Below are 56,491 nucleotides of genomic sequence, written 5' to 3' on the forward strand. Positions count from 1 at the left end.
TAGCCGCCAGCAAACGGCGGTAAAACATCGATGGTGAGGTCGGTGAGATCATCGAGGTCCGCGAGGCGCTTCTGTCCCGATTCGCGCAGCCCCCCCACCAGGTATGACGAAATGGAAAGCACCCGATTCAAGTCACTGCCGCATCCGCCAGCCTGAGCCGCTGTCTCCGCCACACTCAAATCCCGCGCTACCTGTACCGTCGCCACATCAGTACCCGCCGCTTCCGCCGCGGCCGCGAAAAACCGCACTTGCACCCCAACCGTGTCACCGTCATTTTCCCGCATCTTTACCCCCCAATCTGAGCCATCGGAATCGTGGGAGAGTGAAAATCCTGCTGTCCCAAGCCGTGTCCGGAAGGTTTTTCCCAGGTCACCCCAGCCCACGCTTGAGCCAGTTCATCATCGCTAGCCCCGCTGCGCAGCAGCATCCCCAGGTCACAGCTCAAGTCAGAGAACAAACAGGGACGCACTACCCCGGTCGGGGAAAGTCGGGTTCGATTACAGTTTGCACAGAAAGGCGCCGAAACTGAGGAAATTATCCCCATCGTCCCCAAACGTTGGGTGCGGGCGGAGTTAAACACGACAAAACGAGTCGCCGGGGCGTGAATATCAACGTTGTCTCGCACCGGCTCCAGGTGAAACTCACGTTCCAAAGTCGGACGCAGTTGAGAAAAATCCAGCTGTTGCGTGGAGTCGACCCGAACCGCGTGTGGACCAAATGGCATGTATTCAATGGCGCGCCACTCGATACCCCGCTCCAAACAAAATCGCAGCAACTCCGGAGCTTCCCGCAGACTGACGCGGTCCAACATCACCGTGTTCATTTTCACCGTCTGAAAGCCGGCGGACAGGGCAGCATCTATCCCTGCCAGAGCCTTCGCGAGCTCATCGCGCCCGGCAATTTGGGCAAACCGGTTCGGGTCGAGCGTATCCAGAGAAATATTAATGCGCCGGATTCCTGTCGCCCGTAATGCCGCGGCCAGCGGCGCCAAGCTACGTGCATTCGTGGTCAGTGCCAACTGGGGATCCAGACCTGCTGAGACGAAAGACTCACGAACGCCAGCTGCAATCTCTAACAAATCCGGTCGCAACAGGGGCTCCCCACCGGTCAGACGAACCTGAGTAATCCCCAAACGGTGTATTGCTATACCCGCTAAACGCAAAATTTCCGAGGCGTCCAGCAGCTCCCGGCGTGGCACCCATTTCACACCCCCGCGCGGCAGGCAATACGAACAGCGCAAGTCGCAGCGATCAGTCACCGACAAGCGCAAGTCACGCGCCGTCCGTCCCCAGCTGTCTCGCAGTGGCACAGTCCAAGCAGAGGTCAGCGGAGCCACCTGGCTCACACGATTGACTCGCGTTAGCGTCTCCGTCAAACCTGCCTACTTCCTCAGCGATGGGTGTATCAGGTCATTCTATCGCGTCGCCATGATTATTCCAGTTCACTAGGCATTTTCGGTTCGTCCTCGCTCCCTGTTGCTTTTACCATTATGCTGAAAGGTGCGAGCCAAACGGCTCGGCATATTTTTAACCACATGAGTCGAGGAGCAGACATGGCAACAGAAAATCGCAAGGACGACCCAGAAAAAATGGCAAAAATGGCAGCGTGGCTACAAGCCGCCAGCCGAGAGCTCCAGCTGCCCGGAGAGACTATTGCCCCCGTCCAGGAGGAACTGCTGAATCTCATCAGCGAAGTCGCACATGGACCGTCTCGTCCGGGGGCTCCCCTGACGGCTTTCCTGGTCGGATATGCCGCGGGTGGAGATATAGAGAAAGCGGCTGTGAATGTAGCCAAACTTCGCGACCTGGTCGCCCAGTACCCCGCGGATTGAAACTACACAGACACTGTCAGCCACAAGGCGGTTTCCGCAAATTCTGGTCAAACCTCGGAAAATATCCGCAGAATTTAAGATAAGGTGGCAAGTATGTCTCAGTTACGGATTAAGGATGCCGCGAATTTACTGGGTGTCAGCGATGATACGCTGCGACGCTGGATAGACGCCGGTCATCTCAGTGCCGGAACCGATAGCGCGGGACGCAAGGTTGTAGACGGGGCTGAACTGGCGATACTAGCCCAGGATAAAGCCAAAGATTTCGGTGACACGGATTCCACGGGTTCCATCTCTGCCCGCAACCATTTCCGCGGTCTGGTCACCAAAGTTGTTTCGGACAAAGTCATGAGTCAGGTGGAACTGCAGTGCGGCCCCTTCCGCGTGGTGTCCCTCATTTCTACCGAGTCGGTGAAAGAACTCGGACTGGTGCCCGGCGCGGTCGCCACCGCCCGAGTCAAAGCCACGAATGTCGTAATTGATGCATCTTAGGGAAAACCTAACGACACCCTAGGCTCACCACGATGAAACTGCCGGCACCGGAGAATCGCCGAACCGGCTATTGCGAAAGGGAAAATGATGAAAAAATTCGCACGTCTTGGAGCAGGCTTGGCAATCCTCGCCCTGACCGCAACCGGTCTCACGGCTTGCGGTTCGAACGACTCGAAACCCGCAGGTTCCGAACCGAGTAAAACTGCCGACGCCAAGATGATTCAGGTGTTTGCTGCGGCTTCTCTCAAGGCCAGTTTTTCTGAGCTGGGGGAAGCCTTCCAAAAGGAAAACCCCGACATTACCGTAAAGTTCAACTTCGACGGCTCCTCCTCCCTGTTCGATCAGATGCAAGGTGGCGCCAAAGCGGACGTGTTCGCCTCCGCTGACGAAAAGAACATGAAGAAAGCCACCGACGCGGGACTGAACGCCGGCGAGCCCAGCATTTTTGTGAACAATACCCTGACCCTGGCAGTCCCGAAAGGAAACCCAGCCGGGGTCACCGGTCTGAATGACTCTCTCAACGGCAAGAAGCTGGTAATTTGCGCAGACGGAGTTCCCTGTGGCAATGCTTATCGTGAACTGGCGCAAAAGGTCGGTTTCACCGGTCAAGCCGTGTCCGAAGAGACTTCGGTCAAGGACGTGATGGGTAAGGTTGTCAGCGGCGAGGCTGACGCGGGCGTGGTGTACCAGACCGACGCTTTGGCAGAAAAGGACTCGGTGGACACTATCGAGATTCCTGGCTCTGACACCGTGGTCAATGCCTACCCGATTATGGTCACCAAGATGGCTGCCGAAAATGGCAACGACGCTGCAGCGAAAGCGTTCGTGGACTTTGTGTTGTCTGATGCGGCACAAAAGGTCTTTGCCAAGTACGGATTCATGAGCCCCGCTAAGTAAGGTTTCGCGTTGAACGCTAATAACCACGGTTTTCCCCGCTGGCTGTATTTGCCAGCGGGGATAGCCTTACTGTTGGTCGTTTTGCCCATCTTGGGGCTCATGGTGCGAGTGCCGTGGATCCGCCTGGCGGAAATCCTGACCCGCGACGAGTCCCGTGATGCTCTGCTGTTGAGTCTGCGCACCTGCCTGGTTTCACTGGTGCTGGTGCTGATTCTCGGCACGCCCCTGGCGCTGCTGATTTCACGCACCGAGGGTTTTTGGGCGTACGTGTGGCGCACTTTTGCAGTCCTGCCCATGGTGTTGCCGCCGGTCGTAGCTGGTTTAGCACTCTTGGTGACACTGGGACGGCGCGGCGTAGTAGGTCAATACCTGTCTCTGGCTGGTATCGAGATTGGGTTCACCACCATAGCCGTGGTACTGGGACAAACATTCGTGGCAATGCCTTACTATGTGGTGTCTCTAGAGTCCGCGCTGCGCACTTTTGATTCCGGTTATGAACGAATTGCGGCGACTTTGGGGGCGTCTCCGACTTATGTCTTGCACCGCGTTACGTTGCCCTTGCTCACTCCTGCCATAGTCGGGGGCGCCACCATGGCTTTTGCCCGCGCCTTGGGCGAGTTCGGGGCGACCCTGACTTTCGCGGGCTCTCTGCAAGGGGTGACCCGCACCCTCCCCCAGGCTATCTATTTGTTGCGCGAGGACGACTCTGACCTGGCTTTAGCGCTGTCTGTAGTGCTGGTACTGCTGGCTGCCACCATGATGGGATTGTCTGCCATTTTTACCACTCGCCGCACTAAACAGCTCACAATGCAACCGGAAAATGGTGATGACCAGTGAATTCTAGTTCTGAGACCGCAGTAAACTCTGCAAATTCCCCCGTTGCCCCCGCAGCGGGAGGAGAAGTCCTGGTGAACGCGGGCATCACGGAACGCAATGTCACCGTACAGTGCGCTTTTCCGGCGGGGCTGATTACTGCCATCGTCGGACCGAACGGAGCCGGCAAGTCCACCATTTTGGGGATGATTTCCGGGCTGCTGACTCCCGATTCGGGCGAGGTCCGCAGCGGAGAGACGGTATTTGCTGATGCCACCCGGTCTTTGCCACCTCATCAGCGTCCCGTCGCGATGCTGACCCAAAAGCCTCTGCTGTTTCCACACCTGAGCGTGCTGGAAAATGTGGCGTTTGGTCCCCGCGCCCGGCATCTGTCACGGTCTGAATCGCGGCGTATCGCGCGCCAAGAGTTAGCGGCGGTAGGCGCTTTGGAACTGGCGGATCGTCCTGCCACGGCTCTGTCCGGAGGACAGTCGCAGCGCGTGGCTTTGGCTCGTGCTCTGGCGACGCACCCGCAAGTCGTGCTGTTGGACGAACCATTTTCCGCCCTCGACGTTGAAACTTCTGCGAAAATGCGGGAAGTTCTGTCAAAGCGGTTGCGTCAAGAGCCGCGACCCACGGTGATTTTTGTGACCCACGATCCCCTCGATGTATGGATGCTGGCTGATCACGTAGTCGCCATCGAAAAGGGGCATTTGATTGGGGAAGGCACCGTGGTAGAAATGCTGGGTCAGCCTGCCACGAAGTTCTTGGAAAATCTGTCCGGAATGAACCTGTTGGCTGGGATCATTGAGGAATCCGGCGATGTTGCCACCGTTAATGCCAGTGGAGTGGAACTGACCGGACTGTGGCAAGGAAACAGTCATCCAGGTCCCCAAACCCCAGCTCTCACCGCTTTTGCCCCGCAATCTGTGGCTCTGTTCGACACACCCGTTTCTGGCTCTCCGCGCAATACCTGGCAGTCGCGCGTCACGGACATCACGCCGCGAGGTGCGGTGCAGTGGATCAGTTTGAATCTAGCAGGGGGGCAAAGCATTCAAGCCGTGTTGACCCCACAGGCAGTCAATGCTCTGCATCTGGCTCCCGGTTCCCCCATTTATGCCGAGGTCAAAGCCACGCAAATTACGGTGTATCCGCGTTAAATTTTTGAGAAGCGGAAATATAAGGTGAAAATAGCGCGGTAGCTGTCATTATTGGCAGCTACCGCCCAAATCCCACCTTATAATCCCCAGCCTCAGTTTGATATCTATGGAATCGGCTCCCGGGGGCACTCTTTCAGCACCCCCATCATGGCCTGTTTCTCTGCCGAGGTCACCCACAGTCCGTATTTCGCTTTCACCGCAATCTGACGCGCCACGTAAGCACAGCGGTAATCTCGCGCAGGTGGCAGCCATGCAGCCGCATCTTGAGATTGTTTATCCTGGTTTACCTGACCTTTTACTGCTTCCAAGTTCAGCGGGTCGTTGGCAATAGCCTCCCGTTCCTGCTGGCTGAGCTGCTGTCCGCCGGTACGCCACACGTTACCCAACGCCACCACATGGTCAATCTGGACCGCGTCGGAGGTTTCCTGTGACCGCCTAAAATCAATAGTTTCCCCGGTGTACTTGTCGTGCAGGACGCCACTTTGCACCACGCAGTGCGCGGGGGTGGTGGGCGTAGCCGCCCGGTATTGCACATTCTCTAGGTCGCGAGCCAGCACCTCGTTGCGGGTATTACAATCGTTGCCGTCGAGGTCCAGCCACCCCTTGCCGAACAGTCGCTCGCGGTCAAAATCGTGGAAAGGATCTTTGTCACGTACTTCCAGTTTGTCCAACACGTCCCTGGCGAGGGTTCCCGCCGTTTTCCCGGCGGCGTCACGAGTTCGTTCTCCGACGTTCCCGGATTGGCTGGTGGAATGGGTCCGGTCACCGCCGAGGAGCCCGAAGAACCAGCCGTCATCCCCGACAAACTGGGTACCCAAACCGGTCACTGCCACCACGGCGAACGCTACCAGAGCCAGGCTGCGTCCGCGCTGGTTACGGTTCGAGCTCTTGCCGAACCAACCGTCCCACGGTGCTACCTGCGGAGTTTCCGGTTCCAGACCGGGATTTTCCTCCGGGGTGGAGCCCTGACCAATTTTGTCCAATTTGCTCATGTTTCCAGCCTAACGAAGTAATCTTGCCCGGTCACATCTGCCACCAGCGCCACCCCACGAGCATTCTCCCCGCAGTCGGCGAAATCGATGACCGCGTCTCGTGACGGCGCCATCACGGCGCGGGGAACGAAAACACCACCGGGAAAACCTGCAAAATTTGGGTCAATAACCATCCAATCCACCAGCTCTGTCCAGTCCAGTTGGTCGGAATTGCCGGTTGTTTCGACCTTAGCTGGGGGCTCTGTTACCGTGGTGGCATCCAATTTTGCGACGCTGGTGGCGACTTCTCGCCCCAGCAATTCCAAGTTCTCTAAGATTCGATGAGCATTCCAGGACGCAGTTTCCCGCCAAACTTCAAAGCCAACCCCGGTTTGCACCAGGCGCCGCCGCGCCAAATGCACCCCCAAACTATTGCGTTCTATCCCCAGGAAACGTCGTCCCAGCTGAGCTGCTGCTGCCACCAGGGTGGAACCGGAGCCGGCAAAGCAATCCATCACCAGTCCCCCCGGCGGACACGCCGCGGCAATAGCGCGTTGCATGACTTCCAGCGGTTTTTGAGTTGGATACCCTACCCAGGTATCAGAATGATTCGGTGGTCGGGAAATCTGCCAAACGTCGGGAGCAACCATGCCCTGCGGATTAAACAGCTCGCGACGCTTGGGAGCAATAGCAGCGTTATACGCCACCCGTACCGCATCAGGGTCAAAATAGTAGCGGCGTCGATTCCGGGCATAAAACAGTATGGTGTCGTGTTTATGGCCGAAGGCTCGCCGGGATCCCCCGCCCGAAGCGTAAGCCCACACAATCTCATTAATGAGGTTGCTCCCCCCGAATACCTCATCCATGACCAAGCGCAGCGCAGCGGAGGAATGCCAATCACAGTGGAGAAATATCGTCCCCGTTGGCGACAAAAATCGCCGTAGCAATGTCAGCCTCTCGTAAAGATTTTGTAGGTAATCTGCGGTTTGCCAACGGTCGCCGTATTGTTTCACGGTGATGGTGCGTTTCGAGTCACCTCGATGATGGGTCCGAATTCGTTGCACATAATCTGTCCCGGAGTTAAACGGTGGATCAATATAGATACAGTCAACGCTGCCCTCATATTGGGGCAGCAATCCACTCATGACCTGCAGGTTTTCCCCGACATAAATGCGATTTTCGCTCCCTGATACCGCCGTTTCAATCCCCAACATTTCCGGATACCGTTCGGCAGGGACGTAAGGTCGAGGTGTCACCAGTTCCACTTCGTGTTTTCCGCGCCATGTCAAAGCCAGTTCCGGGGATTTTTCCTGCACCATTCCATCCTACTGTGGGCAGGTCAGCCGGTAATAACCAGCCGAAATCGGGTGTCTCGGCGCTTTCACCTCCAGTGAAATTTCACGCCCGGACCTGGAGCAGTCGGCTAAAATGGAAGCTGCAGCCATATAGGAGGAGGCGAATCATGAGTGGGGATAGCGGGAATCTTTTCGATAATCCTTTCGAGTCTCCTTTCGACAGCGTGCCCTTTTCGGTTAATCGGCTGCCCAACCTGACCCGCGACCGGGTTAAGAAAGTCTTGGAAAGTCATAAGTGGAGCTACCAGGTCAATCATGACGGAGATGTAGGCGGAGCCTGGCAAAACGGTATCTATTATTTTCAAGTCACCGGCGAAAAAGACACCATCCTCTGTGTACGCGGCACTTGGCGTGGGGAACCGGAGCTGGACGACTTCATCCTGATTAACTCAATTTGTAACCGCTGGAACACCGAGTATTACTGGCCGAAAGCCTACGCACGGGTCACCGAAGACCGCGAAGTCTATGTGCATACGGAACTGCCAATCAGCTGGCGCAACGGTCTGACAGATGCGCAGCTGGACGAACAGGTTCGCTGTGCACTGGAGTCCAGCGAGGATTTCTTTGAACAGCTGGAACAGCAGCTACCCAACGCAATGCCTCAACCGGACGAAGATTCCGAATAAACGTTAGCTGGGCAACATCCACCATAGGGCGCGACCTTTCGCCCGGTAACGTTCCAAGAAACGTTCCGTCCGTACCGCCCAGTATGGTCCCAAGCCGTGACGCACCCGCAATACCTGTCGCGCCGCGTCACTGCTTTTCTTTGGGTAGGTCAGCTCGGCATAAAATCCTCGCGAGGAAATCAACCCGTAATCCCAACATAAGCTCAACACCGTCTCGATTTCTTCCAGAGTTTCGGGCAAAACTTTGTTTTTTTGACCTGTCAGTTCTTCGATAATCAAGTCCGAAACCTGTCGGCTCATTAAATGCGCCATATCGCGGGTTTGCATGGGGACAGGCGTCGGGGCAGAATCTTTACCTTCCACAAGTTCGCGCGTGTCCATCGCAATAGCCGAACCAATTCCGAAAATATTGCGATGAGTAGGATTGCGGAAAGTCCGCGGCAACAGAGTCACCACCTGGCCGGAACCGTTCTGCTGGGTTTTGGCATCCACCCGCAGCCGCCCCCAGCCATCGTACAAGTCACCACGCAAATCCGCTCCGTTGGCGTCATACACTGACAGGGGGGTGAGCACCCGCGCTGCCTCCACCGCCACCAAATCGCATTCCATTTCTCCGGGCTGCCCCTCGCCATGCACCGGAACGAAACGCACCCTCCGCCCATTTATCGACGCTAAACGCATATCTTGGTGCAGAATCAGGCGGTGAGACTCGATGAGATGCACCAGCGCGGTCTGCATGTCCTCTTCCATCTTCGGTTCATCGGTGTGACCGTACATCCAAGGTCGCCCAGCATCGAAAAAGTGCAGTTCCACCCGCGAACGCAGAAAAGCGGCTCGCAGTACCTCGTCCACGCACAGAGCATATTCCAGTGCCCCGTAAAACCCGCCCATGCCGCGGGCGGAACGACCGATGGCAATCACTTTCGGCTTGTCATCCACCGGGGAATCCTGCAGTTCAAACAGCAAGCGGCGAAGCTCCGCTTCCCCTGCAATGGCGCTATCCAGGCGATCCAGGACACAGGTCGGCACCGTGGTGGCTTCTGCGGGAATGCCTGCCACCCGATCAATGTCATGCCCGGTGGCAATGACCAGGTAATCGTAAGGCACGCGCGCGACCTGCCCCTCGAGGTGCGAGCCGGTAAAAGTCATCTGGACTTGAGGACGCGGGTCGTCCCGGTAGCCCTTGGGGTAGACCGCGGTAGCCATGCCTTGATGGAAGATGATACCTTTGCGCCGATAAAGCGGACCGAGCTGGACAGTTTGACGCTGCGCCAGCTGCAAGCCGGAAGCAATCTGTGCCATGACGTCGGGATTCGTCCAGGTCGAACTCGGACTGATAACGATGACGTCATGATCGTCTTTCAGGCGGTGTTTCAGCCCGAGGGCTGTGGAATGACCAGCCATCCCGGCTCCAATCACAACAATTCGCGCCATCTCAGTATCCTTTTTTCTTCAGGAGTTCCGCCGAAAACGTTGCCCCGCAACGTTTTTTCACCGGCTCCACCCCACCACGCACCGACACACACTCGCTACGCTCGCTGTCGGCACGCCAACCCGCACCAATCACTGCAATCCGCGCCATGATTCACTCAGCCGGTTTTCCCAGGCGGACTTTGATAGTGCTGGTGGCTTGTTCCACAGGTTTGATTTTAAGCTGGTCTATATTCACGTGCGCGGGCAAGCTTAGGGTCCATTCAATAGCCTGGGCAATATCCGCCCCCACCAGCGGATAATCCACTCCGGCGTACACCCCTGCAGCTTGTTCCCGGTCCTCCAGGCGAGAGAGGGAAAATTCCGGGGTTTGCACCAATCCCGGCATAATCTCGATTATGCGAATCGGTTTCCCCACCAGCTCTAGGCGCAGTGTCTCGGGCAGCATCGCCTCGGCGTGTTTGGCGGCAGTATAGCCCGCCCCGCCCGGATACGTCTCGTGACCGGCAGTTGAAGTGACGAACACCAAATCCCCACCCCCATGAGCCAGCATATGCGGCAGGAAAGCTTGGGTGACCTGCAGGGAAGACAAAACGTTGATGCTGTACATGGTTTTCCACCGGTCCAGCTTTGCCTCCATCACGGTGTCGGTGCCCCGGGCTCCCCCGGCATTATTTACCACCGCGTCCACGACCTGTCCCTCGGCGGTCGCCCACTCATACAGCGCCTGCACGTGCTCCGGAATGGTCAGGTCAGCGGCAAAAGCCGCGCAACCCGTCTCATAAGCCAAAGCCGCCAACCTTTCGGCGCGACGTGCGGTCGCCAGGACATCCCATCCAGAGGCGCACAGCCGCTTCACAGTTTCCCAGCCAATTCCGGTAGAAGCCCCGGTCACCAGCGCTCGTCCCGGCTGACGCGCCGGGCGGGTCTCGGGAACTGCGATTCCAAAACTTTGGGGGTCAAGAGTCTGTGCGGACGGCTTTACCGGTCCGGGTGTGAAGCTCATTTTCGCTCACCTTTCCAGAATTTTTGGCTACGGGGGCACGCTATAGACTTAGCCTATAGGAAAACGACACCAGCGGTTCCTTTCCAACGCGGGGAATAAACCGCGGACACCAGGAAAAGAGGCAAGATGAAACTCGGTTTTATTGGCATGGGTGCCATGGGTTCTGCAATTGCGGCGGGAGCCCTGCGGCGCGGCTTCGTCAAGGCCTGCGACCTGAGTTTTTCTGATCCCAGTGTGACTCCGGGGTCGCATCCGCTGACTAAGGAGTTTGGAGCCTCACAAGTGGCTTCCAATCGGGAACTGGTCAGGACAGTTGACGCGGTGGTCATTGCAGTGAAACCGAAACACATCGCCTCGGTCCTCACCGAAATCTCTCCCGAACTGGGAGGAAAGCTGGTCATTTCCATCGCTGGTGGAGTCGACTTGTCGCATCTGGAGAGCTGGCTGACCCCTGACACCCCCATCGTGCGGGTCATGCCAAACCTGAACGCACAGGTCAACGCCGCCATGTCGGCCTTGTGCGCGAACGCGACGGTGAGCTCGGATCAAAAGCAGTACGCCTCCAATCTGTTCAACGCGGTGGGTCGCACGGTCGATCTGGAGGAATCCCTGTTCCCCGCATTTACTGCCATTGCCGGATGCGCCCCTGCCTGGACTTATACCTATGTCGAGGCTTTGGCGAAAGCGGGCGTCGCGGCGGGATTGACAAAAGCGACAGCCATCGAGTCAGCGACCCAGATGCTGTTAGGCTCTGCCCTCGTGTTGCAAGATGGTCTGGAAAAGGGCGCTCACCCCGGTCAACTGGTCGATAGAGTGTGCTCCCCCGGCGGCTCCACCATTGCCGGTCTGCTGGCAGGCGAGGACGCCGGATTCTCGCGGACCGTAGTGCGCATGGTTCAGGGCGCGATGGCAGGGGACGCCAAAGCAACCCAGAAATAATCCGCACCCCGCCAAATGCGTTAGGGCAGCAGGAACGCAAGCGGGTAAACTATTGCAGGTAAATCACAACGATAAAAGGAAAACCATGACCGAGAGACTGAAAGCTCCGAGAGTACCTGAAAAGACGACCCTGGACGGCATTGAGGACAAATGGCGCGAGGTATGGACACAGACGCAGACCTACGCTTTTGACCCCGACACCAAGCGGGAAGCCGTTTATTCTATCGACACCCCGCCCCCCACCGTCTCTGGCTCGCTGCATGTCGGCCACGTGTTTTCCTATACACACACGGATGTGGTGGCGCGTTATCAGCGGATGTGCGGCAAGAATGTGTTTTACCCGATGGGCTGGGACGACAACGGTCTGCCCACCGAACGTCGGGTGCAAAACTATTTTGGGGTGCGCTGCGACCCGTCCTTGCCCTATGTGCCCAATTTCACTCCACCGTACGAGGGCGGAGAAGGCAAGTCCATTAAGAACGCCGACCAGGTGCCAATCAGCCGCAAAAACTTCGTGGAGCTATGCGAACGCCTGACCTCTCAGGACGAAAAACAGTTCGAGGAGCTCTGGCGCACGCTGGGACTGTCAATCGACTGGTCCTACACGATGCAAACTATCGGCAAGCCTGCGCAAAAGGTCGCACAGACGTTTTTCCTGCGTAACTTTGCCCGTGGCGAGGTGTACGCTGCCGAAGCGCCAGGTCTGTGGGACGTCACGTTCCAGACGGCGGTGGCGCAAGCTGAGCTGGAGGCGCGCGACTATCCGGGTTCCTACCATTCTTTCGCGTTCCATCGCGAGGACGGCAAGGGCGACATCGTGATTGAAACGACCCGTCCGGAACTGCTGGGGGCGTGCTGTGCGCTGATTGCCCACCCTGATGACGAACGCTACACCGATTTGTTCGGCACCTACGTGACTTCACCAGGGTTTGATGTGCGGGTTCCCGTATTGGCTCACCCCGAGGCGGAGATGGACAAGGGTTCCGGTATCGCCATGTGCTGCACGTTCGGCGACCTGGTGGATGTGGATTGGTGGCGGGATTTGCAGCTGCCGACCAGGGCTATCCTGCGCAAGGACGGTCGGATTATTCCTGACGTGCCGGACTGGATTACTTCCGAGCGCGGTCGGGCGCTGTATCAGGAAACCGCTGGGAAAACGACGTTCTCTGCCCGCAAAGCCATCGTCGAGGCGTTGCGGGAATCCGGGGAGATGCAGGGGGATCCGAAACCGACCCAGCGGATGACGAACTTTTACGAAAAGGGCGACAAGCCCCTGGAGATCGTGACTTCACGCCAGTGGTATATCCGTAATGGCGGTCGTCCCTACTCTCGCACCGCGGGGGGCACAGATTTACGCGAGGAACTGTTGGCGCGCGGTCGTGAACTCGACTTTGTGCCTGATTTCATGCGGGTTCGCTACGAGAACTGGGTCAACGGTTTGAACACCGACTGGCTGATTTCCCGCCAGCGTTTCTTTGGGGTGCCACTGCCCCTGTGGTATCCCGTTAAGGATTCTGGCGAAACAGACTTTGACCACCCGATTTTGCCCAGCGAAGATATGTTGCCTATCGATCCCACCACGGATACCCCCGCCGGATTTACTGAATCTCAGCGTGGTGTGCCGGGCGGTTTCGTGGCAGAAGTCGACATTATGGATACGTGGGCGACCTCCAGCCTGACTCCCGAAATCTATTCCGGTTTTGGGCGGGACGAAAAGCTGTTTGCGGCGACTTTCCCGATGGATTTGCGTCCTCAGGGTCAAGACATCATTCGTACTTGGCTGTTCTCTACCGTGGTGCGGTCGCATCTGGAGTTTGACACTCTCCCGTGGCGTCAAGCCGCGATTTCGGGCTGGATTTTGGATCCTGACCACAAAAAGATGTCCAAGTCCAAAGGCAACGTGGTGACCCCGATGGCACTGCTGGAAAAGCATTCTTCCGACGCGGTGCGTTATTGGGCAGCCTCAGCCCGGTTAGGGACGGACGCGGCCTTTGACGAAGGCGAGATGAAGGTCGGACGGCGTTTGGCTATCAAGCTGTTGAACGCGTCGAAGTTCGCGCTCTCCATGGGTGGGGACGCCGACCTGGTTTTGGACCCGGCGCTGGTAACCGTCGAGGTAGACCGGTCTTTGATTGCTACCCTAGCGGAAGTTATCACGTCTGCCACCAAGGCGTTTGAAGAAATGAACCATGCTCGTGCCTTGGAGGTTACCGAGAGTTTCTTCTGGACGCTGTGTGATGATTACTTGGAGCTGGTCAAGGATCGCGCTTATGGCAAGGATTCGGCAGCTGATGCTGCCGCGGTCGCCTCTGCACGCACGACCCTGGCACTGGCTATTGATAGCGTGGTGCGTCTGCTCGCGCCGTTCTTGCCTTTCACCACCGAGGAAGTGTGGTCCTGGTATCGCACCGGGTCGGTGCATCGGGCGGCTTGGCCCAGCACTGACGGTTTGGATAGCGTGAGTGGCAATCCCGAGGTGCTGCAGGCAGCCGGCGGGGCACTGTCGGCTCTCCGTAAGGTCAAGTCTGATGCCAAAGTGTCTCAGCGTACCCCGTTCTTGCACGCCACCGTGACTTTCCCCGAGCCCGATGTGGCGTGTGCCGAGGCGGCTCGCGCCGACTTGGCGGCCGCCAACCACGTGGAGGGCAAGCTGGAGTTTGTCGCCGGCGAGGTCGAATCCCCGCAGGTCAGCGCCGCTGAGCTGGGCGAACCCCCCGCAAAACCGGCTAAGCCTGGTAAATAAAGCAGAATCCGAGAGTGTGGCAGGGAGATTTCCCTGCCACACTTGGTTTTTACCCAGCTTGATCTGACCCAGACATAAGAATCAGCTGAGAGAGGATTACCAGGTCACCGGATGGAGCGTGGTTCCTCTCTCAACTACATCGGGGGAGAATTTCTAAACGCGCTGCCAATCTACGCGCGTCTTCGGGCGTGTCGACGTCCATGCAATAATGCTGCGGGTCTGCCACTGCGACCACCTCCAGGCGGGAAAAACCGCTGCGGATTGACCGGTTCCGAACCTGGTTCAATCCCCGCAAAGTGCCCAGTCGATAGCATCCGTGCAGGTACTGAAGTCGCGTTTCACAATCGTCGGTCTGCGGTGCCGCCCCGGCACAGCCCTCCAGATGCGTGCACAGGTTCCCCCACAGCCTTGGAGTCAGTGGCGCGTCGCAGGGCATGACTGCCACCATCGCAGAATCCGGCAGGTCACCCAATTGAGACACCCCAGCATTGAGACCCGCCAGTGGTCCGCCCAGAGGGGGATCTTCCAACGTCAGCACTACCCCGGAGGGAATCGACAGGCGCGCGGGAGCGACCACTACAAGGCGACCGGAGAACCTGGTGCGCTCGATTTCGGCAAAAACCCAGTCAATGAGCCTGGTGCCACCCACCAGATAATCAGGTTTGGACACCCCACCCAAACGTTTCGCGGTACCTCCTGCCAAAATCACCGCCGCGTCCGGCACCACCACCGGGTTTTCTGCACAGTCACACATTTATCGTTCAGTCCACTTCTTGTGTCTCTTGCCCCCCCTGGGGAATAGTTAGGTAAATTCTAGGTTCTATACGCAATTTTGGTTTAATTATCGGCGGGGGGCAAAAGTCACCACGGCACCAAGTCCGTGATGGCGTTAGGCTTTTGGCGTGTCGCTCAGTGGCAGTGGCTCGGGTAAATCTAGCGTGATGTGCAACTGTAGCGCGGGATCGGAAAACACTCTCCCGTTGGAAGTCATGGCGAGGGCACGATACGCCGCGCCCAAAACGCCCTTTTGAGTCAAATCGTGCAGCAGGGGGGTGCCCCCCGCAATCAGCGCGGTAGAGAGGGCTTCACAGCTCATCGCGTCCGGTCCCGCCACGAGAGCCGCACATATATCAGTAAATGCCAGCTGTCCGTCCAGACCGCGAATGTGGCTGCGCACCAGGGTGGGGACAATTTCTGTTTGCGGTAGCGCCGAAAAAGAGAGGGACTCGTTTTCTATCTGCAAGTTTCCCAGGAATTCTGAGCCAATCCAGGGTGATTGCACTTTGATGGTTGCCTGTCGGTCAGGCGCCACAATGGACGAACCCCCGAAAGAAACCAAGATGTCGCTGCCCCCCGATTCTGCAATGAGGGAAGCCAGGTGCGCGGCAGCGTAACCTTTAGCGATGCCTCCTAAATCCAGACATCCCGCCCCCGCATGAACCGTGAGACGAGCCTGCTCGCCTCGCAGCTGTAACGTTTCGGCGCTCAAGCCCAGGCGCGGAAATAGTTTAAAGAACCCCCCGGTACGCTGCGACCAATCCTTTGCCGCGTGAAACACCGCAGCACAGTGCGGTCCGACATTAATCCACTCCGCATCCAGCCGGCTCACGGGGGAATCTGCCCGGAACCGCGACAAATCATCCTCCAGCTGCGCTACCCTTTGCGGCAGGCTCACCCGGAGCACTTCCGCGACCTGGGGAGTGCTGCGCCACGAGACCGTCACCAGCGTCCCCATCGCCGCAAAGGTAATCGTGGTTTCTTCTTGCGGAGCCGGCGTGAGGTGCACAACGCCTACTTTTGCGCGGTATCCATAGCCGCCTCTACCGCGTCGAGGAATAACCGATGCGACAGAGACGCCCCCGCCACCCTATCGACCTTATTTTGGTCTCCGGTTTTCTGGAACTGCTGCACATAGCGCTGTTCAGCACTGATAGCGTCTTGGGCGCGCTGATAGAACTCCGTGTCTACCGTGCCACTGGCGGTCTTGCCGTAATTTTCATCATGCGGCGTCCCGTCTTTGTCGTAGAGACGGAACTCGGCGTTAACTACCTGACCGCCTTTAATCGTGAAGCGAACTTTGCCAACGGTACCGTCTTCTTCGGGCTGTGAGCTTCCCGCGTATTGCCCATCGGGCAAAGTTGAGGCCGCCGGATAAGATGCACAGCCGCTCAGGGCGACCATGCCGATGGCGAGCAATGCCCCCGCGGTGGTTTTACGCATCTTTACCTCCTGTTTCCGGCGCCTCCGGCGTGCCTGCCGCGGAAGTTTGCGGCTTATTGTGGACTTCGCTGGTGATTTTGCCATGTTCCAAAATAATTTGGCGTTGACCTTGCCGGGCGACGTTGGCATCGTGGGTGACGACCAGCAGCGTGGTACCTTCTCGGTGCAGCTGCGAAAAGAAATCAATCACGATGTTTTCGTTTGCCTCGTCGAGGTTACCGGTCGGTTCGTCTGCCAGGATGACGGAGGGGTGATTGATGAGGGCACGAGCCACGCACACGCGCTGCTGCTCCCCTCCGGACAGTTCATGAGGGAGGTGGGTGGCGCGAGCTGACATGCCCACACGGTCCAGAGCCTCCATTGCTTCGGCTTCATCGGGTAGGGAGTGGTAATACTGTGCCATCATCACGTTCTCCACCGCGGAAAGGTGCTTGACCAAGTGGAACTGTTGAAAGATGAGACCAATCTTGCGACGGCGGACAGCTGCCAATTCCAGCTCACCCATCTTGTCCAGGCGCTCCCCCTCCAGATAAACCAGTCCTTCGGTAGGAGAATCCAGGCATCCCAAGATATTCATCAAGGTTGACTTGCCTGAACCGGAAGGTCCCACCACGGAGAGCCACTCGCCTTTGGTCACGTCCAGACTGACGTTATCCAGCGCTGCCAACTCGCCATATTTACGTGACACATTCTCTACTCGATAAATCAGTTGTTTATCAACATTTTCTGCCATAGCATTCTCACTCTCCACCAAGAACGTTTATAGGATTAATCCGGGCAATGCGTTTAGCCGGCCAGAGAGAGCCGATAACCGCTACCGCTACCGAAAACACAATCGTGAGGATAATAATTATCCAGTTAATTTCTACTCGCGCCAGGAATACTTTTTGCAATATGTAATCAGCCAGTCCAATTCCCAGCAGCACTCCCAAGAAGCCTCCGAACAGCCCAAGCAGTATAGACTCTCCAATCAACTCCTCGAACACGTCCTTGCTCAAAGCACCCAAAGCCTTTTTCAGTCCAATTTCTCGAGAACGTTCCGACACAATCGAACTCAGTGTTGCGGATACCGCAATCAGCATTAGGGCGGAAATAATAATACTGACCACCCAAATCAGGTTACTGAGCGTATGGGCGATGCGCGTTTCGTTTTGCGTAGTCCGGCGCACCACCTCAGCGTCAATCCCGCTGACCTTTTTCTCAATGGTTTTCGCTAAGGTGCTGAGCTGGGACGTGTCGCCTTTCAGGGAATATTCCACCAAACTGTAGTGGTCGGCGACACCACCCATGGCAGCGTAACTATCCGGGCTCAACACCGCCAAGTCGTCCTCGGGACCACCGGTGCGCAGCAGCCCGGAAATTTCCAACTGTTTGCCGGAATGGTTAGAGTCTCCTGAGTTCTCCGCATTGTTGTTTTCCCGCAGTTGCGCCACCTTGAGTCCAATCAGGTCACCAACGTGCAGACGGAACTTGTCTGCGAGGTTCACACCTAACAGAATCTGTTCGCTGCCCTGTGGCACTTTCCCCTCGATTGACCAGTAGGGACGAACCGAGCGAGCATCGGCGAATTTCGTCACCATGAGGGGCACAGGCTGTTGTCCATAGAGCAGGTTACCGTAGCTATACCCAGCCCGCCCCAACAGGCTCTCGCCACACTGCCGGTCTATGGCAGACACGGTTTCGGGGGTAATTACGTTGGAACCTTGCGGCAGCACCACCAGGTTTGCTCCAAAAGAGCGTAGTTCCTTGGCAATATAGTCGGGAACCGTCACCGCCACTAGCCCCAGCCCGGAGAGGGTAGAGGCGCCCATGGCGATTGCTAGGGAAGCAATTAAAACTCGTGAGAAACGGTGCGCGAACGCTTTCCAGATGATGCGCACGAACATTCGTTTGTGTGAATTCATTCCCGCCTACTTTCTGTGCAGGACTCGTGCCGGCTGCAAAGTCACCAGCGCCCGGATGGAAGGTAAACAGCCCAGCAAAACAGTCATGCCTACGATGACCGCCATCAGGGGGAACACCACCGGGCGGATATTGATACTGACCCCAAATACGAGGTGACCGACCAGTTGTGCCAGCCCGATGCCGCCCAGACACCCGAAGGCGGCTCCAACCAGGCTCACGAGGAACGTTTCCGTCAAAATCATCAGCACCACGAACAGATTGCGCGCTCCTAGGGCTTTCATCAGTCCGATTTCGGCAGAACGTTCCATCACTGAAGCGGTCACCAGGTTAGCAATGCCCAGAGCGGATCCCGCCATGGCCAAGATTGCTACCAGAGTCATAATTAGCTGGGTTTTCTCCAGAATCGTGCCCTCACTGTCGGCGATTTGGTGGACGGGAGTGGCCACGGCATTGCTCATGACTTCCTCAATTTGATAGGCGATTGAGGAAGTATAAGCGGTGCAATACCACGTCTCCCAGTCATCCAGTGACAGCGAGCTCGGATCGCGGGCAGCTCGACGTGACAGGTCATTTTCTGGCGTGGTGATAGCCCGGACCTCAACCCTATCGACCTGCCCCGGACGATTGGACAGTGTCTGGGCTATGCTCAAATCAGCGAAAAGCTGCCGGTCTTCATTGGAACCGGAGGTAAAAATGCCGCTGATAGTCAGGGTGGGACTGGGCGCGGAGCCGGATATCCCGGGTGGCGGTTGCAACGTGAGTGAATCCCCCAAGTGCCAACCGTTTTGCTTTGCCAGTTTCGTTCCAACCATGACTTCGTCGGGAGCCTTCGGCCAGCTGCCTTTCACTTCCCACCAGTCGCGCATGTCTGCCATGCCGGTATCGACTTTTTCCCCCGTGGGAATAGCCAGCTTCTTGCGAAACCAAGTACCGACCACATCGACATCGTGACCGGAATACTCCGCCTTGGTCTCTAGGAACGGGGCAAAGTTTTCGATGTTGTACGCCCAAAATATGGTTTTCAGCTTTGCCAGTTCGGATTCCTGTAGCGCTCCGGACTGGGTATTTGCTGAACTATCCGTATCCTCGAAGTCATAGAGTTGGGAAACGACGGATTTTCCTTGCGGCAGGACTTGGATATTGGCACCGTAAGAACCGAGTTCCTGCTTGATTTTGTCCCCCACGTCCAGCATGACTGCCAGCATGGAAGTCGTGAGTCCCGCTCCTAAGAATATCGTCACCGCAATCATGAGGCGCTTGCCGACCTGCCGACGTAACGCCTTGAAAATCATCCTGAAAAAGAACATGGAAACTTTACCTTAGAGCCTTAGATTATTTTGGTTTTAAAGATTTTGGCGTGCCCGTTCAGCTCGTCAGCAAAAAACCGCAATTCTTTCGGGCCCACTTCATACTTAATCGGAATGGGATTGCAGCCACCGGGGAAACCAATAGTTTGAATGTTCATCATTACTCCGCAGCGTCGGCAAATGACTTTTCCGCCGTCTTCGTAGTAACCGGATTCGCCGCAGATTTCACATGCATCGAGACCGCAGCCATAAGCCACGGCGTTCTTTTTAATGACGATGAAACGTACCTGGGTGCCGTCTTTGGTCACGTAAGCAAACCGGTGCAGGTGTCCATCAGACACGAGTTCACGGCTCACGGAAACGATATTGCCCTTCACAGTGGACGGCTCTATCGGGGATAGCTCAGGCACGGCTTCTGCCACACGTTTACCGACAGTCAAAGCAGAAACGAAGACGACCGTACCCCCCAATGCCAGCTCCAAAAAGTGACGGCGAGAAATTCGATCCGCTTTTGCTAAACGTGCTTCCGGTCCGGAAACATTGACGGGTTTGGAGCTGAACCAAATGGCGATGATGCCGGGAATGGCGGTGAGTACCACCAGAGTCAGCAGCATGACGGTGTTGGCATTTTGAATCCACAACACGAGTTCAAAAATGGTCCGCGAGCGGGGCAGGAAACCACGAGCGGCGAGCTGCTGATAGAGCAGGATAGAGCGCGGACCGATGACTACCAAAAACACCGCGGTAGTAATTGCCAAACGCACCATCGCGGGAACCAGCTTGGTCGCATGTACATACGCCCATCCAGCGATGACCACCAGCAAAGAACCAAACACAAAGCCGGCAAATCGTGCCAGCGATTCAGTTTCTAATGGGGAGGACCCCATCAGCACGATTTCATCGGTAGAAAATGCGTATTCAAAGCCGAAATTGATGATGATACTCACCGCAGTCAACAGCGAGACTACCAGCAGCGCCCGATGCTTAGCGCTTTGTTTAATGTCATAGAGGTCGGCCGCACCAAACCACCAAGACATCCCCAGGAAGCCCAGAGAGCAAATCAGCATTACTGGAACCAGATAGAAGTTCATGGTGGGAACATCTATCAGGTTCGTATTCAGTCGAAACCATGCCAAAATCGCCGCCGCTAGGGCTGCCACTACCAGCACGACGGTGGTAATCCGAGCAACAACTCGGCGTTCCATCGGCGTGTGCGGTCGTGTTGCCAGCAGGATTGCCAGCGGCACGAAGAGTGGCAGCCCGTAGCGGAGGGCGACAACAAATAACTTGAGCAATGAAATCTACTTAGAGAATCTGCCCGTCCCACTGCCAGTTCTTGAACTCGAACTTCAGCGGTTCTTTCCAGAAGCGTCCCTTCACTGCAGAGGAGTCTTTACCGGTGTGCAGCATGAACTTGTCTGCCGGAGAGGGGATGGTGATGGTCACATCGTACAGACCGGGCTTGAGCTTGATGTTGTTACCGTAGTGGGGACCATCGACCGCAATCATCGGCATCATGGTGCCCAGGTCAGTTTCCTCACCGGTCTTTTGATCTTTAACCACGACCTTGAGGTCATCCAGGTAAGGCATGAAAGTATCTGCCGGGTAGCCGAATTCTTCGGCCTTTTCATTGGTCGAGACGTCAATTTCAAAGTGCATATCGGACTCGGAAGCCGGAGGCATCTTCATTGAGCCATGTTCCATATCGACAGCCTGGAAATAAACGACGTTTACATTCAGTGGCCCGTTGCTTTGCTCGCCAGAATCGCCGACCGGAATCTCCTTGATACCCACAACATTGGGATCGCTGGGGGTTTCCGGTTGTTCCTGCTCAGACGAGGCCGCCGGTTTGGAATCCTGAGGCTTAGCCTGGTTGTTTGCAGAGTTTCCGCCACAACCGCTGAGGCTCGCTCCCAACGCCAGGACGGCTGCCAGAGCCAGTAGCTTCTTCTTCATTATTTTTCCTTTCCGCTGTGCGCTTCGACAGCGTCTTGTGTGTGTTCCCTCGAAGAGTGTTCTTCGGGAGCTTTATCATTATTATCCGCGACCGAGGTGTCGGATTGAGTCTGGTCTGCACCCGTCGTGGATTTGTCAGCCTTTGCCTGGTGGCGTTGCAGCAGCGCCAAACCGACCAAAACTGCGGCGACGATAATCTGAGCGACGAGGGTTTCCGCGGTAGGGTAGATTCCCAAGAACACCACGGTAGGAACGGAAGGCACCACGTGTGCCCCGACCAAAGCAGCTTCTTGCAGCTCTTTAATCGCCCCACCCACGATAGCTATAGCCAGCAACGCTAGCAATATCGACGTCCACTTAAAGAAAGGCTTGAGTGGCAAACGTACCCCGAACTGCCATACCAGCACAAATAGAATTGCCAGGATGACTACCGCGGTCAAGCCACCCGCAACGATATACCAATAATCGCTGTGGGTCTTCGCCCCGGCGACAATCGGGTAAAAGAACAGGATTGTTTCGGCGCCCTCCCTGGCTACGGTGAGGAAAGACACAAACGCCAGGGCAAAAACGCCTCCCGAGGCAGTCTTTTCACCCGCAGTCGCTTTAATGTATTCTTCCCAACGCTTGCCACTTGACTTGCTGAGAATCCAGTTGGACACGTAAATCAGCATGAGGGCTGCCGCCAGACCGGTGACGCCTTCGAGCAGTTCCTGCCCCATTCCGCTCTGTACGCTGGCGCTGAGTTGACCAAACAGGATAGCCAAACCGATAGAAAGGACCACGGCGATAATCACACCCACCAGGATTCCACGTAGCTGGTCACGCCGTCCCGCTTTCAACGCGTAAGTCACCAACGCTGCCACCACCAGCAGCGCCTCCGCGCCCTCACGCAACAGAATCAGGAAAGCAGCAAAGAAACCGGAAATCCCCAGCGGTCCGGTGTCCTGCGTTTTTTCATCCAGGAACTGTGCATCCTCAACGAGCTTCGAAATCAAATCCTTCCCGAGTTTCTCCTGTTGATCTTGGCTGCGACCGTCTTTGTAGCCCTGTCGCAAGTCGCTGAACATGCCTTCAATCTCGGTTACCCGGCTGAATCCTTTATGCACAATGGTGTTGTTTTCAAACCCGTCGGCTTCGTAATGCCCCAGATAAGCTTCGGTAGCCAGGGTGAAGGCTCGATTAGCCTGCCCCTTGACATAGGCGCTTTGCGCATCGGTGATAGTTTGCGCAATTGTGTCCGCTACCCTGCTCCATTGATCAGACACCTTCGGAGCTTTGATTAGCTTAGTTACCGTATCTTTCAGGGAGACGACGACTTTGTCGCTGGCTTCTCGGAGTTGCTCCGGGCTCGCGCCGTCACGGCTGAGATTCCGCAAGTTTAATAGTTCGGCGACGAACTGGTCGTCGACATCACGCCCCAATGCGTGTTTAACCTGGTCTTCCAGACCGCTGGTCTGGTAGTTCTCATAGTAGGCTTGGCGAATCAGAGTCTGGACCGCGCTCGGGTCTCCCGCTTCTGGAACCGCGTTCAGCTTTTCCTGCATTACTTCCACCACGTCAGCCCATTGGCCTAGATCGGAGTTTTGGGATGCGGCTGCGCTGGGCCAAATCAGACCCCCGAACGCCAGTGCCACCACCAGAGCAAAAAAGCCTAAAATAAACCGTAGTCCTCGTGCCCAAGGGGAGGGCAGATTTCTGGTTGTGTTCACGATTCCATCAACTTCTTTCCAATTTGAAACATGTCAAGGCTACAAAAAAATAATTAATAAGGCAAGCCTTGCCTTATTTATATAGCAACCTTGGACGGTGTAAAACAGATTTCCCCGCAGTCGCTCCTCGCGGTCTAACGCGACTCTTCCAAGCAGCCCTTAAGCATAGTAAATCTACGGTTGCAGTATTCATAAGCGGCGGTGTCGTGCGTGACCATGACAACCGCGCGCCCCTCCTGGGTCAGTTCCCGGAAGAGTCGCAACACCGCCGCGGTGGAAGCCTCATCCAAATCCCCGGTAGGTTCGTCTGCCAATAGAACCTCCGGTTGGGTCATAAGCGCGCGGGCGATAGCGACTCGACGCATCTCTCCCCCGGACAGTTCCGCGGGCCAAGCATGAGATAGGTCTGCAATGTCGAGCTTTTCCAGTAAATCTAACGCACGATTGACGGGCAACGACTCCACCGCTACGGGAGACTTTTTCCGCGTGGAACGCCCTTGTGCCGGCAAAGTCGCGGGCAGCACCACGTTATCCAACACGTTGAGGGAACTTACCAGGGTCTGCTGTTGCGTAACCATCCCCAAACGAAACCGGCGCAGTTGGGACAGCTCCCGATCCGAGAGACGGGACAAGTCCTGCCCTGCCACCTGAACCGTTCCGGAACTGGGACGCAGCAAACCCATCATCAGGTTCAGCAGGGTCGTTTTCCCGTTACCCGATTTGCCTGAAATGACTACGAACTGATTGGCGTCTATCTCCAAGCTGACCTGGTCTACCGCGTTAAAATCGCGTCCTCGCCGCGAAAACTTCTTCGTAACCGCACACAGTTCCAGCAGCATCTATTGACCCTCCCGCACAGCCTTGTAGGTTTCTTTTTGCAAGATGCGAATCGCTGAAACCGCGCTAGCCAGAGCCGCCCCCAGACACACCGTCACCAGGATGAGGACAGCCAGAGAACACTGACTCCACAGGTCACTTTGCAGATAGGGCTGTTTCAAAGCCTTTTGGATAGCGTTACCGAAGGGGTGCATCAGCGCCGCGCTGAAGCCCAACCCCAGTATGCTGCCGCCCACGCTAATCAACAGATTTTCCTTGAGCAGCATTGTGGTGAGCATCCGCTTCGTCGCACCCATAATTCGCAGCGAACCCAGTTCTTTGCTCCGCGACATGACGCTGACCCAGTTGACAGTCACCAGCACTGCTAGGGAAACTGCCCAAAAGATAATCAGAAAAATCTGCAGCGCACCCACAATGTGTCCCACTCCTTCTTTGAGCCGGGAACTAATCCCGTTAGCGGACACAAAGCCCAGTCCCTCCAACTGCGGAGATTTGGAGATATACTGCGCCACTTCTTCCGGAGCGTAACCAGGCTTGACCTTTACCATCACGGCAGAAACCCGATGTCCAATCTCATCTGTGGGCAAGACCGGATGTCCCACCTTTTCGGCTTGGCGCGCCAAAATCTTTGTGGTCGCTAGATTGGCAAACACGGAAGAATCCAGGTTCGTGCCGGTCGGAGCCAGCCGCGCGCTCACGGGGAATTCATAGTTAAACAGGCGAATCTTGCCTTGGGCGTTGATTTGGACTTTGGACCCTGCGACCAGTTCCCCGTCCTGCAAACCACGAGAATAAGTGGCTTGAATCCAGGGCTTAATCACGAAGTCGGTGTCCGGATCGATGCCGATAATTTGCAGCCTCACTTCGCAGCAGCTTGCCATCAGAGAAGCAATATAGGTCTGCGTGGTGACCCGCTCCACTCCGGCAACGTTAGCAACCAAATCAGCCACATCATCTTGCAGCAGGAATCCGCTCGGCTTGCCCCCGCAAAGGTAAATATCCTTTGCGGATTGCTCAAACTGAGAGGGCACGACCATTATGTCCGCCCCCAGGCGTTCTTTGACCGATGACAACCCCTGACTGAGGTTCAGCGAGACCATCCCCGCCGCAAACGTTATCCCGCTGAGCAGGACCGCTACCAAGAACAGTCCTAAGCTGCGATAACGGTAATATTTAAGATTGCGAAAAGGGAGTTTGCCCCAGGTGATTTGGCTGCTTTGCATGACGGATTAGGCCGCCGCTTTCTGAGCTACCGGGCGCTTCTTTTGATCCAGGAATATCGCCCCAGCAACTGCCAGGATGCCCACACAGCTCAACGCCAGCAGCGTCGGCTTGGCGTAAAGGCTGCAAGACATCTCCTCGTTTTTGCACACTCCAATCAGCACGGTGACGATCAAGATCTCCAGCACGTAGATGAGCGCCGCACTAATGTTCAGACCGGTACGAATCTGAGCGTTCACGAAAAACGCAATCAAACCGATGACCAACAGGAGGATTCCAATCCCTAAGCTGGCTTGAGCAGTCCAATAGCACGCCATGTGGTCATGAGCTTCACCCATAGCCTTACCAGCCTGACCCATGTGATCCATGTGTTCCATGTGATCCATATTTTCCATACCACCGGAGTCTTTCATCCCGGACATATGTTCCATGCCGGAATGATGCTTGGCAGCGAACTCGCAAACCGGTGCAAAAGTCCGGGGCGCGATGGCAATGAGCAGTCCCAACACAATGGTGGGCAGTGAACCAATGATTTTATCTTTCATGGGATTTTCTCCTTAACGATTTAATGACGCTGCCAATCATGACATAGCACAAAACAATTAGCAAGGCTCGCCTTACCTAATTACCGGGAAAACCGCCTTGACCAGCCAGAAAATAGCGTCCAAATATTAGCGGGAGGGTGTCTCCCGCACCGCCTCGTGGTGCCGGATGACCTCATCAACGATAAACCGCAGGAACTTCTTGGCAAACTCTGGATCCAGTCCCGACGACACCGCCAAAGCCTGGAGCCGCGCCACCTGCTGTGCCTCGCGCTCAGGGTCAGCCGGCGGCAAATCCAGCCGTGCTTTTAGCTGTCCGACTTTTTGGGTGCAACGGAACCTCTCCGCCAGCAAATGCACCAGCGCCGCGTCGATGTTGTCGATGGTGGCTCGGTATTCCTTGAGTTCAGCAGGGGTTTGCGGCGGATTTGCGGCGATAGCTTCGGCTTGCGTAGTGTTCATTGTTGCCCCTTCACTAGGTTCCCCTCTCACTTTACCGGGTCCCCTCCCCACCGCGGAAAGTTTCTCAAGACGTAAAACGGAGCCGCCCCCAGGAAAACGGCAAGCTCGGCGCGAACCCGCCGGGGAACCTTGTGACGTAAATGTTAGGCGGTCTTGGCGACCGAACCGCCGGGAATGTCCTGCAGCACGTAGGTGGGCTCGGCGCCCTCAGAAACGCACTCCGCTTCGATAATGACTTCTGCCACATCTTCACGTGAGGGCAGGTCAAACATGATTTGAGAGAGAGTATTTTCCATCAAGGTGGACAGCGAACGCGCCCCAGTACCACGATTCTCAGCCAGCTCGGCCACCGCGTGAATCGCCGCATCGGTGAAAGTCAGCTTCACCCCGTCAAGCTCAAACAGATGCTGGTATTGCTTGAGGATGGCGTTCTTTGGCTCGGTCAAGACCCGTGATAAATCGTCAACATCCAGGGCTGACACATTGGTAATGACCGGCAGACGACCGATGAACTCCGGAATCAAACCGAACTTATGCAGGTCGTCGGGGGTCACTTTGGCAAACAGGTCGCCGTGTTCCTTTACGGACTTGAGGTCCGAGCCAAACCCGGTGGAGCGCTGCCCTAAGCGAGCTTTCACAATTTCATCGAGACCCGCAAACGCCCCGGCAGCAATGAACAGAATCGAGGAGGTATCAATCTCGATAAATTCCTGATGCGGATGCTTGCGCCCGCCCTGCGGCGGCACGGAGGCGGTCGTGCCCTCGATAATCTTTAGCAGAGCCTGCTGCACGCCCTCGCCGGACACGTCACGAGTGATGGAGGCGTTTTCACCCTTACGGGAAATCTTGTCGATTTCGTCAATATAGATGATGCCGCGTTCAGCCTTTTTCACGTCCCCATCGGCGGCTTGAATCAAGCGCAGCAGGATGTTTTCCACGTCTTCGCCCACGTAGCCGGCTTCGGTCAGGGCGGTAGCGTCCACGATACAGAACGGGACTTTCAACAGGCGTGCCAAAGACCTCGCCAGGTGCGTCTTTCCGGTTCCGGTGGGACCGAGCAACAGGATATTCGACTTCGTCAGCTCCATGCCCGTGTCTTCGCCGTGTCGTTGGGCGCGCACGCGCTTGTAGTGGTTATAGACCGCCACGGACAGGGCGCGTTTCGCGTTTTCCTGACCAATCACGTATTCCTGCAGGAAATCAAAGATTTCATGCGGAGTCGGCAAGACATCCAACCCGCCCGAGGGACTGCCTTCGAGCTCCTCGGCAATAATGTCATTGCACAGTTCGATGCATTCATCACAGATATATACGCCCGGACCGGCGATGAGCTTACGAACCTGACGCTGGGACTTTCCACAGAAAGAACACTTCAGCAGGTCGACCGATTCGGCAGTGCGTGACATGAGTTCCTCTCATAGACGAGTTCGGGCTGATTACGATTCTATGGTTTTAGAGGTTTTTATTCTCGTTAACACGCCTTTGAGGGTCAATCAGACGACTCTGGGGTGCCGCTCGGCGGGTTTTGGTGTTCTATAGGGCGTTTCGGGCAAGGATCTTGCGTCGGCACCGCGCGAGGTTTCTGGTGCCGGAGGGTAGCGCCGCGCCTACTATTGGCGGTAGTTAAATACCCACATTTGTAGGTATATTTGTTCCGGCTGACATATTAGTATTAAGCAGTCTCCGGTATTAACCGAGGACATCTGAAAAGTCATAAATATAAGGGGGCGCGATGCCTGACGTAATAGCTTACTTATTCATCGGTCTGGGAGTGCTGTCCGGTCTGTCTATGATTGTATTTCGCAACAAAACCAACGGTACCGCCCAGATTTGGACGGTTCTGCTAGCTCTGGCAATAATCATTGCCTTGGCGGTCTTGAATCTCCTGCAAGTTCTGAATCCTCTCAGCAACGTGGCCATAATCTGTATCAGCCTTGGGGCCATAGTCAGTGTCTTCTCTGGGAAATCATCAAACTGAGAGACCCGCCCCGCGCTTCTGAACAGTAGGCACCTCAGGGCACATCAGTACAAACAAAGCTAACCAATGCTAACCACAGCCAAATAATCACGTGGCTCCACGCTATCAAAGCGTGAAGCCACGTTGATGGCAAGTCACAATTAACTCGCGCTGCCTTTGCGCGGTTCCAGCACCTGGTCAATCAGACCATATTCCAGCGCCTGGGGAGCCGTGAGAATCTTGTCCCGGTCAATGTCCTCGTGCATTTGCTCCACGCTGCGCTTGGAATGCTTCGACAGCGTTTCCTCCAACCAAGCCCGCATCCGGTCGATTTCCTCAGCAATAATCGCCAAATCGGTAGCCTGACCCTGAGCGCCCTGAATAGCCGGCTGGTGAATTAGCACCCGCGCGTTGGGCAGCGCCAGACGCTTGCCCGGAGCACCCCCCGCCAGCAGCACCGCCGCCGCGGACGCTGCCTGACCCAAACAAACCGTCTGAATCTCAGGCTTAATGTATTGCATCGTGTCATAAATCGCCGTCATCGCAGTGAAAGACCCGCCCGGAGAGTTGATGTACATGGTAATGAGTGAATCGGGATCTTGGCTCTCCAGCACCAGCAGCTGCGCCATCACGTCGTCGGCAGAAGCATCGTCGACCTGGTTACCCAGGAACACAATCCGATCCTCAAACAGTTTTGCATAAGGGTCCTGGCGTTTGTATCCGTACGCCGTACGTTCCTCGAAAGTCGGCAAGATATAGCGCGCACTGGGCATTGCCGGAGCCATCCCCGCGGGGACAGACGCATTCATGGGCGAAACCGCAGCGATCCCGGCTCCGGTCATTCCTAAATTACCTTGATAATGCCTCATTACTCCCCCTTATTTGAGCTTTGTACCGCAGCAGCGCTCTCTACCACCGCATCAATAAACCCATATTCCAGGGCTTCTTGAGCGGTAAACCAGTGGTCACGATCCGCGTCCCTGGTGATTTCTTCCAGGGTGTGACCGGTGCGTTCGGCAGTAATCTGTGCCAATTCGTGTTTCATCGCCAGAATCAAGTCAGCGTTAATCCGCACTTCAGAGGCAGTGCCTTGCACCCCACCGAGCGGCTGGTGCATGAGGATGCGTGCGTGGGGCGTCGCGAAACGCTTGCCTTTGGTTCCGGCGGTCAACAGGAACTGTCCCATAGATGCCGCCATTCCCATCGCCACGGTCACCACGTCTGGCTTCACATACTGCATGGTGTCATAGATTGCCATGCCCGCGGTGACGGAGCCGCCGGGAGAATTGATGTATAGGTAGATGTCAGAATCCGGGTCCTCGGCTGCCAACAGCAACATCTGGGCGCAAATCGCATTGGCATTTTCCTGGCTGACCTCATCGCCCAGCCAAATAATGCGCTCTTTGAGCAGGCGCTTGTAAATAAACCCACCCGTGGGTACATCGGGCGTATCTTCGTCGCGATTAACTACGGTCACGTTTCCTCCTCGCTTGGTTCACTTAACCCTAACGGAAAATTGCGCGTCATTCGCGTTGCATTCACCCGGTTTCGCTATGGGCTAAGCCCAAGTTTGCCCGGATGCGCCCGGTCGGGGGGTTAGCCGATTTGATTCACTGTTTTGCACAAGTCTGGTCCCAAAGTTTTTCCTTCAGTTTGCCTCTACGGGGGCGACGGCGGGTATAGCAAAAGGCGGGTCCCAGTCTGTGCCGGGACCCGCCTTTTGCTCAAGATTTACTTTTCCTCGGTGTCCGCATCTTCTTCCGCGTCCTCGTCCTCACCAACGAAGTCCTTCAAGTCCACGACCTCACCGTTCGTGTCTTTTACGGTAACCTCCCCGAGGGCCGCCGCGATGGACTTGTTCCGAGCGATTTCCTGAATAAATGCGGGAATCCGGTTGTTCTGTTCAGCGCTTTGCAACAACATGGAGGGGTCCATGCCGTAAGCCTGTGCGGTCTGGAGCACAAACTCCAGCAGTTCCTGCTGCGACACGTTCATCTGGCGCTCTTCTGCCAGAGCGTCCAAGATAATCTGAACTTTCAAATCCTGCTCGACAGCTTCCTGAGCTTTCTTCTTGTCATCCTCGCTGGCGTCCTCTCCGAGCTGTGCCGCCACGGTTTCATCCAAAATCCCTTGGGGCAACGGGAATTCCAGCTCTTCGCGCAGCTTTTCCACCAGCTTGTCGCGGGCTGCCATAGCCTGTGTTGCCCGAGCCTGTCGGTCCACGTTTTCCGCAAGTTCTTTCTTTAGCTCAGCAATGGTGTCGTACTCGGAAACCATCATGGCGAATTCGTCGTCCGCTTCGGGCAAAACCTGTTCCTTTACGGAATCCACGGTCACCGTCACCTGGGCGGTTTCTCCCCCGTGCGGTCCAGACTTCAGCTGCGTCTCAAATGTCTTGGTTTCTCCAGCTTTCAGACCTTTCAAGGCCTCATCCAGACCTTCGACGAGCCCGCCAGCACCTACGTGATAGGAGGTTTGTTTCAGGGAATCGACCTCTTTGCCGTCAATCTCGCTCTTCAGGTCCAGAGTGACGAAATCGTCCTGCTTAACGGCGCGTTCTACGGTCTTCAGAGTCGCGAAACGGCGACGCAGGTTCTCCAGCTCAGTTTCCAGGGCTTTCGGGTCGTCTTTAATCGCGTCAACTTCCAAGCTCAGCTGAGAAAAGTCCGGCAGCTTAACCTCGGGGCGCACTTCCACTTCCACCGTGAACTTCAAATCGCCACCGGCGGCGCCCTCTACGTTGGGGGTATCGGTCACGTCCACGTCAGGCTGACCCATCGGAGCAATCTTATGCTCCTGCACAGCTTGACCGTAATATTCCGGCAGCGCGTGATTGACCGCTTCCTCAATGACCGCACCGCGACCGATGTAGGATTCCAGCACCCGCGCCGGAACGTGTCCGCGGCGGAAACCGGGAATGTTGACCTGTTTGCCGTATTCCTTGAAAACCTTATCCATCTCGGGTTTGAATTCCTGATAAGGAACCTCGATTGCCAATTTGACCTTTGTGGGGTTGAGGTTTTCAACAGTGCTCTTCACTTTGTCTCCAAAATCGTTCGTTTATGCGGTCTGCCGGACAGTCCGACCCGCCTGGTTTTCATAAGCTTCTAAATCTTACGACATTAGCCCCTTTTTCCGAAACTTAAAACCAGGGTGGGGCAAGGATTTCACAAAAGCGAATCTCAGCGGTTTGCACCGCGCGCCATGAGGCTGATTCCCAGCCAATCGGGGCTCACGTGAGAGGAAGACATGACCCGCAGACCTGCGGTTTTTGCAGCCTCCTCGACGAACTGGGTATCCACCGAATTCGGCTTGCCAGACACGGGAGACATGACCCAAATCAGCCCACCATCGTCGAGATTCCCAGACGCATCAACCAATAAATCTGCCAAATCATCAACTTCGCCGTCTTCGGCACGCCACCAAATCAGCGCCCCGTCCGAGACATCCCCGTAGTCCTCGTCTACCAACTCGTTTCCGAGGAAGTCCTCGATGGTATGACGCAGCCCCTCGTCAACGTCATCGTCATAATAAAATTCTTGGATAATCGCCCCTTTGGCGAAACCAAGACCTAGCTGAGATTTGTTTACGCGATCCTTTTGAGTTTGTTCCGCAGGGGCGGAAGCCTTGTTCGTCATAAGTTTAGGATATATGAAACCATGCCTCCGTGGGGAATTTACTTCAGACTATCCCCACCATGCCAAAGTTAGTCTCCCGGAAACAGGCTCAAACGACCTTGTGCAGGTACTTCACCGGGGCACCGACCCCCGCCCAACGGTAGGGCTCAAGTTCCTCGTCCCACGCGCGCCCCAAAGCTAAGTCCAGTTCACGGCGCATTTGCAGAGGATTATCCGCGTGTTCCAAAGCTGCCAAAATCCGTCCCTCGGGTACCACCACATTACCCACGCTGTCGGTTTGGGCATAAAAAATTCCCAATTCCGGAGTGTGAGACCAGCGTCCGCCGTCCGTGCCGGGAGCTGCGTCCTCGGTCACTTCGTAACGCAGGTGCTCCCAACCACGCAGAGCTGAAGCCAACTTAGCACCGGTGCCAACCATACCCACCCAGGAAAATTCGGCGCGAAAAAACGTCGGGTCGGCTTCTTGGACCGTCCAGTCCAAATTGACCTCGGTATTTAGTACCGTCCCCGCCGCCCATTCAATATGCGGGCACAGCGCTCTGGGCGCCGTGTGAATAAACAGGACACCCCGCGTGTATTGGTTCATGGTTACCTCCTGTTGTTTGGGAGTTGAGTCACAGCTCAACGGGCCGGTGTTGCGGCTTCCCCTCCGAACACCGAATCACAACGAGGTAACTTATGTTCCTATTATGCGCTAAACCAGCTCCAGTTGCACGTCAATCTGGAATCTACAGACCCATTTTCCGGATTTGTTGCAACGCTTCCTTGCGGTATTTCCGCTCCAATTTGTCCAGGTAAAGGTGACCTTCCAGGTGATCACATTCATGCTGCAGGCAACGCCCCATCAGCTCTTCGCCCTCTACCACCAGTGGCTTTCCATCCAAGTCGATGCCCTCTACGCGGGCATACCAAGCGCGTTTTGTAGGGTAAAACAGCCCTGGCACGCTCAAGCAGCCCTCATCACCGTCCTGGTATTCATCTTCGCTCATAGCGACCAGTTTCGGATTCAAAACGTAGCCGATTTCCCCGTCAATATTCCAGGAAAATGCCCGCAGGCTGACCCCGATTTGGTTCGCTGCCAGCCCAGCGCGACCGTCCTCATCCACGTTCTCTAGCAGGTCCTCAACCAGCTGTTTCACGCCGGGGTCACGCGGGTCCGTAATCCAGTCACAAGGGGTGCGCAGCACGGGATCTCCTACCACGCGAATCTCTCGAAATGCCATGTTGACCTCTCTTTGCCGTCGCCGGGGCGCCTAGTTTTGATCCTTTTCCCACTGATCAGGCTCGCCAATCAGCTCCATCGAAGTTAGGGAGAAAGCTGTTTTCGCCGCCTCTTTCTCGATGGCTTGCAAAAGTTCCTCCACGCAGCTTTCCGGGGTCGTTTCCTGAGTCGTGCCTTCGCGGCGCTGACGGATTTCGACCTTGCCTTCAGCCAAGCCCTTGCCCACGACCAGCGCATATGGCATCCCCAGCAGTTCCGCATCCTTGAACTTTACCCCAGCGGAAGCCTTGGGGCGGTCGTCATACAGCACCTGCAGACCCGCCGCATCCAGTTGGCACGCGAGCTTTTCCGCGGTGGCAAAAATCTCTGGATCTTTGCCGGTGGCCAGCACGTGAACCTGGAACGGGGCGATATTGAGCGGCCACATCAGCCCCCGATCGTCGTGGTTTTCTTCGGCAATCGCCGCCACCAGACGCGACACACCAATACCGTACGACCCCATCGTAACGACTTGTGACTTCCCGTTTTCATCCAGCACACTCAGTCCCAGGGCTTTGGCATACTTGCGTCCCAACGCAAAGATGTGACCGATTTCGATGCCACGTTCCAATGTCAACGGCCCCGAGCCGTCGGGAGCCGGGTCGCCTTCCATGACTTCCGCCGCTTCTATAGTGGCATCTGCCGTAAAATCGCGCCCACACACCAGGTTGAACACGTGCATCCCCGGCTGGTTGGCTCCTGCCACCCAGCGCGTGCCCGGAACAATTCGCGGATCTATCAGATAGCGCGGGGAACCGACAGGATTACCGTCGGCATCCGTGGTGCGTTTCGACGAGTTCGGGCCGATGACCTGCGGACCGATGTAACCGGGAACTAAATCCGGGTAGGCTTCCAGGTCTTTGGCTTCTGCCATACGCACGTCAGCGGGAGACAGGCTCGCCTCCAGGCGTTTCATATCAACTTCGCGGTTGCCGGGCACGCCGATGACCAGCACTTCTTTGCGTCCGTCAGGATAGTCAGCGACCACCACCACGTTCTTCAAGGTGTCACTGGCTTCCCAAGGTCGGTCCGGGCGCGGATAGAGCTTATTCGCCTGGTTCACCAACGCTTCAATCGTGGTGGCGTCAGGAGTCGGGCGCACTTCCGCGGCCGGGGCGTCGTCATAAGGGAGGGGCTCAGGAGCGATGGTGGTGACAGCTTCCGCGTTGGCGGCGTAACCTCCGGGGGACTTCACGAAAGTGTCCTCACCGATAGCGCAGGGGAACAGGAATTCTTCGGAGGCGGAACCGCCCATCGGACCGCTCATCGCGTGACAAATCACGAAATCCAGCCCGAGACGGGTAAAGACCCGGCGGTATGCACCGCGGTGCAGGGCGTAGGAGTGTTCCAGTCCATCGTCTGTCAGGTCAAAGGAATAGGAGTCTTTCATCACGAACTCGCGACCCCGGATGATTCCCGCGCGCGGACGAGCCTCGTCACGGTACTTTTCTTTCATCTGGTACAGAATGACCGGCAGGTCTTTGTACGAGGTGTACATATCCTTTACTGCCAGGGTAAACATTTCTTCGTGGGTGGGAGCCAGCAGGTAATCCCCTTCTTTGCGATCCTTGAGCTTAAACAGCGAAGGACCGAACTCTTCCCAGCGGTTCGTCGCCACGTAAGGCTCGCTGGAGAGCAGCATCGGGAACTGTAATTCCTGTCCCCCAATGCGGTCCATCTCTTCACGCACGATGTTTTCCACGCGCCGCAGCGTTTTCAACCCCAATGGCAGCCAGGTGTAAATTCCTGGCGCGGCGCGGCGAATATAACCGGCTCGGACCAGTAACTTGTGGGAATCAACTTCGGCTTCGACCGGGTCTTCACGCAGGGTGCGGACAAAGAAAGAGGACATTTTTGTAAGCATTCCTCAACTTTACCGCGAAACCTGCTGAAAGATTAAACCATCCCGACCTCGGGATTTACGCACCAACGCGCACGGTTATAGTCGCGGATAGCGGGCTAGTGGCGCGATGCGTGTAAATCCCGGCGATGCCAGAACAGATTTTCTTCCGTGTCTCGATCGGTAGCGCGCAACAGGGCTTGCCACACCTCTAAGGGATCCGCGCCGCGCTCTAACGCCTGGTGCGCCGTCATGCCCCATTCGGTCAATACTTGATCGCTGACCAGGGTTTCACCCAATCCGTGCGGGAATACTTCTGCCAGTGCTTGCTTAAACTGGGAGCGCGTCATGCCGCGCTGCACCGGACCACCTTGGAATGCCGGCATCAGGAAATCGGGGCGCAGTCGATGCTGTCCAGCAGCTCATCGGGCACCAGTTCGGGAACCACTACGCCCTCAACCGCCGCGATACGATCCGCAACTTCATGCAACACAAAAGACACCGGCGCTTCCAACGCGTAACAGATGGACGCCAACAACTCGCTAGAGGCTTCCTTTTGACCGCGTTCCACCTCGGAAAGGTACCCCAAGGACACGCGCGCCTTTGCCGACACATCACGCAGAGTCAGACCGCGGGTTTGGCGCAGCTGACGCAAAACCTCTCCGAGCTCGTGACGCAATACGGGCGTAGAGGGTTTAGCAACTGGAGGAATCCGCATCATGGATTCAGAATACCGCTTTTTAGGCGCGTTTCGCACCCCCGCCCGATTCGCCGGTCTGACCGAACGTCCCAAGCTGGTCCCCGGACGCAGCGCGTAAGGCAACTTCATGTTGGAAAAGGCGTCTGTTTTGTTCATCACAATCAATTTAACCAACTTTGTCTGGTATTTATTCCCCTGGCTGCACCCCAACCGAGGAGTCACCACAATTAGAAGTCTTCGGGGGCGCGGCTAGCGTTGCGCAGCCGGATGCATTGCCTGGCGCACATAGTCAACCCCGGTGAACACCGTAATGGCTACGACCAGTACCGACAGGACTATTGCCACAATGCGCACCACCGACCAAGCCGCGGGAACCAAAGCTTCCCACGGAATCAACAGCAGCAAAATCAACGCTATCTGGGTCACGGTCTTCAGCTTGCCGCCGCGGCTGGCAGGCATGACTCGCCCCCGACGCGCCAACACCAGACGCATCAGAGTAATCCCCAGCTCTCGCACCAACACCGGGACAGTGACCGCCCAAAACACCGACCAGTGCAAACTGAGCAAGATAAACGCGCTGAGCACCAGGGCTTTATCCGCGATAGGATCGGCGAGTTTGCCGAAATCGGTGACTAGGTTCAGCCGGCGAGCCAGGGTCCCGTCTAACTTGTCGGTCGCGGAAGCCACGGCGAACACCGCAAAAGCCCACACTTGTGCCTTCACTCCCGGCAACAGCATCAACCAAATAAATACCGGCACCAAAATCAGGCGAATGACCGTGAGCACATTGGCGATGTTAAAGTTCGGGGGGGCGGGCGGCTGGGACGTGCCCTGCAGGTTTGCGGTCATGAATCCATCCTAATCAGAAGGGCAAAGGCTCGGTGTCGTCTTTATCGTATAGCTCTTGGTGACCCACTTGCGGTGTCGCCGGTGGTGCCGGATACGGGAGGGTCGCCGAGTCGGGTTTATCGGAAAATGCCACCGTGGGGTCAAGGGGGTGTGCGTCGGTGTCACCAGCGTCTGACGGTAACTGGTCTGTATCCTCGTCATCAGCAGGTTTATCGAGAGATTCCGTAGGAGTCGGGTCCACTGCAGACGGACTGTCCGCGATGGAGTCGGTTTCGCCGCGCAGCATGGCGAGGACACCGGGCAGGTCCTCGTTCGTGACCAGGACTTCGCGTGGCTTGGAGCCTTCCGAGGGACCCACCACCCCGTATGTTTCGAGGATATCCATCAACCGACCAGCTTTGGCGAACCCCTTGCGCAGTTTACGTTGAATCATCGAAGTAGAGCCTAACTGAGTGGAAACCACCAACTCGGCGGCTGCCAACACATCGTCCAAGTCATCACCGATTTCTTCGGGGACCTTGGTTTCTTCACTGCTCTGTTCGCTGGTGACGTCTTCCCGATACACGGGTTCCATCTGTGCCTTGACGTGAGCCACGACACGCATGATTTCTTCCTCCGAGACCCAGGCTCCCTGCACTCGTTGCGGCTTAGATTCACCACTGGGCAGGTAGAGAGCATCGCCCTGACCGATGAGTTTTTCTGCCCCGGACTGATCCAAAATCACGCGAGAATCCTGGTTGGAGGAAGTCGCAAAAGCCAACCGAGAGGGCACATTCGCTTTGATAATGCCCGTGACCACATCCACGGAGGGACGCTGCGTCGCCAACACCAGGTGAATTCCTGCCGCGCGACCCAGCTGCGTGATGCGTTGAATGGAGGCTTCCACGTCCCGTGGCGCAACCATCATCAAATCTGCCAACTCGTCCACTACCACCAGCAGGTAGGGCATCCATTCTGGCTCAAAGCGTGACTCGGGCAGCTTTTGCACCTTGCCGGCACGCAGTGCCTGATTGAAATCATCAACGTGGCGGTATCCGTAGTTCGACAGGGTGTCGTAGCGCATATCCATCTCATTGACGCACCATTCCAGAGCTGTCGCGGCTTTCTTTGCTGAAGTAATAATGGGCGTGACCAGGTGGGGAATCCCGGCATAAGCGGTGAGCTCCACTCGTTTCGGATCGACCAGAATCAGCCGGACCTGTTCCGGGGTGGCTCGCATCATGATGGAAGTAATCATCGAGTTAATGAACGAAGACTTACCCGATCCGGTCGCGCCGGCGACCAGCAGGTGCGGGGTCTTGGCAATGTTGGTCAGGACGTAATCGCCCTCCACGTCTTTGCCGACCCCGGTGACCAGAGGATGTGTGAGGCGCGAGGCTGCTTCGGAACGCAGCACGTCGCCTAGGTAAACGTTTTCGCGGTCCGCGTTGGGAATTTCAATCCCAATCGCGGATTTTCCAGGAATGGGAGACAAAATCCGCACTTCCGGAGACGCTACCGCATAAGCAATGTCCTTGGACAGTCCCTCTACCTTAGAGACTTTTTCTCCCGGACCGAGCGTCACTTCGTACTGAGTCACCGTCGGTCCCCGTGAAAAGCCGGTGACCTCAGCTGCCACCCCGAACTGCTGAAACACGTTGGTCAGAGACTCGATGACACGGTCATTCGCTGGGGACCGTGTCACGTGCGCCGGTCCGATTTTTAACAGGTCTAAAGAGGGCAGGTGGTAGTCGATGTCGTGTCCCAAGCCGGTGTGCACGCGTTCGGGCAGGCTGTCCTCAGCTTTGGCGGGGGGCTCAGGCGGAAGTACCGGCTCTGGGGGTCGGCTTTCTGCCTTGTGCCGCCCTGATTGTTTCCGTGCCGGCAGCAGTTCCGTGGCACCCGTAACGGGTGACTCTGGCAAAGTCTGGGTCGCAGCAGGGACGGGGGTTTGCGCTGACGGAGCCACGTTCGGCTCGATAACCTTAGTTTCCTCCGGGTCAGACTGGGGATGCGGTCGTTTCCAAGGCATCCGCGAAGGTGTCATGACTTCGGTGGCACCGGTGAGGTCGACCGTCTCCGGTTCCTCCTCGCTGGTGGCAGGTTCTGGGCTGAGCCAGGCAAAGCGTTGACGTATCAATGAAACCAGGGTGGCTGCCGGAATTCCCCCGGTGATGAGGATGCCAATCAGCATGATGATGACCAGCAGCGGGAACGCGCCCCACGGCGAAAATAACACGCCGATGGGGTGACCGAAAAACCACCCCAGCAGACCTCCTGCCGTCATGATTTCAGGAAAACCTGTAGAGGGCCAAGGCAAGCCCTTTGCCACGTGGACCATTCCCGACAGTGCCGCCAAGATGACGGAAAGTCCCACCAGAATTCGGGTTTCCCGCGCGCCGCGGGACCGGGTGACCTCCGCAGCTTCTGCCTCGGTCACGCCGTCATTGCCGGGGTCAGGAAAGAACCGTCCCCGCAGGAACAAACGTATGGCGAGGAAACCTAATCCAAAGGGCAGAATGACGGCGAACACCCCAAAAAGTCCCGCGACAGCCAGATGAATCACGTTCCCTGCCGTACCGGACAGTCCAAACCATTCCCGCAGCGCGACCAAAATCCCTAATGCAATCAGGCACAGCCCCAAAATGTCGCGTTTCACCTGGGGGTCCAAAGTGGATTGGGGCAGCTCGGGTTGATTGCTCGCGCTGGGTGATTTTTGGTTACCGCCAACAGACCCGCGCTTCGGAGAGTTAGTTTTCACTTGTTTTTTGGTCGCACTCATAGCGTTCCTAGACTATCCGCCGGCAGAGCTTTTTTGGCACTCCCACGCCGAAAAAAGCGGGATTAGAGCCGGGGATTCGTAGCCAGGAAGTTGTCGATTTGAGAAGCTGTGGGGATTCGGTAGTAGCTCCGCCGCCCCATCGCCAGCGCGGCTGCTGCGTTGGCTCTCGCGCAAGCCTGTTCCAGCGACGACCCCATTATGAGCGAAGCCAGCAGCACCCCGGTATGGGCTTCTCCAGCTCCAGTAGTATCCATCAAATCGGTGGGATAAGCAGGGACTCCCCGTGGAGTCTGCCCGGCAGATTCCTGAATGATTGCCCCGTTTTGCCCGTCACGCAGCACTAACGCAGTTTCCGGTTTCACGTAACGGCGCAGTACCTCAGCAATAGGACCGCGCCCCAACCGCATCCGCACCGTATCTGCCTGGTGCTTATTTAGAGTCAATAAATCCGCCCGGGCCAGGACTTTCACCATCACATCTAAATCGACTTCCCCCACCAACGGACCCCCCGCCACCGCGAGGTACAGATTCTCCGGCAGTTGTTCAATCCAATTCGTGAGAATCTCGGCAAGCTGCGGATATGCCAGGTCGTTGAGGCTGACAAAGACATAGTCATTTCCCCGCAAAATTATCCCTGCCAGGTCACGCGGGTCAGGCTCGACTTCTACGCCAGGGGACGTAATCACACTGCGTACCCCTTCGGAGTCTATGGCGGCAATCCTCAACCCGATGTCCCCCACAATTTCGCGGGAGAGCACAGAAATTCCTTCTCGCCCCAAGGAGTGTCGGGCTTGAATCGAGTTCGGACCGGTTCCCAGTGGGGCGGTCACGCAGGCGGCGACACCTTGCCGCGCCACGGTGGCGACCACGTAGAAACCTCCTGCTACGACAGCCCCTTCCATGATGGAGGCACGGACTTCGGCACCCTGATCGGGCAGATGGTCAACCCGCAGGGGCAGCTCCAAGTTGATGGACTGAGTAGAGATAAAACGTGCCACAGCGATTCTCCCTGAGCTAGTCAGCTTCCAACACCAGGGGCACAATCATGGGCGCGCGCTTCAATCGCTTGGACACCCAGCGTCCCAAGGTCCGGCGCGCGACCCGTTCCATATCCCGCACGTTGGCTTGTCCGTCCGCAGCTGCTGCACTCAAAGCGTCAGCGATAGCCGGTTCAATGTCTCTAAACACGTCATCATTTTCTGCCACTCCTCGCGCGATAACGGTCGGACCAGCGAGGATAGTCCCGGTGCTCATCTCCATCACCACGTAAACCGCCACAAACCCCTCTTGTGCCAGGACGCGACGGTCATACAGTTCAGACTCCCCAATCTCACCAATGGACGTGCCATCCACATAGATAAAGTCACACGGCACCTGACCCACAATCTGTGCCTCGCCGTTCTTAACCTCCACGCAGACCCCGTCCTCTGCGAGCATGACGCGACGCGGATCGACTCCGGTCTTTACGGCATGTTTCCCATTGGCGACCAAGTGGCGAATCTCGCCGTGAATGGGCATCACGTTCTTTGGCTTCACGATGTTATAGGCATAGAGCAGCTCGCCCGTGGCGGCGTGACCGGACACGTGAACCCTCGAATTACCCTTGTGCACGACCTGCGCGCCCAGACGAATGAGCTGATTAATGACGCGCCCCACCGAGTTTTCATTACCGGGAATCAGGGAGGACGCCAACACCACCGTGTCGCCCTGACCGATAGAAATCGTCCGGTGCGAACGGTTGGCTATCCGCGACAGGGCTGCCATCGGTTCGCCCTGCGAGCCAGTAGCCATGTACACACGACGTTCAGGAGGCAGGGAATTGACGTCCTTAAGGTCAATCAGCACGCCATCCGGCACGGTCATGTAGCCAGCCTCCGCGGCGATGGTCATGTTGCGTTCCATGGACCGCCCCACCAGGGCGACCTTCCGGTTAGATTTCGCGGCAGCGTTCAAGACCTGCTGCACCCGGTGGACGTGGGAGGCAAACGAAGCGACCACAATCTGACCGGTAGCGTGGAGGAATACGTCCTCAAGCACCGGCCCAATCTCACGCTCCGAAGTGATAAAGCCGGGGACTTCGGCATTCGTAGAGTCTACGCAGAACAAGTCGACTCCGGCTTCACCCCAGCGCGCGAAAGCACGCAGGTCGGTAATGCGCCCATCCAGGGGCAGCTGGTCCATCTTAAAGTCCCCGGTAATCAGCGCGGAGCCGGCTTTTGTGCGCACCATGACTGCCAAGGCATCCGGAATCGAGTGGTTTACTGCGCAAAACTCGAGGTGGAATGGTCCCAAGTCGAGCCGCTCACCCTCCGCCTTGACCCGCAGGTTTGTGGTCGGCAGGCGATGCTCCAAAAGTTTCGGTTCCACGAACGCCAGTGTCAGGTGCGAACCGTAGACGGGAATGTCCTCGCGCAGTTTCAACAGGTAGGGCACCGCCCCGATGTGATCCTCGTGACCGTGAGTCAGCACCACGCCGACCACATCCGCCATCCGGTCTTGGATATAGGTGAAATCCGGCAAGATGAGGTCTACTCCCGGCTGGATTTCTTCGGGGAACAGCACCCCGCAATCCACAATCAGGATTTTGCCTTCAGTTTCCAAAACGGTCATGTTGCGACCGACTTCACCCAGACCACCCAAGGGCACCACTCGCAAGACATCGGGCTTGGCAGGTCCGGGTTGGGGCAGCTGAAAAATATCTTCACTCACGCCCCTATCTTAGCGGTTTCGCCTTGCTCCAGGCTGACGCACCCGCCCCGGCGTGCCTGTCACAGGACAAACCGAGTGCGTTCACGGTCGCCTGCGGCACTCGGAGGACACTTCGTCCACCTGGTGGAACCCCTGTCCGCCCTGTGAACGCCGGTGCCTTGACGGAAATAACGGGGACGGTTTATTCCCCCGGTCCTAACCGCACCTCAATAGTGGCACGTTTCGCCAGTTCAGCCGCCCAGTCCCGGACTTGTGCAGCGGTAACGGCGTGCATCTGTTCCAGCTTCGCCGCTAACGGGATATAAGCCCCACGCAGGATTTCAGCATGAGCCAGACGATTGGCACGCACAGTATTGTCTTCCAGGCTCAGCAGGGTGGCTCCGCGTAGCTGCCCTTTGGCTCGAGCTAGCTCGTCCGCGGGGATCGGGTCGGTGGCAATTTCTTCCAGTTCGGCACGCAGTAGCGCCGCTACCTCGTCCGCGTTCGCCGGATTGCAGGTCGCGGTTAACCCAAAACTACCTGCGTCCCGGTAAGACGAGTTAAACGCGTAGGTGGTGTATGCCAGACCGCGCTTTTCCCGGATATTTTGGAACAGGCGTGAGCTCATCCCTCCGCCCAGGACGGTATTCAGCACATTCATCACGTGCATATGTTCATCCGCCACTCCCGGTCCCGGTCCGCCGATGATGATGCGACTCTGTTCAAACTTGCCGTCGACGATAAAGACTCCAGACTCAGGTTTCCAAGCGCCCCGACCTGATGCGTTGAGACTGTTTCCACAACGGTCAGCGGAGCTGCCCAGCGGGACGGATACCGCGGTGTTGAAATCTAAGGCGGGTTGGGCGGGGTCAGGCGCGGATTGCCATTGCGACCACGGGGAGTCGGGACGGTGCAGCGCCCGCGCCACAAGTTCACACACCTGATCGTGATTGACTTCTCCCGCGGCCGCCACCACCAGGCGATCCGGAGCATATCCGGCCTGGTAGTGAGCCACTATTGCCTCCAAGGTATCGGCTTTTACCGATTCAATCGTGCCGCCAATGGGACGCCCCAACGGATGAGTCGCAAAGACTCGGCGGGTAAATTCGTCAAAAGCCTGTTCGCTGGGGTTATCCAGCGCCATCGTCAGCTCGTCGAGGATAATGCCGCGTTCCATCTCAAAATCGGCAGCGTTGAGCAAGGGCGCGCATACCATATCCATCAGGACGTCAACCGCCATCGGCACGTCCTCACCCAAGACTTCTGCGTAGTAGTGGGTGTATTCTCTACCGGTAGCGGCGTTAGAGTCGCCTCCGACCGCATCAAACTCCATAGCTATCTGATGGGCAGTGCGCCGCGTGGTTCCTTTAAACAAAAGGTGTTCCAGAAAGTGTGTGGAGCCACGCGCCCCCTCGACCTCGTCACGAGAGCCGCGCGCGACCCACAGCGCCACGGTAGCGGCGCGGGTGCCCAGCATCTGCTCGGTGATAACGCGCGTTCCCCCAGGCAAAATCGTCCGGCGAATCGCCCCGTCCTCCAAGGTCACGTCCGCGCCGGGAGCACCTGCGGGAAGCGCCGGAAGCGGATCGGCAACAGGTTTCAAATCAGTCATAGTGACCCAATTTTACTAGACTGGTACGCATGTCCCAGCACAACTTTGGTAAACAGGAAAAACCCGACGATTCCGACCAGTCTCCCGCGCACGCAAATCCGGAGGGAATCCCTCGGGCGGGGAAAAATCCTCCTCCCAAACCCGGAAAATCTGCGCTGTCGAAACAATCTCTGTGGCGCTCCGCGGCTGACGTGTGGCCTTTCGTGGTGGGGTCTTTCGGGTGTGCCCTGGCGTCGTACTTCTTGACCTATGCCGGCTCAGCCTATGAACAGCCGAATTCGCTGACCACCGGGGCGACCGTCATGTTGATGGCAGCGGGAGCTTGCGTGCTGGCTGCCACCGTCGGGCTGGTTCACCTGGCGTTTTCTGTTTCCGCAAAAGTGTTGTGGGCGATAGGTGTCGGTCTGGGGACAGCGCTGTCGGTGGCAGCTTTCGTTGTGGCAGGGATGCACGTTGCCCCCGGATTTGTGTTTGGTGTGACGTTCCTGGTGCTGTGTGTGCCGGGGTATTTCCTGGGTCGGCGTGCTGATGACTACCGCGCCCAGTTCCCCAAACGCAGCCATTTCCTGGGTGACTGGGATTAGGAATTGAGCCAGCAGCTCAGCTCCCGGAGCCTGGGGCGGAGCCGCGAGTGTTCCCGACCGCCCTGGCGCAACCACCCCACGATGCTGACTCTAACGCGGGCTAAACCCGACCTGAGAGGTTGACCGGGGACGCTTTTGCGTAATATTTCAAAAGGACGTCCGCCCGCGCAAGGCGTCAAGCTGACGGCGTTCCTTTTTGGTGGGACGTCCAGTGCCGCGCGGTCGATAGATAACCGCAGCATTAGCGGGGTTCGTCAAGCGTTCCGGAGTGACGTCTGTATAGCATTTCACGGCTTCGGGCGCCCCTACACGCTTGGGAATCAGGGCTATAACCTTCAGGACTCGGTCAAAACCCGCGACTCGTAGCCGCACTTCGTCCCCCGCCCGCACCGCGCTGGAGGCTTTCGCGCTTACCCCGTTGATTTTCACGTGTCCAGCGCGCGCCGCCGCGGTCGCAAGTGATCGCGACTTCACTTGTCGCACCGCCCACAGCCACACGTCGACGCGCATTTTATCCATTCCCCCAGTCTACTCGCCGCTGGCAGGCAGCGGTTGACCGGGGCAATTGCTCAGGATATGTACCATCGCATCGCGTTCTGACGGAGTCACCCACAGTCGATACTTCGCTTTGACCGCAATTTGGCGCGAGATGTAGGCACATCGGAAGCCCTGACGCGGTGGCAGCCACGTCGCCGCATCGCTGTCTGATTTTTGCTGGTTGAGCCGACCGTCCACTGCCAGCAGGTTCAACGGATCGTTCGCCAGGGTTTCGCGCTGCGCGGCGCTCAAGGCTTGGGCGCCTTTCTGCCAGGCGTCAGACAGGGCAACGACGTGGTCAATCTGGATAGCCGCCGCCTGTGACTTGTGGAAATACTTAGTTTCGCCGGAATATGGCTCTGTCAGGGTTCCGCTCAGTACCACGCACCCATGGGTGTTTGCTTTCCAGGTCTTGTTGGTCAAATCGCGGTTCAGGATGTCGTTGCGGGTGTCGCAGCCGTTGTGGTCAATATCGCGCCATCGCCGACCGAATTCCGCCCGCCGATATCCGGTTTTCGGCGCCCGTCCTTTCACGGGCAGGGACGCCAGCGCTGCCGCAGCGTCCCCTGAGGTTTCCGGAGTGGGCGTGGTCGGGCTGGGTTCAACAGTGATTTCTGGGGTCGGTGTGGGGGAAGAGTCAGAAGAGGTGGGGGTGGGCGCATCGGTGACGCGTGGCACTTTGGGGGAGATGGCGGGACTGGTGGAAGTGGCGGGGTCGGGAACTAAATCGTTGGGTTTATAGCCCATCCCGCTGCCTAGCACTACCAGAATAAGCAACACCCCGACGCCAACCAGCAGCTTCTTAGTTGAGCTGATCTGTTTGGTCGGGGCTTTGCCTGGCTTACTGGCTGGCATCTGGTTTTCTTTCACAGCCCCATTCTAGGGTGAGGGGGGAATATAAAAATTTCGACGGTTGAGTATCCGGTATTCTCAGATTTCTATTTACGCTAGCAAGCGGTCATGATTACCCCGGAAAAACATCTCCATAGTCTTTGATGCGGAAATTTGACCAAATATTTAAGTTTTTGTTAGGCTAGCCTTACAACGTTATTATCAGGACAAAGGAAATGTAATGTCAGAAGATGTTCAAAAAGAAGACCTTCAAAAGCAAATTGATGAACGACGCACCAATTTTTGCATGAATCTTTGCCCTGGTTGCAAGGCTGCTCGCGCAAAGCAAAAGGGTTTTTGGTATCACACTGTCAAAGTATGTGATGACAAACTGTGTCCCTGGTGTGCAGCATATTATCGCACCCAAGGAAAACGCGCTTATGAGCCTCTCGATTCGGTTGAATGATTATCATGACACACCTGGAAGAGTACTATCAAAACAAACCCTACCCTTTCTTCATTGTGCACATGATTGCAATTGTAGGTTTTGTAGCCCTTCTCATTACTTCTCTAATTATGCTAGTAGCCCATAATTCAGGCACAGCCGTAATCGTTATACATAAGTTGTCTTCCTGGCTCTTAATGATAGGTCTGGTTATCAGCGGGGTCGAAGCTCTGGTTGTAAAGCTCTTTGCTCCGAGCGCGAAGCGTAAACCTTTTGGTTATAGAATTCCTGTCTTAAAAGAAATAACCACCAGGCAAGAAGTCGCCATATATACCACCTATTGTGTGCTGTCTTGGGCGCTCCTCCCCATCGTATTTATATTCGCGTTCCTCAGCGGTATTGGCGCAGTGGGGATTTCATCACCAGTGCTGCCCTTCCACACCATAGATTCAGGGTTGTTGGCTCACTTCCACCACATTAGCGGTGCCTTATTTGTCATCATGATTATCCTGCACGTCGCACTTTCAGTTCCGGCGCGCCGGGCCAGAGAGAAAGCAAATCAGGCGATTAGTTCGAATAATTAATTATCTCTGAGGTGATTAATTCGCCGTTTATTTTTCGCACTCCCTAATTTTTAGGCAATCCCCTAAGCATCCCGCCCTCACGCTGCAGGAGCTTCAGTGGTATTCTGGCTTAAGAATTTGAGGAGCCATCATGAGCAATTTGGATATTAACGCAGCGGTCACCGAACTAGGTTCTTGGCAGGACGAAACCTATCAATGGCTCCACCAACACCCCGAACTTTCGATGTCAGAGACAGAAACCTGCAATTTTATCGAGAAACAGCTGCAGGACTTTGGCTACCAGACCGAAATAATCGGTGGGGGCGTGGTCGGAATACTGCGCAATGGCACGGGGAAAACCACGCTTTTCCGCGCCGACATGGACGGTCTGCCGGTGAGAGAAGAAACCGGGTTGCCTTATGCCTCCACCATCACTCGACGCGACCGGGACGGAAACGAAGTACCGGTGATGCACGCCTGCGGGCACGACGTACACATTACTGCGGGTCTGGGGGCAGCACGAGTGCTAGCTGCGCATCGTGATAGCTGGAGTGGCACCCATATCGCCCTATTTCAGCCCGGTGAAGAAACTGCCGAGGGCGCAAAATCCATGGTAGCAGCGGGTCTGGTCGATAAAATTCCTCGCCCCGACGTGGCCTTCGGTCAGCACGTCCTGACCGGTCCCATGCCCACCGGCGCGGTCGGCACCCATGTCGGAGCAATTTTGTCTACGGGCGCGTCCTTGAAAATTACGTTGCATGGCAAGGGCTCACATGGCTCTATGCCTCATATGGGCATTGATCCGGTGGTACTCGCCTCGACGATTGTGATGCGGTTGCAGACTATCGTCTCGCGCGAAATTGATCCTTTCCAAATGGCAGTAGTGACTGTGGGGTCGGTGCAAGCTGGCACAAAATCGAATATCATTCCCGAACGTGCCACCCTTTTGGTCAATATCCGCGCTTATGACGTAGCGGTGCGCGAACACTTACTGACAGCCATAAAGCGGATTGTTAACGCCGAGTGCGTGGCGGCAGGTAGCCCGGAACCTGCCGAGTTTGAGCTTTATGATTCCTATCCCCTGACCGCTAACGACCCGCAGGTTACGAAAAAAGTGACGGAGGCATTTCTTGCCCACTTTGGTGCTGAACGGGTAGGCGATTGCGGTGAGGTTCCCGCCTCCGAGGATTTCAGCACTATCCCGGACGCGTTCGGGATTCCCTATTGCTATTGGGGCTTGGGTGGCTTCCGTGACGATGACCCCAAGTTTCCTAACCATAACCCCAAGTTCGCACCGGTCATGCAACCCACGCTAGCCACGGGCATCGAAGCCGTTCTAGCCGCGGTGATGGCTTGGTTGGGGAAATCGGAACAGGAGTAATGCCCGTTCAGCTTGAGGCGTCCCGGTCTGCTTTACACCGTTGAGAGCGCATTCCTCTGACGCGGTTATACGCCTGCACCCAGTGCTGAGATAGGTACGGGGGAAAACGGCTCAAAAGACCTCGATGCACCGGATACAAAAAAGCTCCCGCGGCTGGATTCGAACCAGCAACCTGCCGATTACTTCTTTTCCCTGCTTGGGATGTGGTTAAGGCGGCTTCTATTAAATAGCACATGAGATCTAAAACATGGGAAAACTGCGCTAGTGCATATTTACAGCATCTAAAAGCTGCCGGGCGCGCCAAAGGCACGATTCGGATCCACCGTTATTACCTGCAAGTCATGCGTAGGTCGCCCCATACCCCGGGTTGGTATCCCGGGAAAGGCTTGAGGCATGGCTTGCTGAGCATGATTGGAAACCGGAAACAAGACGAAGCGCCCAAGGTGTAGCTCACCAATTCTTCAAGTTCTTGGTCGAAGATGGCATTTTGAAAGATTCGCCAGCTAAATTTCTTAAACTCGTCCATGTACCTGACGGAGTACCTCACCCCGCGGCGGAATCAGCCGTAAGGCACGCGCTACAAAATGCGCCAAAGCGAACCGCACTCATAGTCAGGTTCGCGGTTCCTTGCGGGCTTAAGGGCGTGCGAGATTTGCACTTTGCGAGGAAACGCCTGGGATGGTGGACTGCTGAGAGTAAAGGGCAAAGGTGGAAGAGTTCGGGTTATTCCGTTGCAGGATTCCACGCTGATTTACAGCCTAGAGAATTGTCCAGGTTGGCTATTTCCCGGACGTATTGACGGGCATTTGAGCGCGCAATACACAGCAAAGCTACTGGGTAGCGTGCTGCCTCCAGGCGTTACAGGGCACTCCCTACGCCACCGGTTCGGGACTGTCTCGTATCGGGCAACCCACGATTTGCTAGCGGTAGGAGCTGTTATGGGTCATGTGAAAACTGACACCACTAAGCGGTATATAAAGCTGGATTTGGATCCGCTAACGCGGGCGGTACAGGCCGCACAACTTTGACATGACAAATAAGAATTGTGCAGACGTTCCACCTTTACGTTGCAGCTATATACATGTATAGTATTAAGTGTTAGGGCAACCGCCCTAACAACAGGAAAGCCCCGGAGGTCATTCCGGGGCTTAGAGGAAAAGGAGATTGAGATGATCGCATTCATCGAAATCCTGATTTCCCTTCCTGAAGCTATTCTAGCGCTGATTCTCATTTTTGAGAAGATGCACCGGAACAGCAAGGAAGATTAGGAAGTCGCCCCGTCCCCTCACCGGGGGGCGGGGCTTCCTCTGAAATTCACCAAGGGGGCTATCATGTTTCTTTCATTGCAGGGCGTGGCTGAGTATGCCGGGCTTGCCTATGGCACTATCAAGGCCTATTTCGCACGAGGCTATCTCCCTGAACCTGATGTTGCAATCGGTATGCGCGATAAAGTCACAGCCTACGGCTGGTCTACCGACACTATCGACCACTGGCTAGCCAATCGCCCTGGACGCGGGGCGCGTACCGACTTAAAGCGCGCTAAATAAGTCCGCGCTGGATTTTTTCGAGTTCTTTCCATAGGCGGGTGTGGTTTTCTCTCGCGTCTGCTATAAGGTTTTGCAAATCGTCGTGTAATTCGCCTTGTCGGTGTCCTAGGCTTTTTATACGGTCGTCTAGCATGTTGATAGCGTCGCGCATGGAAGACCCATGATTTGGTTTCATTTCTTTTGCTGCTGATTTCGCATAATACCGCTCAGGATAGCGCCGATGCCTTGCAGGTCGGTGAGTCAGGTCGGCATTTATTCCACCTCTTCATCAGGTTTTTGGTTGCGTGTGGGTCGGTAGGCTAGGGCGGTTCCAGACCCCGGCAATGCGCAAGCGCCTCCCGAACCTCCACCAAAGCCGCCCTCAAATGCCGCCCCACACGACCCACCGCAATAGATTCATACACAGGCGTTAAAGTGTTCGTTTCAATCATTATTAGGTGCCTTTCTCAGTAAAGTAGCCTCATGGGCATTTTTGATGGACTTCGCCAAGCCTGGGCTGAAGCGGGCGAAAAGGTAGAACAGGACGCGAAAGCCAAAGCTCGCCAGCGCGGCGCGGTTTCTCTCAGCGTGCGCTAGGTCGCGCTCTTGGGATTACTCAAGGTCAAATTACTAGGCGTTGGAAAGGCGTTAGCGCTTGGCAACTCGATGAACTCGACGCGGTAGCTACGTTGCTAAACCTGTCAATTCACGATTTGATAACTCCCCCGCGAGGCGGTCTAGGGTATGAAAAGCTCCCGCGGCTGGATTCGAACCAGCAACCTGCCGATTAACAGTCGGACGCTCTGCCGTTGAGCTACGCGGGATTGCGGATTAGATTCTAACAGAACTTTTTCACAAATGTCCACTCGCTGCGAGATTACCTGTTTTTGACTGGCACAATCACGTTTTCCCTCCGAGATATTTCGCCGATTCTGGGCGCTGTAGCCGAAAAGTTTCAATTCAGGGCGTGCAGAAATACCACCTCGGCTCGGGAACTTGTTAGGATGTTTACGCCCTGTTAGCTCAGTCGGTCAGAGCAGCGGACTCATAATCCGTTGGTCGTGGGTTCAAGCCCCACACAGGGCACCGCGCAAAACGTTGCAATAGCAATAAAAACGCCCGTCAAGGTGTCGAGTAAAACCTCTTCGTGGGGTCTACGTAGGGTGAGCGAAAAAGTTTCGGCGTGTCTTAATGGTGTTCCAACCCACCCACTAACCGAAAAGAAAACGACAATGAACACGCTCACCCCCGCCGCACCTACCCACGACGTTTATACCGCTTCACGCTAGACTGAAAACCTAGCCGAAAGGGAACGGATATGCAGATTCATGCGATTGGCGGAGACCTCACCGAAATGAATGTGGACGCGATTGTTAACGCCGCGAATTCCTCATTGCTGGGTGGAGGCGGCGTCGACGGGGCGATTCATCGCGCGGCGGGACCGGAGCTGCTGGCGGCATGTCACAAGTTGCGGGCGACGCGCTTTCCCGATGGACTCCCGGTAGGACAGGCGGTCGCCACCAGGGGGTTCAATCTGGAGGCGCGATGGGTCATTCACACCGTGGGACCCAACCGTCACGCGGGACAAACCGACCCGCAGCTGCTGCACGACGCTTTTGCCAACTCTCTGCGTGAAGCTGCGCGGGTAGGCGCCCGTGACGTGGCGTTTCCCGCCATATCTGGCGGTGTCTACGGCTGGGATATGGCACAAGTCGCGCGCATCGGCGTGGCTGCCGTGCGCGAGTACGCTGCCCAAACGCAGACCCCTCACACCGCTTCGGACGCTGCTGCAGCCCAAGGTCAGACCCCACACGCCGCGCTCCCGATGGATAACGTGTACTTTGTGTTGTTCTCCCCTGAAGCCTTGGAACGGTTCCAGGCAGAGATTGCCCGCACCGAGCCGGAGGACGATTCCTGGTCTCCTGACGACTTCGAGTTGGCGCCAGGGGACACGAAAACCCACCGCAACGGCATGACCTTGGTCGATGCCTATTGGATTCCCGATGCAGAAGTCGCCTCGTATCGCGCCGATCGCAACGCGGCAGCAGCTGCCTACACGGAGGCATTCCGCGCCGAGGGCTACCGGGTGTTTCGGGAATGGGCAGGTTCAGAGGACGGCGAGGCCATTACCGCCAGCGACAGCGCCGGGAACCTCCGCGCCATGATGCACTTGGATCCTCAGGCGGTCCAGGAATGGCAGGAATTCTCGGCAAAGTATGGCGCCAATGCCCATGCGGAGCTGGTCAAAGCCATCCGTGCCGAGCATCAATATCTCAAGTCCGCGCCGTCAGATTGACCCCGTCGCGCGGGGAGAGCCGCTCCCCTACGCTGTCTCGGCACGCTGGGTTTCCTGCCCCACAGTGGTTACCGGGATCGCCGGTTCGCCTCCCGCAAAGCTCGCTGCGCCTCGCGGTCGTCCTCGCGCTGGCGGATGGTTTGGCGCTTGTCCCATTCTTGTTTGCCTTTCGCCACCGCAATCTCGACTTTGGCACGTCCGCCCACAAAATACAGCTCTACTGGCACGATCGTGTAGCCTTTTGCCGCCACAGCCCCTTCCAGCTTTATGATTTCGCGCTTGTGCAGCAACAGTTTGCGTTTCCGTTTCGGGGCATGGTTCGTCCAGGAGCCATAAAAGTATTCCGGGATGTTGGCGCCTTGCAGCCAGGCTTCCCCACGGTCCACTTCAACCCAGGCTTCTGAGAGCGAAGCCCGTCCCATCCGCAATGCTTTGACTTCAGTGCCGGTCAGTGACAGTCCCGCTTCGTAGCTGTCCTCCAAGAAATAATCGTGCGCAGCCTTTTTGTTCCGGGCGATGACTTTCTTGGCATCTGACTCTGCTTTGGCACGCTGAGAGGGGGTCAATTTCCCCGATTGCCCCGCCCCGTTAGCAGCTTTTTTACCCATAGTGTGCAATTTTAGCGCAAAAGCGCGGTCTGCCAACTTTTCCCCGGTACCGTGAGTACTCCCCATGTCAGGTCATTCGCTGTCTACAGCACGCCCATTGGATTGATAGTTTTCCCGTTTTGCCATACTTCGAAATGCAGGTGACACCCGGTCGAACCGCCGGTGGAACCAACCAACCCGATGACCTGCCCCTTTTGCACAGAAGCGCCGACGGAAACTTTGAACTGGGACTGGTGGCGGTACGTGGTCTGCCACTTGGAACCGTTGATGGTGCCGTGATTGATATAGGTGGATTTACCGCCGGCACCTTCCCAGCCGGCAAATGTCACCGTACCGGACTGTGAGGCGTAAATCGGGGTTCCGCAAGCAATCCCGAAATCCGTGCCGGCATGAAGCCGCCGCGTTTTCGTAATGGGGTGGACGCGGTATCCATAAGGCGAGGTCACCGATAGCGATGAGAGGGGCGCACCAAAAATTCCTCCCGAGATGGAGCGTGCCGGCATAGTGTCCGGCTGTTGATTCAACGCGGCAATTCGCGCGGCTGCCGCCGCCTGCGTGGCTTGTTCTTCCGCGATTTGCTTTTCAAATGCCGCCCGCTGATTGTTCAGCTGCCCCTGCTGGGCGACCTGTTTTTGTTGCAGTTCCTGGAATTCGCCCAGTTTGCGCTGTTGTTCCGCGCGGGCTTCATCCGCAGCTTGCACCGCCTGCTGAGCCTGTGTCTCCAGTTCTCCGATGCGGATACTCACGGCTTCTTGGCGAGCACGGGCGTTGTTATTGGCTGCATTGGCTTCTTGAGCTTCCACGATGGCACGATTTTGCGATTTGGTCGCCGTGGCTGCCACCTGGGCACGCAGCGTGAGTTCATCCAGGGACTGTGAATCCAGCAGCAGGGAAAGTGGCGAGGTTTCCAGCATCGCCCCGCGATATGCCATGCGTGCCATCTGACCGATAGCGACTTGGGTTTTTTCAATGGTTTGCTCACCCTGGGCGATTTGTTCGCGTAGCTCGGTTTTTTGACGATTCGCAATTGCCAGCCGGCTTTGGATTTGCTGATGTTTAGCTTGTGCGTCTGCCAGTTTAACCTGCGCATTGGCAACTTCAGTTTGCGCCACGGGGATAGCTGCCTTGGTTTGTTCCAGGGCGACTGCCAGCTGCACCAGATTCGCGTTGACTCCCTCTAGCTGGGACGCTAATTCGGCTTGTTTCTTTTTCGAGGCAGCCTGTTGCGCTTCGAGTTTCTTGCGCTCTTCGGAGTTTTTGTCTGTCCGCACGAGTCCAGTCGCGCTCGATCTCGGGACCGTAGCGTTTGCGGGGGTGAACGGCGCGTTGGCATAGCTAAGCGACGCTGTGGACATCGAGGCAATTCCGATTGCCGCCAGTGCCCCCATGAGCGCTCTCATTTTGCTTCGCACGTGTTCACCTCCTTTTCCGGTTTTCCCGGTAACGCGCTGTGCTAAAAGTTTAGCTAAATACCGAGGTTTTCCCCGTCTGAAACATCGCCCGCGGTGCCCTAAACTCGGGTGTAGCGGTTCAGGGATGCTGCCGAAGCTACGACAGCCAGCAGAATGGCTGCTAGCACCAAGAACGGCGCAATGAGCAGCACATCGTTGGACGAAATCAGCTCGACTACCCCGGAGAGTCCCGACAGCCAGGATCCAACCAGGAACTTTACGCTTGCCCACAGAATCGCTACCGAACCGAGGGCACCAATCGTCGCCGCGACCGCGCCCTCCACCATAAATGGCAGCTGCACAAACAGGTTCGAGGCTCCGACCAGGCGCATAATGGATGTTTCGCGTTCCCGGCTCATCGCGGACAGGCGGATTGTGGTGGTAATCAACAGGACCGCGGCGATAATCATCGCTACTGCCAGCCCGACAGCCAGGTAGGTCGCCTGATGCAGCCCGGTCAACAGTTTTTCCAGAATCTGCTTTTGGTCAATGACTTGGGCAACCCCGTCGCGTCCCTGCAGTTCTTCAACGACCACCCGGTACTGTTCCGGGTTCTTTAGCTTAATCCGGAACGATGCAGGCATCATGTCTGCTTTAACATATTGGTAATACTGTTCGGTCCCTGCCAGCTTTTTGAAACTTTCGAAGGCTTCTTCTTTCGTCTCGAAATACACATTGTCGATGTATTTGCTGAGCCGTTCGGACTTCAGCTGTTCGTCAATCGCCGCAATCTGTGCTTCAGTGGCTTCTTGACCGTTACAGTTGGGAGACACGTCGTCTTTGGTACACATCGACACGGAAATTTCGATTTTGCCGTACCAGGTATCGCGCAGGTTATTAATCTGCATTTCTGCCAGCACTGCTGACCCTACGAACAGCAGGGACACACAGGTCACGATAATCACCGCGACCGTCATCGCCAGATTGCGTCGCAAGCCCTGACCGACCTGGGATAATACGAAAGTTAGTCGCATTATTTCCGACCTCCTCTCCGTGCCGCGCCCACACCTTTCGGTTTCGGAAATGCGCCCAAGCCCGCAGCCGAGCTTTCAGCAGTGTCGACGCCACCCTTTGGCGCTGAGGCTCCATAAATGCCACGTGCCTGGTCGCGTACGACCCGACCTTCGTCCAGTTCAATGACGCGTTTGCGCATCTGGTTCACGATTTCTTCGTCGTGGGTCGCCATCACCACGGTGGTTCCCGCGCGGTTGATTCGGTCCAGTAGTCTCATGATGCCCAAGGACGTGGCGGGGTCTAGGTTGCCGGTCGGCTCGTCTGCCAACAGGATGGGCGGACGGTTCACCATAGCGCGGGCGATTGCCACGCGTTGCTGTTCGCCGCCGCTGAGCTCGTGGGGGAAACGCTTGTCTTTGCCACCCAAGCCGACCATTTGGAGTACTTCGGGGACGACCCGGCGGATAATCCGACGCGGCTTGCCGATGACCTGCAGAGCAATCGCGACATTGTCATACACGTTCTTGTTTTCCAACAGGCGAAAATCTTGGAACACTACGCCTACTTGGCGGCGCAACGCCGGCACTTTCCACCGGGACAGCCGCCCCAGGTCCTTGCCCAAGACCAGGATTTTCCCTTCCGTGGCGCTTTCTTCGCCGAGGACCAGCGACAGGAACGTAGACTTGCCCGATCCGGAGGTCCCGACCAGGAACACGAACTCGCCCCGTTCAATAGTGAGACCCACGTGATCCAGCGCTGATCGCGCTCCCCGCTTGTAAATTTTGGTGACGTTGTCGAACGTAATCAACCTTTTCTGCTCCCCAGTTCAGTTTCAGGTACCATACCAGTCTATTTATAACAAAACGATAAAAACGGAGTGACACCCGCAGAAGCGCAATCAGCGGGAAATCTGCAATTAATAGGGCTTGTTCGACCGTCGGTGCGGGAGCTTATCCGCATCGTTGACGGCGGGTCGTCTACTGGTCGCGGTGTTTTTCTTGATGTTTGCGCCAGCGAATCGCCGCATCGATAAATCCGTCCAGGTCACCGTCGAAAACGCTGTCGGGGTTGCCCGATTCATAGCCGGTTCGAAGGTCTTTGACCAGCTGTTGCCCATAGAGGAAATAGGAGCGCATCTGGTCGCCCCAGGAGGCTTTGACATCCCCTGCCAGCTCTTTTTTCTTATCGTGTTCTTGCTGGTGGCGCAGCATTAACAGGCGTGACTGCAGCACGCGCATCGCGGCGGCGCGGTTTTGAATCTGGGATTTTTCGTCCTGCATGGAGATGACGATGCCGGTGGGCAGGTGGGTCAGGCGCACCGCGGAATCCGTCGTGTTCACGGACTGACCGCCCGGTCCCGAGGAACGGAACACGTCTATCTTAATGTCGCTTTCGGGCACTTCGATATGGTCGGTCGTTTCAATTAGGGGTATGACCTCTACCGCCGCAAAGGAAGTCTGGCGCTTGCCCGCCGCGTTAAACGGGCTGACCCGCGCCAACCGGTGCGTCCCGGCTTCTACTGATAGCATCCCGTACGCATAGGGGGCATCAACCTGGAATGTTACCGACTTAATCCCCGCTTCTTCCGC

General features: G+C 56.5%; 58 protein-coding genes, 2 tRNA genes and 1 pseudogene (1 of these 61 running past the window's edge). 18 read left to right on the forward strand and 43 right to left on the reverse strand.

The window, feature by feature from the left end:
* Together HMPREF0574_RS09645 and moaA are read right to left on the reverse strand one after the other, a co-directional pair.
* Positions 1 to 284 (reverse strand): hypothetical protein (locus HMPREF0574_RS09645; RefSeq protein WP_004007027.1); only part of this gene is annotated, 284 nt, incomplete at its 3' end.
* A gap of 2 nt (positions 285 to 286) precedes the next feature.
* Positions 287 to 1,375, reverse strand: a complete 1,089-nt coding sequence (gene moaA, locus HMPREF0574_RS02120; protein ID WP_004007028.1) for a GTP 3',8-cyclase MoaA — start codon at positions 1,373 to 1,375, stop codon at positions 287 to 289.
* 177 nt (positions 1,376 to 1,552) lie between these two features.
* Between moaA and HMPREF0574_RS02125 the strand changes: the two genes are divergently transcribed.
* The 5 genes from HMPREF0574_RS02125 (at position 1,553) to HMPREF0574_RS02145 (ending at position 5,190) form a co-directional block, all read left to right on the forward strand.
* On the forward strand, positions 1,553 to 1,831 hold the full coding sequence (locus tag HMPREF0574_RS02125; protein WP_236585856.1) for a DUF6457 domain-containing protein: 279 nt from the start codon (positions 1,553 to 1,555) through the stop codon (positions 1,829 to 1,831).
* A 93-nt stretch (positions 1,832 to 1,924) separates the two neighbouring features.
* The gene (locus tag HMPREF0574_RS02130) at positions 1,925 to 2,320 is read left to right on the forward strand and encodes a TOBE domain-containing protein (protein ID WP_004007030.1); all 396 of its coding nucleotides are present in this window, start codon (positions 1,925 to 1,927) and stop codon (positions 2,318 to 2,320) included.
* A gap of 84 nt (positions 2,321 to 2,404) precedes the next feature.
* On the forward strand, positions 2,405 to 3,217 hold the full coding sequence (modA, locus tag HMPREF0574_RS02135; protein ID WP_004007031.1) for a molybdate ABC transporter substrate-binding protein: 813 nt from the start codon (positions 2,405 to 2,407) through the stop codon (positions 3,215 to 3,217).
* Positions 3,218 to 3,226: 9 nt separating this feature from the next.
* Positions 3,227 to 4,054 (forward strand): ABC transporter permease, encoded by an 828-nt coding sequence (locus HMPREF0574_RS02140; RefSeq protein ID WP_004007032.1) that lies wholly within the window; start codon positions 3,227 to 3,229, stop codon positions 4,052 to 4,054.
* The gene (locus tag HMPREF0574_RS02145) at positions 4,051 to 5,190 is read left to right on the forward strand and encodes a sulfate/molybdate ABC transporter ATP-binding protein (RefSeq protein WP_036324837.1); all 1,140 of its coding nucleotides are present in this window, start codon (positions 4,051 to 4,053) and stop codon (positions 5,188 to 5,190) included. Before HMPREF0574_RS02140 ends, HMPREF0574_RS02145 begins: the two co-directional genes overlap by 4 nt.
* 104 nt (positions 5,191 to 5,294) lie before the next feature.
* On the opposite strand, the gene HMPREF0574_RS02150 is transcribed toward HMPREF0574_RS02145, so the two are convergent.
* Both HMPREF0574_RS02150 and HMPREF0574_RS02155 read right to left on the reverse strand, forming a co-directional pair.
* Positions 5,295 to 6,182 (reverse strand): HNH endonuclease family protein, encoded by an 888-nt coding sequence (locus tag HMPREF0574_RS02150; protein WP_004007034.1) that lies wholly within the window; start codon positions 6,180 to 6,182, stop codon positions 5,295 to 5,297.
* On the reverse strand, positions 6,179 to 7,480 hold the full coding sequence (locus HMPREF0574_RS02155) for a DNA-methyltransferase (protein ID WP_004007035.1): 1,302 nt from the start codon (positions 7,478 to 7,480) through the stop codon (positions 6,179 to 6,181). The genes HMPREF0574_RS02150 and HMPREF0574_RS02155 overlap by 4 nt, the downstream gene beginning before the upstream one ends.
* A gap of 143 nt (positions 7,481 to 7,623) precedes the next feature.
* Between HMPREF0574_RS02155 and HMPREF0574_RS02160 the strand changes: the two genes are divergently transcribed.
* The gene (locus HMPREF0574_RS02160; protein ID WP_004007037.1) at positions 7,624 to 8,142 is read left to right on the forward strand and encodes a YbjN domain-containing protein; all 519 of its coding nucleotides are present in this window, start codon (positions 7,624 to 7,626) and stop codon (positions 8,140 to 8,142) included.
* Positions 8,143 to 8,145: 3 nt separating this feature from the next.
* Here the strand turns inward: HMPREF0574_RS02160 and HMPREF0574_RS02165 are convergent, their stop codons facing one another.
* Entirely contained in the window at positions 8,146 to 9,576 is a 1,431-nt protein-coding gene (locus tag HMPREF0574_RS02165; RefSeq protein WP_004007038.1) for an FAD-dependent oxidoreductase, read from the reverse strand.
* 151 nt (positions 9,577 to 9,727) lie between these two features.
* Positions 9,728 to 10,579, reverse strand: a complete 852-nt coding sequence (locus HMPREF0574_RS02170; RefSeq protein ID WP_004007040.1) for an SDR family oxidoreductase — start codon at positions 10,577 to 10,579, stop codon at positions 9,728 to 9,730.
* A gap of 126 nt (positions 10,580 to 10,705) precedes the next feature.
* On the opposite strand from HMPREF0574_RS02170, the gene proC reads away from it, so the two are divergent.
* Both proC and valS read left to right on the forward strand, forming a co-directional pair.
* Positions 10,706 to 11,518, forward strand: coding sequence for a pyrroline-5-carboxylate reductase (proC, locus tag HMPREF0574_RS02175; protein WP_004007041.1), 813 nt, complete (start codon positions 10,706 to 10,708; stop codon positions 11,516 to 11,518).
* Positions 11,519 to 11,603: 85 nt separating this feature from the next.
* Complete coding sequence (valS, locus tag HMPREF0574_RS02180; RefSeq protein ID WP_036324839.1) at positions 11,604 to 14,261, forward strand: valine--tRNA ligase; 2,658 nt, start codon at positions 11,604 to 11,606, stop codon at positions 14,259 to 14,261.
* A gap of 130 nt (positions 14,262 to 14,391) precedes the next feature.
* Here valS and mobA read toward each other — a convergent pair whose 3' ends face one another.
* The 14 genes from mobA to clpX all read right to left on the reverse strand — a co-directional run bounded on the left by mobA (position 14,392) and on the right by clpX (position 27,826).
* A complete protein-coding gene (gene mobA / locus HMPREF0574_RS02185) occupies positions 14,392 to 15,015 on the reverse strand; it encodes a molybdenum cofactor guanylyltransferase (protein ID WP_004007043.1) in 624 nt (207 codons plus the stop codon).
* Positions 15,016 to 15,150: 135 nt separating this feature from the next.
* Positions 15,151 to 16,047 carry an FAD:protein FMN transferase gene (locus HMPREF0574_RS02190; RefSeq protein ID WP_004007044.1) on the reverse strand — a complete coding sequence of 299 codons (897 nt, stop codon included), beginning with the start codon at positions 16,045 to 16,047 and terminating at the stop codon, positions 15,151 to 15,153.
* Positions 16,048 to 16,052: 5 nt separating this feature from the next.
* A complete protein-coding gene (locus tag HMPREF0574_RS02195; protein WP_004007045.1) occupies positions 16,053 to 16,481 on the reverse strand; it encodes an FMN-binding protein in 429 nt (142 codons plus the stop codon).
* Positions 16,474 to 17,232 (reverse strand): ABC transporter ATP-binding protein, encoded by a 759-nt coding sequence (locus HMPREF0574_RS02200; protein ID WP_004007046.1) that lies wholly within the window; start codon positions 17,230 to 17,232, stop codon positions 16,474 to 16,476. The genes HMPREF0574_RS02195 and HMPREF0574_RS02200 overlap by 8 nt, the downstream gene beginning before the upstream one ends.
* On the reverse strand, positions 17,222 to 18,385 hold the full coding sequence (locus tag HMPREF0574_RS02205; RefSeq protein WP_236585855.1) for an ABC transporter permease: 1,164 nt from the start codon (positions 18,383 to 18,385) through the stop codon (positions 17,222 to 17,224). The genes HMPREF0574_RS02200 and HMPREF0574_RS02205 overlap by 11 nt, the downstream gene beginning before the upstream one ends.
* Before the next feature lie 6 nt (positions 18,386 to 18,391).
* Positions 18,392 to 19,693, reverse strand: coding sequence for an ABC transporter permease (locus HMPREF0574_RS02210; RefSeq protein ID WP_004007048.1), 1,302 nt, complete (start codon positions 19,691 to 19,693; stop codon positions 18,392 to 18,394).
* Between the two features lie 20 nt (positions 19,694 to 19,713).
* Complete coding sequence (locus tag HMPREF0574_RS02215; protein WP_004007049.1) at positions 19,714 to 20,988, reverse strand: DUF2318 domain-containing protein; 1,275 nt, start codon at positions 20,986 to 20,988, stop codon at positions 19,714 to 19,716.
* A 10-nt stretch (positions 20,989 to 20,998) separates the two neighbouring features.
* On the reverse strand, positions 20,999 to 21,649 hold the full coding sequence (locus HMPREF0574_RS02220; protein ID WP_004007050.1) for an iron transporter: 651 nt from the start codon (positions 21,647 to 21,649) through the stop codon (positions 20,999 to 21,001).
* Positions 21,649 to 23,358 carry an FTR1 family iron permease gene (locus HMPREF0574_RS02225; RefSeq protein ID WP_236585854.1) on the reverse strand — a complete coding sequence of 570 codons (1,710 nt, stop codon included), beginning with the start codon at positions 23,356 to 23,358 and terminating at the stop codon, positions 21,649 to 21,651. The genes HMPREF0574_RS02220 and HMPREF0574_RS02225 overlap by 1 nt, the downstream gene beginning before the upstream one ends.
* A gap of 134 nt (positions 23,359 to 23,492) precedes the next feature.
* Positions 23,493 to 24,197 carry an ABC transporter ATP-binding protein gene (locus HMPREF0574_RS02230; protein ID WP_004007052.1) on the reverse strand — a complete coding sequence of 235 codons (705 nt, stop codon included), beginning with the start codon at positions 24,195 to 24,197 and terminating at the stop codon, positions 23,493 to 23,495.
* The gene (locus tag HMPREF0574_RS02235; RefSeq protein WP_245527336.1) at positions 24,198 to 25,337 is read right to left on the reverse strand and encodes an ABC transporter permease; all 1,140 of its coding nucleotides are present in this window, start codon (positions 25,335 to 25,337) and stop codon (positions 24,198 to 24,200) included.
* Between the two features lie 87 nt (positions 25,338 to 25,424).
* Positions 25,425 to 25,961 (reverse strand): DUF4418 family protein, encoded by a 537-nt coding sequence (locus HMPREF0574_RS02240; RefSeq protein ID WP_004007054.1) that lies wholly within the window; start codon positions 25,959 to 25,961, stop codon positions 25,425 to 25,427.
* A gap of 126 nt (positions 25,962 to 26,087) precedes the next feature.
* A complete protein-coding gene (locus HMPREF0574_RS02245; protein WP_004007055.1) occupies positions 26,088 to 26,420 on the reverse strand; it encodes a chorismate mutase in 333 nt (110 codons plus the stop codon).
* A gap of 143 nt (positions 26,421 to 26,563) precedes the next feature.
* Entirely contained in the window at positions 26,564 to 27,826 is a 1,263-nt protein-coding gene (gene clpX / locus HMPREF0574_RS02250; protein ID WP_004007056.1) for an ATP-dependent Clp protease ATP-binding subunit ClpX, read from the reverse strand.
* A 326-nt stretch (positions 27,827 to 28,152) separates the two neighbouring features.
* Here clpX and HMPREF0574_RS02255 point away from each other — a divergent pair, with 326 nt between their 5' ends.
* Positions 28,153 to 28,398, forward strand: coding sequence for a hypothetical protein (locus HMPREF0574_RS02255; protein ID WP_004007057.1), 246 nt, complete (start codon positions 28,153 to 28,155; stop codon positions 28,396 to 28,398).
* Between the two features lie 140 nt (positions 28,399 to 28,538).
* On the opposite strand, the gene HMPREF0574_RS02260 is transcribed toward HMPREF0574_RS02255, so the two are convergent.
* From HMPREF0574_RS02260 to HMPREF0574_RS02325, 14 genes are all read right to left on the reverse strand, one after another.
* Positions 28,539 to 29,186: an ATP-dependent Clp protease proteolytic subunit gene (locus tag HMPREF0574_RS02260; RefSeq protein ID WP_036325018.1), complete on the reverse strand. Its 648-nt coding sequence runs from the start codon at positions 29,184 to 29,186 to the stop codon at positions 28,539 to 28,541.
* A gap of 59 nt (positions 29,187 to 29,245) precedes the next feature.
* Positions 29,246 to 29,854 carry an ATP-dependent Clp protease proteolytic subunit gene (locus tag HMPREF0574_RS02265; RefSeq protein ID WP_004007059.1) on the reverse strand — a complete coding sequence of 203 codons (609 nt, stop codon included), beginning with the start codon at positions 29,852 to 29,854 and terminating at the stop codon, positions 29,246 to 29,248.
* 254 nt (positions 29,855 to 30,108) lie between these two features.
* Positions 30,109 to 31,416 carry a trigger factor gene (gene tig, locus HMPREF0574_RS02270; protein WP_004007060.1) on the reverse strand — a complete coding sequence of 436 codons (1,308 nt, stop codon included), beginning with the start codon at positions 31,414 to 31,416 and terminating at the stop codon, positions 30,109 to 30,111.
* 143 nt (positions 31,417 to 31,559) lie between these two features.
* Positions 31,560 to 32,015 (reverse strand): DUF3052 domain-containing protein, encoded by a 456-nt coding sequence (locus tag HMPREF0574_RS02275; RefSeq protein ID WP_004007061.1) that lies wholly within the window; start codon positions 32,013 to 32,015, stop codon positions 31,560 to 31,562.
* Between the two features lie 88 nt (positions 32,016 to 32,103).
* Entirely contained in the window at positions 32,104 to 32,601 is a 498-nt protein-coding gene (locus tag HMPREF0574_RS02280) for a DUF3145 domain-containing protein (protein ID WP_004007062.1), read from the reverse strand.
* Between the two features lie 142 nt (positions 32,602 to 32,743).
* Positions 32,744 to 33,238 carry a peptide deformylase gene (locus HMPREF0574_RS02285; RefSeq protein ID WP_004007063.1) on the reverse strand — a complete coding sequence of 165 codons (495 nt, stop codon included), beginning with the start codon at positions 33,236 to 33,238 and terminating at the stop codon, positions 32,744 to 32,746.
* 30 nt (positions 33,239 to 33,268) lie between these two features.
* The gene (locus tag HMPREF0574_RS02290) at positions 33,269 to 35,140 is read right to left on the reverse strand and encodes a proline--tRNA ligase (RefSeq protein WP_004007064.1); all 1,872 of its coding nucleotides are present in this window, start codon (positions 35,138 to 35,140) and stop codon (positions 33,269 to 33,271) included.
* A 95-nt stretch (positions 35,141 to 35,235) separates the two neighbouring features.
* The gene (locus tag HMPREF0574_RS02295; RefSeq protein WP_236585853.1) at positions 35,236 to 35,478 is read right to left on the reverse strand and encodes a DUF3046 domain-containing protein; all 243 of its coding nucleotides are present in this window, start codon (positions 35,476 to 35,478) and stop codon (positions 35,236 to 35,238) included.
* A 23-nt stretch (positions 35,479 to 35,501) separates the two neighbouring features.
* Entirely contained in the window at positions 35,502 to 36,026 is a 525-nt protein-coding gene (locus HMPREF0574_RS09895; protein ID WP_004007066.1) for a helix-turn-helix domain-containing protein, read from the reverse strand.
* A 39-nt stretch (positions 36,027 to 36,065) separates the two neighbouring features.
* Positions 36,066 to 36,665 carry a CDP-diacylglycerol--glycerol-3-phosphate 3-phosphatidyltransferase gene (pgsA, locus tag HMPREF0574_RS02305; protein ID WP_004007067.1) on the reverse strand — a complete coding sequence of 200 codons (600 nt, stop codon included), beginning with the start codon at positions 36,663 to 36,665 and terminating at the stop codon, positions 36,066 to 36,068.
* Between the two features lie 13 nt (positions 36,666 to 36,678).
* Entirely contained in the window at positions 36,679 to 39,426 is a 2,748-nt protein-coding gene (locus tag HMPREF0574_RS02310; protein WP_004007068.1) for an FtsK/SpoIIIE family DNA translocase, read from the reverse strand.
* A gap of 62 nt (positions 39,427 to 39,488) precedes the next feature.
* Positions 39,489 to 40,424, reverse strand: a complete 936-nt coding sequence (locus HMPREF0574_RS02315; protein WP_004007069.1) for a PfkB family carbohydrate kinase — start codon at positions 40,422 to 40,424, stop codon at positions 39,489 to 39,491.
* A 16-nt stretch (positions 40,425 to 40,440) separates the two neighbouring features.
* A complete protein-coding gene (locus HMPREF0574_RS02320) occupies positions 40,441 to 42,135 on the reverse strand; it encodes a ribonuclease J (protein WP_004007070.1) in 1,695 nt (564 codons plus the stop codon).
* Between the two features lie 181 nt (positions 42,136 to 42,316).
* Entirely contained in the window at positions 42,317 to 43,726 is a 1,410-nt protein-coding gene (locus tag HMPREF0574_RS02325; protein ID WP_004007071.1) for a M16 family metallopeptidase, read from the reverse strand.
* Positions 43,727 to 43,755: 29 nt separating this feature from the next.
* Here HMPREF0574_RS02325 and HMPREF0574_RS02330 point away from each other — a divergent pair, with 29 nt between their 5' ends.
* A complete protein-coding gene (locus HMPREF0574_RS02330) occupies positions 43,756 to 44,310 on the forward strand; it encodes a hypothetical protein (protein WP_004007072.1) in 555 nt (184 codons plus the stop codon).
* A gap of 147 nt (positions 44,311 to 44,457) precedes the next feature.
* Here HMPREF0574_RS02330 and HMPREF0574_RS02335 read toward each other — a convergent pair whose 3' ends face one another.
* Together HMPREF0574_RS02335 and HMPREF0574_RS02340 are read right to left on the reverse strand one after the other, a co-directional pair.
* Entirely contained in the window at positions 44,458 to 44,829 is a 372-nt protein-coding gene (locus HMPREF0574_RS02335; protein WP_004007073.1) for an RNA-binding S4 domain-containing protein, read from the reverse strand.
* 9 nt (positions 44,830 to 44,838) lie between these two features.
* Positions 44,839 to 45,717, reverse strand: a complete 879-nt coding sequence (locus HMPREF0574_RS02340) for an HNH endonuclease family protein (protein WP_236585852.1) — start codon at positions 45,715 to 45,717, stop codon at positions 44,839 to 44,841.
* Between the two features lie 202 nt (positions 45,718 to 45,919).
* On the opposite strand from HMPREF0574_RS02340, the gene HMPREF0574_RS02345 reads away from it, so the two are divergent.
* From HMPREF0574_RS02345 to HMPREF0574_RS02360, 5 genes and pseudogenes are all read left to right on the forward strand, one after another.
* Positions 45,920 to 46,144 carry a hypothetical protein gene (locus tag HMPREF0574_RS02345; protein ID WP_004007075.1) on the forward strand — a complete coding sequence of 75 codons (225 nt, stop codon included), beginning with the start codon at positions 45,920 to 45,922 and terminating at the stop codon, positions 46,142 to 46,144.
* 5 nt (positions 46,145 to 46,149) lie between these two features.
* Entirely contained in the window at positions 46,150 to 46,707 is a 558-nt protein-coding gene (locus tag HMPREF0574_RS02350; RefSeq protein WP_236585851.1) for a hypothetical protein, read from the forward strand.
* A 130-nt stretch (positions 46,708 to 46,837) separates the two neighbouring features.
* On the forward strand, positions 46,838 to 48,067 hold the full coding sequence (locus HMPREF0574_RS02355) for an amidohydrolase (protein WP_004007077.1): 1,230 nt from the start codon (positions 46,838 to 46,840) through the stop codon (positions 48,065 to 48,067).
* 641 nt (positions 48,068 to 48,708) lie between these two features.
* Positions 48,709 to 49,095 (forward strand): annotated as a pseudogene (locus tag HMPREF0574_RS09790) (tyrosine-type recombinase/integrase); the annotation flags it as partial.
* A gap of 303 nt (positions 49,096 to 49,398) precedes the next feature.
* The gene (locus HMPREF0574_RS02360; RefSeq protein ID WP_004007079.1) at positions 49,399 to 49,614 is read left to right on the forward strand and encodes a helix-turn-helix transcriptional regulator; all 216 of its coding nucleotides are present in this window, start codon (positions 49,399 to 49,401) and stop codon (positions 49,612 to 49,614) included.
* A 299-nt stretch (positions 49,615 to 49,913) separates the two neighbouring features.
* On the opposite strand, the gene HMPREF0574_RS09360 is transcribed toward HMPREF0574_RS02360, so the two are convergent.
* Positions 49,914 to 50,045: a hypothetical protein gene (locus HMPREF0574_RS09360; RefSeq protein ID WP_004007081.1), complete on the reverse strand. Its 132-nt coding sequence runs from the start codon at positions 50,043 to 50,045 to the stop codon at positions 49,914 to 49,916.
* A gap of 174 nt (positions 50,046 to 50,219) precedes the next feature.
* On the opposite strand from HMPREF0574_RS09360, the gene HMPREF0574_RS09900 reads away from it, so the two are divergent.
* Entirely contained in the window at positions 50,220 to 50,384 is a 165-nt protein-coding gene (locus HMPREF0574_RS09900; RefSeq protein ID WP_370446371.1) for a hypothetical protein, read from the forward strand.
* On the opposite strand, the gene HMPREF0574_RS02365 is transcribed toward HMPREF0574_RS09900, so the two are convergent.
* Positions 50,346 to 50,417, reverse strand: a tRNA-Asn gene (locus HMPREF0574_RS02365). The genes HMPREF0574_RS09900 and HMPREF0574_RS02365 overlap by 39 nt on opposite strands.
* Before the next feature lie 188 nt (positions 50,418 to 50,605).
* Between HMPREF0574_RS02365 and HMPREF0574_RS02370 the strand changes: the two genes are divergently transcribed.
* Together HMPREF0574_RS02370 and HMPREF0574_RS09905 are read left to right on the forward strand one after the other, a co-directional pair.
* Positions 50,606 to 50,679: transfer RNA gene (locus HMPREF0574_RS02370), tRNA-Ile, on the forward strand.
* A gap of 232 nt (positions 50,680 to 50,911) precedes the next feature.
* Positions 50,912 to 51,889, forward strand: coding sequence for an O-acetyl-ADP-ribose deacetylase (locus HMPREF0574_RS09905; RefSeq protein WP_004007082.1), 978 nt, complete (start codon positions 50,912 to 50,914; stop codon positions 51,887 to 51,889).
* A gap of 68 nt (positions 51,890 to 51,957) precedes the next feature.
* Here the strand turns inward: HMPREF0574_RS09905 and smpB are convergent, their stop codons facing one another.
* The 5 genes from smpB to prfB form a co-directional block, all read right to left on the reverse strand.
* Positions 51,958 to 52,497, reverse strand: a complete 540-nt coding sequence (smpB, locus tag HMPREF0574_RS02380) for an SsrA-binding protein SmpB (protein ID WP_036324539.1) — start codon at positions 52,495 to 52,497, stop codon at positions 51,958 to 51,960.
* 83 nt (positions 52,498 to 52,580) lie between these two features.
* Positions 52,581 to 53,909 (reverse strand): M23 family metallopeptidase, encoded by a 1,329-nt coding sequence (locus HMPREF0574_RS02385; RefSeq protein WP_236585849.1) that lies wholly within the window; start codon positions 53,907 to 53,909, stop codon positions 52,581 to 52,583.
* 98 nt (positions 53,910 to 54,007) lie between these two features.
* On the reverse strand, positions 54,008 to 54,922 hold the full coding sequence (ftsX, locus tag HMPREF0574_RS02390) for a permease-like cell division protein FtsX (protein WP_004007085.1): 915 nt from the start codon (positions 54,920 to 54,922) through the stop codon (positions 54,008 to 54,010).
* Positions 54,922 to 55,710, reverse strand: a complete 789-nt coding sequence (ftsE, locus tag HMPREF0574_RS02395; RefSeq protein WP_004007086.1) for a cell division ATP-binding protein FtsE — start codon at positions 55,708 to 55,710, stop codon at positions 54,922 to 54,924. Before ftsE ends, ftsX begins: the two co-directional genes overlap by 1 nt.
* 169 nt (positions 55,711 to 55,879) lie before the next feature.
* On the reverse strand, positions 55,880 to 56,491 hold the 3' portion of the coding sequence (prfB, locus tag HMPREF0574_RS02400) for a peptide chain release factor 2 (RefSeq protein ID WP_004007087.1). Its footprint extends 519 nt past the window's final position; only the last 612 of its 1,131 coding nucleotides appear in the window; its start codon lies beyond the right edge, outside the window — the gene reads right to left on this strand; it ends in the stop codon at positions 55,880 to 55,882.

Origin of the sequence: Mobiluncus curtisii subsp. curtisii ATCC 35241, from assembly GCF_000146285.1 — a bacterium.
Classification (GTDB): domain Bacteria; phylum Actinomycetota; class Actinomycetes; order Actinomycetales; family Actinomycetaceae; genus Mobiluncus; species Mobiluncus curtisii.

Excerpts from the sequence above, each read along its gene's own strand:
- HMPREF0574_RS02355 (WP_004007077.1), top strand. The coding sequence starts at position 46,838 with ATGAGCAATTTGGATATTAACGCAGCGGTCACCGAACTAGGTTCTTGG.
- HMPREF0574_RS02335 (WP_004007073.1), bottom strand. The coding sequence starts at position 44,829 with ATGGATAAAATGCGCGTCGACGTGTGGCTGTGGGCGGTGCGACAAGTG.
- HMPREF0574_RS02170 (WP_004007040.1), bottom strand. The coding sequence starts at position 10,579 with ATGAGCTTCACACCCGGACCGGTAAAGCCGTCCGCACAGACTCTTGAC.
- HMPREF0574_RS02310 (WP_004007068.1), bottom strand. The coding sequence starts at position 39,426 with ATGAGTGCGACCAAAAAACAAGTGAAAACTAACTCTCCGAAGCGCGGG.
- pgsA (WP_004007067.1), bottom strand. The coding sequence starts at position 36,665 with ATGACCGCAAACCTGCAGGGCACGTCCCAGCCGCCCGCCCCCCCGAAC.
- HMPREF0574_RS02205 (WP_236585855.1), bottom strand. The coding sequence starts at position 18,385 with ATGAATTCACACAAACGAATGTTCGTGCGCATCATCTGGAAAGCGTTC.
- HMPREF0574_RS02325 (WP_004007071.1), bottom strand. The coding sequence starts at position 43,726 with ATGACTGATTTGAAACCTGTTGCCGATCCGCTTCCGGCGCTTCCCGCA.
- HMPREF0574_RS02330 (WP_004007072.1), top strand. The coding sequence starts at position 43,756 with ATGTCCCAGCACAACTTTGGTAAACAGGAAAAACCCGACGATTCCGAC.
- HMPREF0574_RS02290 (WP_004007064.1), bottom strand. The coding sequence starts at position 35,140 with ATGCTTACAAAAATGTCCTCTTTCTTTGTCCGCACCCTGCGTGAAGAC.
- smpB (WP_036324539.1), bottom strand. The coding sequence starts at position 52,497 with ATGGGTAAAAAAGCTGCTAACGGGGCGGGGCAATCGGGGAAATTGACC.
- HMPREF0574_RS02220 (WP_004007050.1), bottom strand. The coding sequence starts at position 21,649 with ATGAAGAAGAAGCTACTGGCTCTGGCAGCCGTCCTGGCGTTGGGAGCG.
- HMPREF0574_RS09360 (WP_004007081.1), bottom strand. The coding sequence starts at position 50,045 with ATGATTGAAACGAACACTTTAACGCCTGTGTATGAATCTATTGCGGTG.
- HMPREF0574_RS02245 (WP_004007055.1), bottom strand. The coding sequence starts at position 26,420 with ATGAACACTACGCAAGCCGAAGCTATCGCCGCAAATCCGCCGCAAACC.
- HMPREF0574_RS02165 (WP_004007038.1), bottom strand. The coding sequence starts at position 9,576 with ATGGCGCGAATTGTTGTGATTGGAGCCGGGATGGCTGGTCATTCCACA.
- HMPREF0574_RS02130 (WP_004007030.1), top strand. The coding sequence starts at position 1,925 with ATGTCTCAGTTACGGATTAAGGATGCCGCGAATTTACTGGGTGTCAGC.
- HMPREF0574_RS02125 (WP_236585856.1), top strand. The coding sequence starts at position 1,553 with ATGGCAACAGAAAATCGCAAGGACGACCCAGAAAAAATGGCAAAAATG.
- HMPREF0574_RS02350 (WP_236585851.1), top strand. The coding sequence starts at position 46,150 with ATGACACACCTGGAAGAGTACTATCAAAACAAACCCTACCCTTTCTTC.
- modA (WP_004007031.1), top strand. The coding sequence starts at position 2,405 with ATGATGAAAAAATTCGCACGTCTTGGAGCAGGCTTGGCAATCCTCGCC.
- HMPREF0574_RS02155 (WP_004007035.1), bottom strand. The coding sequence starts at position 7,480 with ATGGTGCAGGAAAAATCCCCGGAACTGGCTTTGACATGGCGCGGAAAA.
- HMPREF0574_RS09905 (WP_004007082.1), top strand. The coding sequence starts at position 50,912 with ATGCAGATTCATGCGATTGGCGGAGACCTCACCGAAATGAATGTGGAC.
- HMPREF0574_RS02240 (WP_004007054.1), bottom strand. The coding sequence starts at position 25,961 with ATGAAAGATAAAATCATTGGTTCACTGCCCACCATTGTGTTGGGACTG.
- HMPREF0574_RS02360 (WP_004007079.1), top strand. The coding sequence starts at position 49,399 with ATGTTTCTTTCATTGCAGGGCGTGGCTGAGTATGCCGGGCTTGCCTAT.
- HMPREF0574_RS02280 (WP_004007062.1), bottom strand. The coding sequence starts at position 32,601 with ATGAACCAATACACGCGGGGTGTCCTGTTTATTCACACGGCGCCCAGA.
- HMPREF0574_RS02150 (WP_004007034.1), bottom strand. The coding sequence starts at position 6,182 with ATGAGCAAATTGGACAAAATTGGTCAGGGCTCCACCCCGGAGGAAAAT.
- HMPREF0574_RS02160 (WP_004007037.1), top strand. The coding sequence starts at position 7,624 with ATGAGTGGGGATAGCGGGAATCTTTTCGATAATCCTTTCGAGTCTCCT.
- HMPREF0574_RS02285 (WP_004007063.1), bottom strand. The coding sequence starts at position 33,238 with ATGGCATTTCGAGAGATTCGCGTGGTAGGAGATCCCGTGCTGCGCACC.
- HMPREF0574_RS02210 (WP_004007048.1), bottom strand. The coding sequence starts at position 19,693 with ATGTTCTTTTTCAGGATGATTTTCAAGGCGTTACGTCGGCAGGTCGGC.
- HMPREF0574_RS02195 (WP_004007045.1), bottom strand. The coding sequence starts at position 16,481 with ATGCGTAAAACCACCGCGGGGGCATTGCTCGCCATCGGCATGGTCGCC.
- HMPREF0574_RS02230 (WP_004007052.1), bottom strand. The coding sequence starts at position 24,197 with ATGCTGCTGGAACTGTGTGCGGTTACGAAGAAGTTTTCGCGGCGAGGA.
- proC (WP_004007041.1), top strand. The coding sequence starts at position 10,706 with ATGAAACTCGGTTTTATTGGCATGGGTGCCATGGGTTCTGCAATTGCG.
- valS (WP_036324839.1), top strand. The coding sequence starts at position 11,604 with ATGACCGAGAGACTGAAAGCTCCGAGAGTACCTGAAAAGACGACCCTG.
- mobA (WP_004007043.1), bottom strand. The coding sequence starts at position 15,015 with ATGTGTGACTGTGCAGAAAACCCGGTGGTGGTGCCGGACGCGGCGGTG.
- clpX (WP_004007056.1), bottom strand. The coding sequence starts at position 27,826 with ATGTCACGCACTGCCGAATCGGTCGACCTGCTGAAGTGTTCTTTCTGT.
- HMPREF0574_RS02255 (WP_004007057.1), top strand. The coding sequence starts at position 28,153 with ATGCCTGACGTAATAGCTTACTTATTCATCGGTCTGGGAGTGCTGTCC.
- HMPREF0574_RS02345 (WP_004007075.1), top strand. The coding sequence starts at position 45,920 with ATGTCAGAAGATGTTCAAAAAGAAGACCTTCAAAAGCAAATTGATGAA.
- HMPREF0574_RS02260 (WP_036325018.1), bottom strand. The coding sequence starts at position 29,186 with ATGAATGCGTCTGTCCCCGCGGGGATGGCTCCGGCAATGCCCAGTGCG.
- ftsX (WP_004007085.1), bottom strand. The coding sequence starts at position 54,922 with ATGCGACTAACTTTCGTATTATCCCAGGTCGGTCAGGGCTTGCGACGC.
- HMPREF0574_RS02275 (WP_004007061.1), bottom strand. The coding sequence starts at position 32,015 with ATGACGAACAAGGCTTCCGCCCCTGCGGAACAAACTCAAAAGGATCGC.